Below are 57,671 nucleotides of genomic sequence, written 5' to 3'. Positions count from 1 at the left end.
CATCTTTGCGACGTACTTTTCGAAGGCAGCATCTGGATTTTCTGAAGTGTCTAACAACCGTTTCCAGAGATACGTACCTACACCTCCAACGTCTTCGCGTTTTACCTTCAGCCGATAGCCTTCTCCTCGGGTTTTAAGGTTCTCCTGGAGAAGAGGCATATCAACCGGATCTATTGAGCTCTGCTCAATCCTTAAATGAGGGGATTCGAACTCATCATGGAAATACTTGATCTCATACAAAACGTTGTGAGCATCAAGTTGATGGCGTAGCTTTGGCGGCATGTCGGGCGAAGAGGGGACTCTGGGCAACACGATGAGGTCATCGTTCGGAAATCCGATGACTCGCGCTTGCTCCAACTCGGCGACGTCTACCGAGTGAGCTAGACAAAACGCTGCGCCTTCCACGGTGGGCCAAGAGTCCCGCCCCTCCAGCAGTGCCTTCACATTCTTTCTGTTGAGAGATCTCGGATAGAGCTCTGCGATGCTTACGTAGTGAGCGATTTTCTCGTGGATGAGATTAGGGGGCGCGATGCGCCACGTGTGATTGTCCCTATAGAGTGCCAGCTTCTTTTCCAGATCTTTGATGAGGTCGTGCGAACTCATGTGCCCTGCCATATTCCTAACACGTCGCTCACTTTGTCGACGTCTGCTGCGATAGCTTACTGAAGGCCCGCTTGATTTACGATCATCGAACACCGTACTTGCGATGATTTACTGACGCCGATACCGACGAAAGACTATTTAGATTCTGGGCGAGTCGCCCACATAGGTTTATATGAGCATCTGCGCAGACGAACCTGCCATTTGCCGAAATCGAGTTACTTTGACGGTTAATTTCGCTCCTTCGGGCGTCGAGCCCGGCTCGTCTAATCAGCCGAGCATTTCCTTAATGATGGACGCTACATTCCTGGCATCGTCGATCCCTCGGTGATAGGTACCCAGCCAAACCAGGCCCAACGACTCCACTGTTCGCTTAAGACTCTTCGGTTGATCGTCGTATAGGCATTTATGCCATTTTCCTCACGTTGAAGTGCTGCAGACCAGCGAGCTGGGAAGGGCACGCAGCGAATTGGGCATCACGCTCAAGCTGTCAGACATCCGGGATAGAGGAAGGATGGCCTGGGTGCCACGACCTCTCCCGCTACCTGCCTGCTTCGGAGCCATCCGAATATAATGCGCTGTCATTGAGGCTCTGCTTTCAGGGTGACAATCTATCGACCAGCCAAGGAGACATGGCTATTCCGTACGGCTGGTAATAAACTCAGCGAAGGAATGTTCAGAAGGAGCGAGCGTCTTGCACTACACACTACCCCGTCCAAAGCATGAAGATGTATTCGAAGAATTAGTTAGAAGAGTGTCACCTCTGATAATGAATATGCCTAGTGCTCCTGAACATTATGGGCGAAAGGGGCAGGCGCAATATGGCGTCGATCATTATTTTTCGAGTGAACAGATTGCTGTTCAGGCAAAAAATGCCCAAGCTTTTAGCATTGGAGAAGTGCTTGCCGAAATCGGCAAGACTGAACGCTTTCCGAACATAATCAGAGAGTACCACGTGTATGTCGCTTGTGATCGGAGCACTGATCTAGCGAATGAAATTTGGCGGTTGAGTAACGCACGGGTGGCTAACGGAAGTTTCGCAGTTAAGCTGGCGGCCTGGCAAGATATTGAAATGCAGATTAATTCACACCCGTTATTAAAAGAGTGGTATCTCGGGTTGCCTGGTGTGCAGGGTATTGTGAATGATGCGGTTGTTCGCGTACAGACTTCACAGTATGAAGCTGCACTTCCAGAAAATGTGGCGAAAAATTTGGTTTCTCAATATATTCCGATCGAAGATGCGATCGACTTCCTGTTGCGTTGGGATTTTTCTTCGAACAGAGTACCGTTGATTTGGTATGAAAGATTTTGGTATGTGAATGACAAATTAAATGATGCGAGAATGTATTGTCGAGCCCCTAGAAGTTCAGCTAATGACTATGTGGTTAATAGTTTCAATTTGCAAAATCCAGGATGGATATCGGCCTATCCATATCTTGAGGTTTTTAAATCCGCACTAGATTCATTCGTTACAGTTATTGGTAGCTGTACTGCGCGCTATGAATTTCCTGATGGTCAATACATGTCCCTTTACGGGCCATGGGAAACGCCAATCATTGGCGCTAGCGGTAATACAAAGGGGTGGAAAGACACGGCCCATCAATTGGCAGAGTTTTTGTTTCGTCATTTCTATCAAGGGTACAAAGACTATCGTGGGTTCGGGCTGTATCCACCCTTTCGACCAGAATAGAGGCCCGATTCAGTCGTAGCACTTCGAAACGCGGTGCCGGGTTTGGCCCGGACGCTTCGGTCTGAGTAACAGAGGACTGATGTTTCAACCGAAGGCTGGTGAGTTCAGCCCAGGGAGAGTGAGCAAGTAGCGCTTCTCATCCGTTTACGAACCATTCTTGGTGCACAGGAAGCCGTCTCTGCTCGTGATGCAATAGAGAGTACGTTGGAGGACGTTCGTCGGTAAGCGTCCGGCGAATTCACCTTCCGAACTCCAGCTTTAAGGGCGATGGTGTCCGCGTATTTTTAAGCGGACGCAATAGCCCTACCCGGGACGCTTACGCTGGTAATGAAGCAGGGAAGAAAGCTGTCGACGTATGACATCGTGGCTCCGTGGGAGAAGGATACGTGCGCAATCTCTGGGCCGTACGTGAGGGAACGTCGTGTCTTCGGGCCTTGTGCCCGCCTATGACTGGTGCCCCTAATGGCCTGCCAGGTTCCGACTTTGATACGCGCAAATTATTGAAAATTATGGCGTGGCGATATTTATGGCTAGCCAACAATTTTAATAATTCACAGTCATTTGCTCAGCGTGTCTCACCTCGCGCCGCTATTCGAGGGGCTGCGTGCGTAGCCAGGTGCATAGCTTCTCCTGCTTGTTCAGAATCCTTAGCTTCGGCATCCCAGCATTGAGGAAAGCGAGCAGTCGTTGTCTATCCGACCCATCAGGAAACCATTCGGCGATCTCGACGTTACAGCGGCTGGACTCACTCAAGGCCCATCTGACGATCATGTCTGCAGCAGCTCTGTAGTGATCAGCCATGAAGAGACGTCGCCCTTCAGCAGTCCAGCCACGGTCAGCTAGCAGATCAGTGACGTCAGTGATGCCTAGGTCGCCAAAGTAGCCTGTGGTTTCAGGATAATGGATACCTGCCAAAGACACCTTGGCCACGCCGGACTTCCGATCAAAACAGGAAAGGAAATGCCATCCACCCGTGATGCTTCCAGGATGGTGGAAATTGATGGCGGCTTTCCCGGTTATGTAATGCTCACGGGACACGCGCTTGAGAGTCATACAGCGGCTGAGACATGAGAAATCCGTCTTAGGCGAAAGATTTTTTCAGACTTTCCCTGACGAATTCTATTTTAGTAGCGATCAGAACCTCCGGGTCATCGAGCGCCGCCCAAATCACACCGCAAACCACTGCCTCCTCAGGCGACCACTCAATTCCTTTCTCGTACAGCTCTAAAAATCTCGTGTTCCATAGCAGGCTGCCGCTCATACCCTTGGCATTGGGTAATGCAATAGGGCAACCGCCAGGCTCTCTCTTCGCATAACTCGGGTAGTGAATTGCGACATGCCTAACAGGATCGAAGCACTCGTGGTTGGGTTGCTCCCCTTGAAGGGCCTGCACAAGAAATGGAAAAGATAACGTATTCAGCTCTCCAAACAACGTATGTCGACGTTTGTTAGCGCTGATGGGGTCGTGTCGTTCTAGTCTATATCCTGGTGAGCCAATCCAGAATAATAGCTCACTCTCTACCGCAGCGTATCGGTCAGCAACTCGTTTTATTGGCAGTGCGGTCATGTCCGAATCTTCAGGAATTGGAGGTACGCGGACGGTAGCAGCATCCACTGGCCAACGTTCTAACTCTGGCGGTTCGGTAACTGCAATGTATTCACCACCGGAAGTGGGTAAGTGGCCGAGTACGCCGCTTTCCGATAGATCAGTAAACACATGGCTAGCGGTAACCAAGTAGGTTTCTCCACTGATCTTTACGTACCCACCACTTCCCCACGCCACACCCGAATCCGGCTCTTCCGACATGCTAATTGGCGTGCAAAACTGCGCCGCATGCTTAGCCATTTGATTTTTAACATCGGCGTTTATGGTTTCCCATTCTTCTTGAGTCACTAAAATTTCCTTAGCCGAGCAACCTAGGACTGATGGCAATCCTAGGCTGAGCTGCCCGCCACTCATCAGCGCTTGTTTGGAGGTGTCTGCCGATTGACGACCGGCTCTTCGGATTTTCGCTGATACTCCGTGGTGGGAGGCGGAGGAGGGGTCTTATTTTCATTATTCTGTAATTTTTTGTCAGTCATGCAGTTAGCTCTCTGATGGTTGTGAGTATCGCGAGTAGCATGAAAAAACCGGCGCCCCAAACAAGCTCTTTGTAAGCCAGCTCTAAGGGCTTGGATTTTTCATCGATGGCGACTTTTAGTTTTTCGAGCGTGTCTATGTAGCAGTTGTAGATATGGCGTTTTTGCTGCTCTGGTTCAACAATTTGAAGGTATTCCGCCGTACCACGGCTCGAAGGAAGGCTTGGGCATTCACTGATTCGCAAGGCGCTAAATGCATGTCCCCATGAGCAAGCCACACAAATGGCGGCAGCGGCGAAAGACAGAAAAATCACGAAACTGAGGGGAGATGTCAGCTGGAAAAGAATGCCGCTTTTCAACCCCGCCAGCGCGCTCACTGCCGCAATTACTATCGAAACGGCAGTCAAGAATTTTGCGCATTTGTTTTCAAAGTGATCGAAGCGACCCTGCTCCTCCTTGAAGCGATCTTTCAGATAACTGATGGTCTCATCCATGCAATGCGCATCCATTGAAGATTGAAAGCTGTGCAGAAAATGAGGAGGAGCGATCTGCAGGGATTGCTATGATCAAGCCTTATCCAAGGAGCGGTCAATGAGCTTAGAAACCTATCGAAGACAGGTCATCGCCTGCCAGCAAAATCTTGGAAAGCTTCAAGCTGAGAAGAGGAGATGCTCGCTCAAGGCGGTAGCTGCTTTAAAGAAAAAGCAGGATGCCTTGGCTGCCGCCAGCCGGATGAACGTGACGCCATCTTGGATACGTGGTGAGTGATCATCAAGTAGAAAACCTTCCTCCTATAACTCTTACCGAGATGTGGCAGGATGACGCGTGGGCTGCCGCGCAGATATGTAGCCGTTCAGACCGCCTCTCGGTCTCTCAGATCCGGGCCATACGCGACTTAACCACCAGTCATGCTTCTGAAGAAATTGCAGGGAGAACTAGGGCGAAAGTCGACCAAATCCGGAACATCATTAATGGAAAGACTTGCTCAAGGGTGACGGATCTCCCCCTAACCTAGCGCTGGCAGAGGATATTGACACCTATGACGCATCTTTTCAGGTCGTTCCTTCGGTGCGACAAGCCCCGGTTTACCTAATCAGCCGAGCATTTCCTTAATGATGGATGCAACGTTCTTGGCATCGTCGATTCCTCGGTGATAGGTACCCTGCCAAACCAAGCCCAACGACTCGACCGCTTGCTCAAGTGATTTAGGTCGATCGTCATATAAGCCTGCATGCCATTTCCTGGCATTGAAATGCGGCAGGCCTTCGAGCAGGGAAGGGCAGGCGGCAAAGCCAGCATCGCGCTCAAGCTGTCGTGCGTCATAGTCTCCCCACGATGCCCAAGCTGCATCCGGATAACTCGCAGCAAATGTTCGCAGCTCGTCGCCAACCTCTTGATAGGTTAGAGCACCGTCCACGTCAGATTGCTGAATGGATGTGAGCTGCTTGCAGAAATCAGTAAGGGTAGGGTTGATCTGAGGCCGAACGAAACGCTGGAACTCATCGACGATCTCAAGTAACTCCAAATCGATCACCACCAGGCCAATCTCAATCGTTTCCATCTGATCGGAGACGACCACAAGCTTTCTTGCTGACTCCGATTCGTCCACTTCATCGCAGGTTGCCTCAAGGTCTACGCAATAGAGGTAGCGGTATGGCGCGAGGAGGTTATGGATTGCTTGGAGGTGAAGGAACTTTGCTTCGATGCTCATGGCATGGGAGACCTTACTTGGAGCTTGTTGAGATTAACCGCCCCATCTATGTCGATTGAATTGCTCACTGTCCACGGCGAATCGACTAGAGCACGGGTCACGACATACCCACAACCATTAGGAACGTGATTATCGATCTCGTACCTGCGCAACTCGATCATCGCTTGGGCATCAACCTGGAGTGGCTGGCGCTCGATGAGCCAAGCTACCGCATTGAGAAATTGTCCGTGCGAAAAGACCAAGATGTCTTGTGCCTGGTGAGTGGTTAGGCGATCTAGGAAAGATCGTGCGCGGCCAACAAACTCCAGAAACGACTCAGCACCTTTTCCGTCAATGTCGGAGGGATCTGCTACTGCCCAGTACTGGTCGACCCATGCCTTCCGTTGCCCTACGGTGGTGTTCACACACCTAGTCGGATCTAGGTAGGTGAACTCCTCGATTGGCCATGTTTCGAATGGTGCGTCAGGGAATACGGAGATGGTCGCATCCGCTGTCGTTCGAGCCCGAGAAAAAGGGGAGGCAATGATCAACTCAGGTGCACGGCCTACGGATTGCGCCACTCGTTTAGCTTGTTCGATGCCCTTTTCGGTGAGCGGGATACTTGCGTGATCAAGGGTTGCTGCACCGGCATTGGCCGCACTTTCTCCATGACGCACTAGCCTGACATTCTTCATTTGCTTACCTGTCGTTTCGCCGGCGTACGACACCAGCAGCGTTGCTAGGGGCATGGCTGGGTTTGGGTAGAGGTGATATGTAGACTTCTGAAACCTCGACCCAGTGAACTCCATTATCGCTCGTATCCAAAGCGAACTGATAATACAGCAGGGAGGGGAGCTGGTCGGCGCACGACATCATGACGTCTTCCGTAGTTGAGAGGCGCGTCGCAATCGCTGGGCCGTTAGTGGGGGCGTCGTCCCTTCGGGCCTTGTGCCCGCCTATGACTGGTGACCCAAATGGCCTGCTAGGCTCTGATTTTGATACGCGCAAAATTGTTGAGAATTATGACGGGGCGATAGCCAATAATTTAAATAATTCACAGTCATTTGCTTGAGCGTGTGTCACCCCGCACCGCTATTCGAGGGACTGCATGCGTAGCCAGGCGCTTACCTTTTCCTGCTTATTCAAAATCCCTAGCTTCGGCATTCCCGCGTTGAGGAGAGTGAACAGTCGTTGCCTGTCCGTCACAACACTGCGAGTCGCCTCTGAGCGTTATTGGAGGTATGCGTGGTCATGGTTCATCCTTGAGTGGTGCGTCACCATATCTGCAAACGAGGCTTCGGTCGTTCGTATACATACCCATTGAGGGGCACTTTATTTTGGAGGCGACGATGCCTGCTTAAGGCGTGAGGATTAAAAAATCGACGTCCCAGGATCTCCTCCCAATCTAGCAATTCCTTGCTTGATATGCCCCGCAGCCGGCACGTTCAGTTCTTGGTTGATGGCCTGCTGGAGAGGGTGCTTGCCTCCAAGCTTACCCAGACCATGCGGGCGGCTCGGCTCTCCAATCAGCTTGGGATGTGACCATTCCCTAACAAGCAAGGTACCGACCTGAGCGACAGCTTGAGAGGCTGTTGTCATGAGGACATTGCATTCTGTGCTCGCTCGGGTAGCGTGCCTACCTTTCATGCTTCCCTTGTCGCAAGCTCAATGGTAATTTGCCACTATCGAAGGCAGGCGCTCAGTTTTCTGCGGAGGCAAGGGAATAGTCATTCAGCCTGCATTGGAGAGGATTCCACCTGTGCTTTTGGATCAATTGACCCACGATCACCAACGTCTCGCGTGGATGCATGCTGTACTGGTGTTATCGAAAAAAATAGGCATTGGGAGTGCCAAAGCCAATGATGATCTAAGAAAGTCATTGTTGCAGGCCGGGTCGCTCGAGAACATATATAACGATCACTTCACCATGATTCCGGTGGAAGAAGATGTTGGCCTTAAGGTTTTTGAGAAAATTAAGAAGTTCACAGCAGCTTACGATGTCGTAACTTGCTTGGATGAACGCTATCCAAAAGTTTTACTGGATTATCCTGGTACTCCACCAATTCTTTATTTCCAGGGCGATCTTGCACTGGCCTCCGTAGAAAAAACTATTGGTTTTGTGGGTACTCGAGAGTTATTCGATGAAGGTCACCGCGACCACGGGCGACGGGTCGTGCGCCGCCTAGCCAGATCTGGCTTTGAGGTTGTGGTCAGTGGATTGGCTGAAGGTTCAGACACATTAGGGCATGAGACTGCCATCCAAAACGGTGGGCGCACGATTGCCGTTCTGGGTACGCCGTTGAATATGCACTACCCAAAGAGCAATGCTGCCCTGCAAGATGAAATTGCAGCCCGCCACCTTGTCGTCACTGAGTATCCAGTCGGTATTGGCTCGTTTGGCTCGTACTTTGCAAATAGGAATAGAACAACGGTTGCATTGTCCTCTGGAGGAATTGTCGTCGCTAGAGCAGGTGATAAGAGCGGCACCCAGCACGCGATTCGAATCTGCTTAGAACAGAATAAACCTGTGTATGTCTTGGAGAATAATATTAGAGAGTCGTCCTATATATGGGTTGTAAAGAACAAGGATAGAATAAAAGTGATTAGGGAGAATTTCGATGCAGGTGATTCTATTTGATTTGGATTTTACCTTGGCTAACACGCTCAGTTGTCAGCCATACCTGACGAGTGTTAAGGGTAGGGAAGAAGTTTTAAGTTTCTTGAGTGGTTCGAGAGTCGATGTGTGTGGGTACGGCAAGGAATTGACTGAAAGCTTCAATGCCGCAGTTGATAAAGATTTTAGCGTCGCGGTTGTCTCTGACTCTCCGAGAAATTATTGCCTTAAGGTGTTGGAGTGCTGTGGTTATAAAATTGATTCGCGGTTAGTTTTTGGCAATCAGAAAAAGCCATTAGTTGATTTTGATTCGCTCAGAAGAAGCCTAGCAGACGTGCTTGAAGTGGGCGTTTCAGAGATGAACTTTCTTGTTGTTGGTGATAGCCCTAAAGATATTTATTTTGCTCACCTGATCAAGGCGCCGTCAGTATTTGCAGCGTGGGGTACTCGCTACCCGGTAGCACAAGTTCAGCGATCACAGCCCTCAAGGACGGCATCGAATTTTCAGCAGCTAAAGAATCATATAGATGATTTTTTGCATAATAAGCTGGCTTTTGTTTTTTACGATTTTTATCAAGGCTACAATCTTTTTGATCCGGATTTTTTAGCTGTAAAGCTATTGGGTGATGATTCTATTGGGTATGCTCGTGAATATGTGCCTAACTTTGAAAATTACAGGGATAGTCGAGATAAGTATTCGTCCCTTGATCTGCGACAAATAGTAAAGCACGCGAAGAATTATGAGGTTTCGCACCATCAATACAGCTTTAAAATGAAGCACTTTGGTAGTGGTGGGGTCTATGATACGGCGAGGTCGTTAAAGAGTCTTGCTGGGATATATAAACGGGATTTTGTTAGGTGGCTTAATGAACTCGGTGTTCACGGTACTGTCCTTTTAGTGCCTGTGCCGCCTTCTGTGCCGCAGGAGTGCAATCTCAGTAACCCGGTAGCGTTGATCTCGGAATGGTGGAGTAGTTGGATTTCAGACGAGTCCGATAATATTGATATCGTTAATTTCGATGTTTTCCGCCGAATCCTTCCCAAGCAATCCTCGCACAGCACTCAAGGGCGGCGACATATGGATGATCAATTTCCTACTTTGGGGGTTGAGAGTGGATCATGCTACAAAGGCGTTAAGGTGAATTATGTGATCATACTGGATGATGTTGTCACCTCCGGCTCGCACATGAATGCTATCGCATCAATAATTTCGTCAACATCTGTAGTTCCGGGGAGTCCGAAAATTTTAGGGTATGCCCTGTTCAGGACTGTGCACCCAGAAAATGACTCTTCAAGTGATAGTTTGATTGACTTTAGCTTTCTCGAGTGACTGCTGGTTTTTAAAAAAACGGCAAACGGCAAACGGCAAACGGCAAACGGCAAACGGCGTCGGCGGCCCAATTCTTGAATCACCATAACGCTCTGCTGTACATCTTGGGTGGAGTTTCTGTTGCGTAAGAAATGGGGGGCTGTTCAGATGAGTTTATTCAAATTTCTGGTTTAGACTTTTCAATTTCTTCGTTTGATCTGGAAGCGTTTCTCTACATTCGCGGGCTATTGCGTCACCTTCATGTGCCTGCGGACTGAGTTGCGAGTTGTGATTCAGCTAGAAATGACATCAAGCTCGCCACTGGCCCAACTGCATTACTATGCTGCCTGAGTGCGCTACCGATACTTTGACCACCCTGGACGGCCATCAAGCTCTTCCAAAAGGTCATCGTCATCATGTCTCTCTCGATGGCTGTTCGACACAGGGTGAGTATCCATCTCTTCGAAATTCAGGATTGATTGGGTCTGTCTGGTGGGGGCATGGTAGGTAGCTTGTTCGTAGCAGGCGAACCGCCGAGCATCATCACTTGTGCTCCAATCAGTCCCCTCGATATCTGCCTCATGAAGACCGCTGATGCCAGCCCTGTGCGCCTTGGCTGCTGCAGAGTTTTGAGGGAGCGGGATCCCCTTAGTGATCCACACCCGGGCATCTCGCATGGCCTTCGAGCCAATCGAGTATTTGACCACGCCATCTTCAGCGACAACGAAAGCCAGATGGCCTTCAGAGGCCTGTGCGAACTTGGATGCAATGCAGGAGCGGGAGGCCTGGAAGTAATCAGCCAGGTCAGCAAGGCTCTCCAAGGAAAAGTCTCGCTCCTCAGTAAATGGCTGGATCATTGCCCAGGGAACCAAGCACTCGGAAGCGAAGAGGTCACACGAAACCTCTTCCGGATGACGCCCGGTGAAGCGCTCTAGCTCATCACCAGGCACCTTCTCGCCGTGCTTGGACGGGAGCTCAAGGACATGGTGTGCGATTTCATGAAGGATCGTGAAACGCTGTCGAACCGGGCTGTCCTTTTCGTTGACGCAGATGTGCATCTGTCCACGCCTTTCGAAAGTATTACCTGCTTCACCCTCCTCAAGTTCCACACGTGAGACCTTGAAGCCCAAGTGGAGCGCAAGCGCTTCGACATCAACTGGAGCTGTGTTGATACCGGCGTCTTTCAGCAGTTTTCTAGCTCGTGAGATGACAACGTTTTCGTCCATGAAAGCCCTCGCCGTTACATTTGCTGGATGAGTTGGATCCGTTTGAGCCAGGCATCCTCGGTGTTGGGACGCTCACCTCGGAAGCTCATTGTTGCCACGTCTTCAAAATCCAGCCATGGGATGTCCACCCTCGAGACCATCAGGCGGTATAGGGAGTCCTCAACCGTGACCGACTTGGCCAGCAGCTTGAACACCTCCACTTCGCGCTCATCCAGCTCTAGCGCTTGACTCAGGCGGTCAACGACTTCCTCAGAGGGTGCCGCTCTATCTCCCTTCTCCAGTCTCCAAATGTATGCGTGATCCAAGTCGCCTGCACGTCTCTCCAGGTCACGAAAGCTCAGCTCTTTCCGTTCACGCATGGTAGCGATGAACCCGGCCAAATCCATTTTTTTCTCCAACCTCTTGCATTGCCCAAACGGGCGGGAGTAGTCTGTTGCCTAGCCAGACAACAGCTCGCGATTCATGATCCATGATAAGCGGCTTTTTTTTGAAGTCCACTGTTGTCTGGCCGGACAGCGACCCTTGGGTCGTTTTTTAAGGACGGTGGTGTTGTCTGCGCAGGCAACAGCTCATTTGGTTCAGATACGAGGATTCACCCCATGAGTCAATTGAACGATTTTGAGGTTGAGGACGTGGCAGCCGCCGTCTTGGCGGGCCGCGAGGTGCGTGATCACGGCCCGTACAAAATCCAGCTCGGCAATGATGCGCTGGAGTACCGGCCACTGGTGATCGCAGATCCTGTTCCGACGGGGCAGCAGGTTTTGGAGGCTGCTGAACTCCGTCCAGTGGACGAATATCTGCTGTTCCAGATGCTCACCAACGGCCACTTGGAGCTGCTTAGCCCTGGTGAGACCACTGACCTGCGCCAGGCTGGCATCGAGAAGTTCCTGGCGTTTAAAAGTGATCGTACGTTCCGCTTCTTCATTGATGGGCGGGCACAGGACTGGGGGGCGCAGCGCATTTCTGGGCGCACCTTAAAGGCGCTCGCCGGCGTCGATCCGAAGCTGTACGACATCTTCCTGGTAATCCCAGGTGATGAAGATGAGCTGATCGAAGACCGCGACCTGTTTGATCTGGCACGCCCTGGTGTCGAGCACTTCGCTGTCGTGGAAATCAACATCAAGGTGTTCGTGAACACGCAACCGGTATTCGTCCACTCGCGCAACCTCAGCTACTGGGAAGTGGTGCGGCTGGCTTACCCGGAAGCCGTGCCGGATCCGAACGCCCAGTTCACCGTTACGTTTGCGAAAGGCCACGAAGGTAACTCCATGACCAACCTGGTCGATGGCCAACACGTCCGTATCAAGAAGGGGATGCACTTCAATGTCACACCAACTGATAAGTCTTAGTCCTCACCTCCTGCGCCTGCGTAACGAGGGGTACAACTTGGAAACCAAAGAAGGTTATCTCTTGGTTCGAGATGTGCCCTACGTGAACGCTCAGCGCAAGGTATGCAAAGGCGTATTGGTCATGGCACTCAATCTGACCGCTGATGTAGCAGTCAGCCCGAGCGACCATACCGCACATTTCATTGGTGACTGCCCTTGCGATTCGCAAGGGCGTCCCCTCGAGCAAATCATCAACAGCAGTGGTACCAATCAGCTGTTGTCGGATTTGGTCGTGAACCACTATTTCTCGGCCAAGCCCAAGGCGGGCAACTATGCCGATTACTACGAGAAGGTCTCGATATACGTTTCGATTCTGAGTGGCCAGGCTCAGGCGATAGATAAGGACGTCACTGCCAAGACGTTTGCACCGTTCCGATCCGATGTGGAGGATACGGTTTTCGCTTACACCGACACGGCGTCGGCACGCGCTGGTATCGGAGCGCCCACCGGGAGGTTCAAGGGGCTGAAGGTAGCAGTGGTTGGACTGGGTGGTACCGGAGCTTACATCCTGGATCAAGTTGCTAAGACGCCAGTAGCGGAGATCCATCTTTATGATGGTGATGTGCTCCAGCAGCACAATGCGTTTCGCTACCCGGGCGCTGTTTCCTTCACCGATCTTCAACGGGGCATGAAGAAGGTCGAGTACCTCAAGGAGAAATACGGGGAGATGCACCGCAACATCACGGCCCATCCGTGCATGATCACTGCTGGGAATGTCGCTGAGCTGGGAGCTTTCGACTACGTGTTCCTGAGCGTCGATAACGCTGCCGTGCGGGATTCGGTGGTGAAAGCACTCCGAGGTACGCGAACCTCGCTTCTTGATGTCGGCATGGGTGTACATCTGGTGGGCGATACGCAACAGGTCTGGGGGATGTGCCGTGTAACGACGCTCACACCTGGGCATCACGAGCACGCGAATCGCACCATGCCGCTTACCGAAAACTCTGCAGAGGATGCCTATCGCTCAAACATTCAGATCGCAGACCTGAATGCGCTCAACGCGGTACTCGCGGTTGGCACCTGGAAACGACTCTGTGGGTTCTACGTCGACCAAGTCCAGGCTGGCCACTTCACCTACTCGACCAACCTCAACGAGATGGGCAACAGCGAGGAGCGCCCATGACCATCAAGAGTCTCACACCTCAGTTCGTCGAGAGCTTCCCGCAGAAGCTTGAGCCTGGTGAGCTCTACCTAGCGATGGAGTTCGCAACTGCAGCACACCTGTGCGCCTGTGGTTGCGGCAACAAGGTGATTACACCGTTCTCACCAACCGATTGGCAGATGTCATTCGATGGTGAAACGGTGTCGCTCAAGCCTTCTATTGGCAACTGGTCTTTCAAGTGCCGCTCTCATTACTGGGTGCGATCTGGCCGCATTGAGTGGGCCGGCAACATGTCCCAGGCGGCGATCAATGCCGGGCGCAAGCGTGATGCCGAAGCGAAAGCACGAGTGCAGTCGAGCAGGTCGGAGCAGGACGTGGTTCGTGAGCCGGCACCACAGGCCCGGGAGCAGGCCGAGGCACCGTCCTTTATCGGCAAGCTCAAAAAATGGCTCGGGTTCTGATCCCAGGCGACCATAGACGTATCTATAAAGGAAGGGGCCCGTACTGGAAGAAGGAGGCCCTTCAATAAACTCCCCACTCCTTTTTGTCTCTACTGGTGGGGCGGCTACACGCTGGCTCATAATGTCGCAGGGGCAGAATATTCTCACTTTTGCACCATGATGGTGCGAAAATAAAGGCAAATTACACTTTAAGTGTATGATTGCCTTGTGCCATACTCGATTTATCCAATGATTCTTGCCTAGCTAGGGCACCTCTGTGATGGAGGTTTTGGCGTTCCAGCGCCTCCTAGCGGGAGAGATGCGTCCAGCCTTGCTTGGGAAGAGCAGAACTGTGACGGCGCTACCGTTTGGCAGATCTTGAGGCTGTTTGTTCGTGAACCTTGGAGCTTTCGCTCGGTCTGAACTACAGTCGTGAAGCCGCTTGTCGGCTAACGAAAGGTACTGCTTGTGGAGCTTGGCGACCGGATTCGATAATCCGCGCCGCCGCAAGCGCGTCGGTACCACGTTGTTGTCCAGTGGAGTCAGTGGTCGCGTATTGGATTGTTGATGCACCGTGGAACCAATATTCTTAGAGGATGGAGCTATGACTCTGGAGCGTATGATCGAAGAGACCCGTAGGCGTAACGGTTCTCATGAAGCCAGCCTGAAGGCGGCTCGTAATCGCATGGCCGACACCAACAACCGTCTGGCACGTGAGTTCGCTAAACAAGAAGTCACTGCGTCTCTGCTTGCCAAGACCTGCAGCCTCTAACACGTCTCTTCATTCGAAAGCAGCCTGATGGGCTGCTTTTTTTTGCGCGATCATAATGACTCCATATCTTATCACCAGCTTCGAGGAAGCGACTCTGGCAGCTTTGATTCATGAGCCTTATGGCTACGATCATGCTGACATTTTCGACAAACCTCAGATCACCTACATCTACAACTATCTGAAATCCTTCATGCCCGAGATCCCGAAGGACAAGAAGACGGTAGGGAGCATCCTGCTCGAGCATGAGTACATTGACCGAGATTTCCTTGAAGACTACTCCCGCTTTTATCTGGGGCGTTTCGGCAACGATGGCTACAAATGCGCTCGGCTTCACTTCTTCAACTGCGATCTGACTCACAAGCGGCTTGATGCCTTGCTTGCTGGAGATGCAGGTGTGGTGTTGGCCGATGACGACGATGAGAACGCAGTGAGGACTGTAGAGCAACTGCAGTCCCACTACCTCGGCTTCATGGTGATCAAGCCACTCACTCGGACATTCGTGGGTAAAACCTGCCTGCGCGTGAGTGGTGACCGAGGTGATGGCAAGAAAAAAATCGATAAGCCCTACGATGTGAATCTCTTCGGCATCAAGCTTACGATCAATTCCATTGCCTTTCAGGAACAGGACAAGGTTGTGGCTGCTTGTGCCACCACTGCCATTTGGACAGCGCTGCATAGCTTGCCAGGCCGAGGGGTCAAGGACATCAAGTCGTGCAGCGAGATCACCACCGCTGCTTTGAATTTTGTGGATGGCTCCAGTAATGGTTTCCCGAACAAAGAGCTGACCAACAAGCAAATTCAGCGAACGCTGGATGTTGAGGGGCTGCGCTATCACAACACTAACCTCGAGCAATCGACTCAAGAGTCCTTCCGGGACTACCTCATTGCTCATATCAATAGCGACCTGCCTGTCATTTTGACCGGTACCGTATACGGCGTGGATCCCAATGAGTCTGGAGAGCATGTCAAAGCCGGACATGCAATCACTGCTCTGGGTTACGACTTCCGAGATGGTTCGAAGTGGGTATACGTGCATGATGACCGCCTTGGCCCTTACGCACGGGCAGAAATGGTCATGGTTGAAGACTATCTCGGAACGGCTACTCCTGACGCCGCAAAAGGTCGCTGGGGGCTAGCGATGTCCATCCGTGAGGCTGATGCAACCACGTGGGTAAAACCGCATGAGATCATCGTTCCAGACATCTCGATCATCCCGGCAGATAGAAAGACCCGCATCGATTTCAAATTCGCTCACGGCACAGCAGAGCGGATCCGTGACCAAGTAATTGGATACTTGGAGGATGAAATCTGCCCTATGCTCGGCATCGACGTTCCTGCGGTCGATTACGAGGTAAAACTGGCGTCGATTGCTCGAGCCCGGGACGATGTTCGCCAGCACCGCACAAATCGAAATGTCGGTGACGTCCTAGGTACGTACACCCTCGATGAAGAGCGGATGATTCGCTGGAGGAAGGAGAAGCTCGGTTTCTTGACTGGCAACCTAGCACGCCTGCAGTGGCAAATTGACGTCTACTGGAATTCAGAGCCTGCCTTCCGGGTGTTTTTGGATGCCACCGATATCCCATTGGGCAACGCGGTTTCGGGGATTTACATTCTTGACCCGATTCATGCAGATGCGATGTTGGCCGGATTCATTGGTCAGGAGAGCAAAGTCGCCGGTCTGGATGACCAGCACTTCTTCCCAGCATTCACCAGAGCGGTCAAGCAGCGCCGGGATGACTACGAAAGCCATCTCAACAGCATGTATGGCACGTTGCGTGCGCCCAACCACATTAAGGAAAACGAGGTTGCGCGTAACGGGAAGGGTACTAACCCGACCGCGAAAAAATTCTGGGATCCTCAGCAGATCCGTTTGGTTGAGGTTCATGAGGCCTACCAAAGGGTGGCTGATGCGGCTGCCAACGACCCTGACTCTAAGAGCAAGCTTATCTGGGCCATTGGGAAGGATGGCGTGCTTTTCATCGCCGAAGACATTCCGGCGCCTGAGGAGCTCGGCCATCCCAGCATGACTGGTATGCAGGCCGCCCGGATTGCGGGAGAAATCAAGCCCAAGAGCGGACACTGGGAGGTCAACTTCTTCTCGGGCAGATACAGTGGGGACTACGCCGATGTGGAGAGGACACAATTCCTCACCAATGCGGTGTATAAGATTCGGTCACTCTTCCCATATGACAAGTTCGAAGCTTTCTATCCTGACGCACCTGCCAATGCCAAGGCGCCGGTCATGCCAGCTGTTCCGGTAGGTGGTAGCGATCCGGCAGAGCCTCCCGCTGTGGTCGGTTGAAACCGAAAGACCTGACTGTAGAGGCAGCCCTCGGCCGGGTTCTCTTCTTTCCGTAGTAATCTGCGCCGAACCACCTATTGTGCTGCCTGATTTAATTAGATTGCCCGCATGGTCATTGCCACGCGGTCATGCCCAGGCAGCCCGTCATCCTCTTGCAGGCTTGTGATCTCAGCTCGTAGCTGTGAGACCAGATCCAGTTTTTTCACTCAGGGTCAGGGTGAGGAGGGTGAGGGGGTTCAACTCTAGACGTCGGCTCACCTGATCGAGCTTGTCCAGGGTGATGCTCGATTTGCCCATTTCAAGCTTTGAGAGATAGGTACGGCTCGTTGTGTCAGCGAAGTCTCGCTGGGTGATATTGCGCTTGCAGCGCACTGCACGAGGTACGCTGGCGAAAGAGGCTTTGAGCGTCATGTTGCAGTCTCTTATATGGGGTGTTTCGGTAGGGGCCTATCCATTCAGCTGCAAGCCTTTCACGACTGGAAAAAGACCACTCCCATGTGTATGCCTTGAATGACGTCGCCACAGGCCTCCGCCAGCCCATTATTCGAGGGCATCAATGTGAACGTTGGTGAGTTGATTGAAGAGTTGCGGAAGTACGCTCCTGACCTGCCTGTCCTGATTCCCAGATCTGATTGCTCAGCGTTGGAAGACGCTGTTGCGTGTTACCCAGATGTCGTGCTCGAAGGGCGGATCATGGGCTATGAGTCCCCGAGCTGGTTCCACGGGGAGCTAGATGACTCTGATGCCGAAAAGCATCAGGTCGTGGTCATCGGCATCGATATGCCTATCCCTACATCGTCGCAATCGCCGAGCACAGTGAGGCCAGTCTAACCCTTCAGAAGTCTCGCCTACCGAGTGTCCATGCTGTATCCCCAGCGCTCTGGGATAGGGTGAAGCCGCAGCAGTTCGGGATATGATTTTCGATCTCGTATTTCCTCCAGTCAGTCATCGCGTGGCCATCCAAAAGCTCAGGCCGGCGCTGAAGTAACCACGCGACAGCATTCAAAAACTGGCCATGCGAGAACACGACAGCGCGGGTGGATGGATGCTCAGCAAGCCTCTCCAGGAAGGCCTGTGCTCGAGCGACAAAATCAAGGAATGACTCTGCTCCGTCACCATCTGAATATTCCGGCGTCGCTCTCATCCAGTAGGCCTCGACCCACTCCCTACGCTGGGTGACTGTCGTATCAACGCAGCGAGCAGGTTCTAGGTAGGTAAACTCTTGGATTGGCCAGGTCTCAAACGCGGCGGAGGGGACGACTGTGACCGACTCTTGTGCGGTCGACTGGGCACTGGCATACGGAGAGACCACGATGAGTTCAGGTGCTTCAGTAAACGACCTGGCCACAGTGATTGCTTGCTGCAATCCTCGTGGGGGCAGCGGAATGCTCTCATGATCTCAGCTCGCCTGACCGGCATTAGCGGCGCTCTCGCCATGTCGAATCACCCTTACTCGTTTCATCGACTATCCTTCCCTGCTTAGATTGGTGCTGATTCTCGACTTCCCTGCCTAGAGAGTTTGCGGAAGCTTTGGCACTTTTGCTTTCATTCGATAGGAGAGTATGGCGGCGAGGGGGAATTTGAAATAAATGCTTCCGCGCGATTTCTATGCTTTTTTTGGGGGGGAGGGGAGGCGGCTTGCTCTGCGCAATAGTGAATTAAGTGCAGAGCTTCCCCTGGGGCAGGTTTGGTTCACCTGAATTAGATGATTAAAACTAGGAATAGATGGCCACACTTCCAATGTTTTTGAACTGTGACATTTCGAAGTCAGTTCTGTCTAGGTAAGTCGCGAGCCCTGCGAAGGAATCAGAGAGCTTTCTAATTTCATTCAGCATATCTTGCTTTGGCAGTTTTAGGGTGTCGAAAGTCAATCTTGCTGCATCGATTGCGGGCGCGGATTTTAAGTGAAAAATATTAATTAATCCGAATGAGCAAGCATATACGGGATTAACAGGCCAAAGGTGCGATATCACGGTTTGTGCTCCGTTAGCCAATGTTGATGCAATTCCTCTGCTATAAGGGATGCAATTGATCGCAGACGTCGCGCCGTCGCATATGTTGAGAATGATGTTGCTTTTTGTTTTTCTTCTGAGGGAGCACTTTCTTATTGTGCTCATAGGGATTATTGAGTCATCGCTAAAGAATATTTCATCACTGGAGCCGTATTTCCAGTGATTGTATTCACCATGTGCAGAAATGTAGAATGCATTGAGCTCTGCATTATTGAGAGTTTCTTCAAAAATTTGTGGAGAGGGATTTGTGAATATTTTGGCTTTTTCTCCGAACTCACGTTCAATGAATTCTTTCTCGATGTTGTAAGAGCTGGTATGGGTTGAAAGCATAAATGCAAAATTCTTTTGCTCCGGCTCTTCAGTTTGATCCTCTAGGCTTGTAGATATTAGTGGTGAATGTTTTCCAAGACTGAAAAGCGCTGATTGAATTGGAAAGCTGTGCGATGGCGTTAGAGTTAATAAGCTGATTTCTCCATATACGTTATCTTTTAACTTGAAATGTTCGATTGTTGCAGCGGCGTAAGATTCCAGATCCGAGCTCTCGGGCGGGGCCCCGGCTCGACTAGGGTCTAAGTTGGCAGCTCCATTCTCAATGCCCCCTAATAGCGAAGTGAAGGTATTGGTGGCTCTATTTTTTGAGTTGGTTAGTTTTTCATAGCTTTCATAGTTGTCTTGGTTTTCAAATATGTCAAGCCAGTGCGGAGAGAGCAGTGAAAGTTTTTCTGCGTTCGATATCAGGAATGCATGCGGTGTTGATAGGCCTTGAGGGCTGTGCTGGGAGTTTTTCAGGCTGCCTAAAAACTTAAGCATTAGGTGATATTCTTTTTGTCCGTATAGATGCATTATCAATGGTTGTAGGAAGTCGGTTCTCCCATTCGCTATGTCGACTTTTAGGTTTGGCCCTTTCAAAACTTTGATTAGCTCTTCGAGGTGTTCGCGCTTTTTCGATATCTTGCAATAATAGTTTAGGATCGTAATTGCTAAATTTTGGTGAGTAAATGCCTTGCGTTGCTTGTATGTGTTCTCAATATTTTTAATTATGTTGGTGGGGTCTGGGTTTAGTTCGGTTGTAAGGAAAAGTGAGCGATAGTTTTTTGCTGTCTTTGTTTTTAGTTTTTGGGTTGTGATAATTTTTTGCAAATTTCTGTGGTGTTTTTTACCGTATTGGAAGTCCCAGAATGCCATTTGTGTTAAGGCGTTAAGGTTGTCAAGTTCGTCATCTTTGAATTTCGTTAGTAGCTGCAGGCAGGTTGGGAGTATTTCCTCTGCTATAGTCGGTAAGGCAGCTTTTTCTTTAAAGTAGCAGTAGGTCGCCGCAACCCATCGTGGTAGCAGGGCTTTATTGGTGTGGCAGGCGTCAGACAGATCCCTGAGGTTGTAGAATGCAAAGATATGCTGTGAGCTGACGATGGCCTCTTTTCCTATAATATGTTCCTTTCCTTCAAAAAAACTGAATACTGCTTGCCCGGCTCTTTGTATGTCTCCAGAGGCTAAGTGGTTAATAGTCGCAATCATTTGCTGTTCGTAAAACTCTTTGGTTGAGTAGCTGAAGTCCATTTTATTTCGAATCCTTTAATGGTTTTGATGATGGTGAAGCTTGAATGTTGGGGGCTGTAGTGTTTTAGTTCGTCAGTACCGGGGGGGCGCGCGTCGTTGCGGCGTGGGTGCCGTATCCAGAAATGTACTCACTGATAAAATGGTCTATAATCAAATGAAACAACCTGTTGCTAATATTGCTACAGTTTCAATTGCGCTAGTTGCCTTATTTTTCTCCGCTGGCCAACTATACCTGCAGCGTGAACAGAATCATATAGCTGTTCAGCCGCGGCTCAATGCCTACCCCACAAACGAGCAAAAACTTGAAAATTTAGGACTGCACATTATCAACAATGGGCTGGGGCCTGCTTTTATGGAAAGCATGGATGTCATAGTGGATGGGGTAAGAATTGAGGGTGATGGTAAATTTTTTCAGGCCGCTGCAAAGCTGGGATTAGTTCCAGGATGTTTATCGATTAGCGAACCGCGTCCGAATGATAGCTTAAAAACTGGCGAAGAAATTTCGCTAATCGGTGTACCGAAATCGGCGCCAGCACTCCAGTGTGCCTCGACGCGACTGAGACTGATGTCTATTACAAGTGGTCGTTTCGACTTTACATTAACGGTTAAGTCTATTTATGGCGATAGATTTTCTTATAACTTTAAGAGGAACATTCAAACCCCCTTGTGACTGTCAACGGCTGTTTGCGCGCCTCGGCGGACTCTAGGAGAGTGAAATCGTCTCTGGACATAGGGCAAAATCTGTCGAAACGTCACGTGTGCAGCTGGTTCGTAGAGTCAAGGATGAGCGAACTGTCGGTCGGGTTGTGATTCCATCACGTTCGAATTTTGTCGTACGGAAGAGGAGGGACACGACCCTGGCCACCCTTCTATCCCGAAAAAGAACATCGCATTTGCAACTGCCTAGGAGAATCAGGATGTCAGCTTCGGAAGACCTCGCCAAAGATAAGTTTTTCTCAATGTTGGAGAGCGCTAGCAAGGTTAAGTTTTTCCTTCTGATCGCCAGCTTTCTGCTTCTTTTCGACTCAATGATGGTGCACTTCTCCAGCGCAGGCATTGTTGGGATACAGAAGGTGGAGCTCAAAACGGATTTCGCTCTAGGCATCAAGCTTTTGGTTGCGTTCGTTTGCTTTTCCGGTCTGCTATCGCTGGTTTTCACGTTGCTATATCCCCTAACAGTATCGGTATACGAAACAGCGATTGAAATCCTAAAAAATCTCGAAGCGAAACTTGTACGCGGTTTAGTCTCTTCAAGGCCTGAGCAATTCCAAGTAAGATGGACTCGACGTACTGACTGCGTGCGGCCGTGGGAAATCCGGGAGGAGGCTCATGAAACTCAAAGCGAATTTCTTATTGGGATCTACGACCGCTATCAACAGGAAAGAGCTGCGCAGGATGCCGAGCTGTATAGGATTCAGCTTTACGCTTTCAGCGCCTTAGTTCTCGCGAGTCTAAATTTTTACTGGTCTGGAATCGGGGATGCGATCTCGATTGTCGGCTGGGTTGAAGAGCAGTGGTCAAGCACTCCAGTATGGCTGGGTTTGAGCGTATTCTTCGTGTTGATGGTGGCGCCACTTCATCGTAACGCATCTGACAGTGAATGGATTTACTGTCCCATTCTGCATCGTCGGCTAGAAAAGGAATCGAAGGATGAATATGACAGAGCCCAAGCATTTAGCGAAAAAATGCGGCGGGAAGCCCAGATACACCGAGCGACCCGTGAAGCTCAACAAGCCCCAAAAGAACGTACCTAGCTTCTTGGACGCGCAAGGTAGTACCTAGTTATTCTAGCGATCAGGTAAGGTTGACCAACCGATCTCTACAAGAGCGCGATTGCGGAAGTACTGTTGTGTAACAGCCTATGACCCTCTAGCGCCCACGCCTAACCCCGGTTGTCATTGGGAAAAGTAGGCGTGGGTAGTAGAAAGCTAGTAGCACTCGTTAGATGCTTTAAGCCCGTGCGGAGTTTTGGTCTTTAAAGTCATCCCCTATAGATGGCGATCCGCAGTTTGGCATTCAAGTGCCTCTGTAAAAGCTAAATTGGAAGGGCGAGTGTTGGTACAACCCCCTATGGCGGTTTTTACGTAATAACGAGTCATGGCTAGCTGATTATAACTGTTGAGATGATTTTTGAGCAAAGCGTGATTAATACTAAGATCTTCTATGCGTTTTTTGCCTTCCATTGAGGTAGCCTTTTGTGATTGCCAAATTTTTTTGGTAGGTGAATGTTTAGGGTTCTTAGGGTGGGCAATTATTCCACGGCTCTGTCGGACGCGGAAATGTCCACTACATTGGAGTGCTTTTTCCAGCGCAGCTCATATTCATCAAGTTGGGCCAGAAGCATAAGCTCTCTGCCAAGTGCGGCTTTCCATAGGTCTTCGAATCTTACGGATTCACTACGGTAGTGTATAATTCGAGCCTTTAGAGCAGCTGTATCAGTTGTTTTTTGCGAAAGTTTTTCTTTCTGAATGGCAGCATAATATTTAATGTCCTCAATAAGTTTTTGATAAATTTTACGCCCTTTTTTGATAAGGCTAGGATCTTTGCCTGATTCAAGTGCAACTGAGCTAAGTGTGATTTTCGTACCCTTAGGCACACGCTCTGGATTGTTGTTGTACAAGCGAAAGAGCGCCTCAAATAGCTCCTCAAGTCCTGTGCCCTTAATGTTATTTGATGTCATGTTGGTTTCTAGTTTAAGTGGCTAAGTATGAATTCATAGTCTTGGATGTTGCGTTTTTCCATTCGATACTCGAAAGATTTAGGATCTAAATTTATAAGGTCGGCCCTAGCGTGCTCGATCACTGATTCAACGCGGCTAGCTTTGAGGACTGAACTGGCGCATCCGAAGCAATTCGCAAAATTGCCATGTGCTCGGTCATCACATGGCTTAGTGCTTGTGCAGCCACCCATAGGGGTTGGTTGCCAAGATAGCAGGCCTTTTTTGACTTTATTCCTGGTTTCCTCGGCAGTCTGGCGAAAAATGATTCTATCAATGTCGTCATTTTTATCCGAAGGGATAATTCGGTTGCCATGTCCGCCATGCAGTTTTTCTGTTGAATACAGCACTTCGTTGAGATAAGAAATCCATTGACTATCTTGCAATGCATTTTTAATTTCTTTAGCAAGTTCAGGGCTCATCAGTTTCATGTTATAGCCACCCGCTGAACAGCCTCGTTGGTAGTAGACACTCATAGACTCAGTCAGGTGGGTGAGAAGGCGTTTGAGTTCTGGGATATCCAGCATCTGGCTTTGAGCACCAAATACGGCCATCGTCCTGCGGAATTGGTGCGTCGCGATTTTCCAAGGCTTACCGATCTTGTATTTTGGGTCTGACCGCCAGTCGGCAAGTGGGTCAATGGCCTCGAGTTGAAGTATGTCAGCCTCTTCGATGAGAATAGGAGGAAGGTGTTTTTCATATCTCGTAGTGTCTGCTCGGATTACGGTTTTTCCAGGATTTGTTCCGCAAAATGGCAAATATGATGGTGTAATAAGTAAGTAGTCACCATCTACGAAGTTATCGGGCAAATAGGGAGAGATCATTGATTTGATAGTCTTCAGCGCCGCAATTGGCTCAACGATTAGCTCGTTGGCAATCCAGGCAGTGTCTTTAACTGTACCGGTTAGCTTTGTGGATACGCCCATCATGTAAAGCCCTTTTGAGCTCCAGCCTTCTGCTGGTTGGACGCAATTGTTTCCCAGTAGCTTGGCTTCATGGTCGCGAACTAGAGTGTAAATATGCACTAGGCTTTTGGCACAATGCTGTGCTAGCCCAATGTGTGAGCTCAAATTTTTAGTTGACTTGATTTTATTTCTGGCGCAATAAGCGACAAGGTCGTGATCGAGAATCGCTTTCTCGAAGTTGGATTTTCGGTAGGGCTTCGCGAAGCCATGATTGGACTTATTGAATCTGCTGGCCTTGGATATATCTCGACCGTAATAAGGGTTTGAAGACAGCTCTTCAGCCAGGGCGTGCAGTTTTTCGGCAGACCTCATGAAGTCTACGATGATGTCATTGTAATGATGATAACGAGCATGCAATATACGGCTTGGTATAACCGGAGTCTGTTTTCCAGTTTTTATTGTCTTGCGATAGCGTTTTTGCAACTCTGCAAGAAGGGCCTTGTGGGGACGTAAGCTAAGCACATTATCAGTGAGAGTAAGGTAGTTGCTAATCAGCTTTAATAGGTGTCCGCAGAGTGCTATCGGAATCTCTTTGACGAAATCATTAGGGTGATTTTTTTGCGAGATCAGCTCTTGAATCGTTATGTTGCGTTTGTCTGCGATTTTGACAAGACAGAGAACCGCCCTGAATGGATTTCTAATGCTAGTTATTCTTAAAGGTTCTCCGCTACGATTTAGAGAAAAGATCTCCGTGGCCAAAATTAGTTGACTGGTGAGAATGTTTTTCTGATTAAATGGTGCTGGGGACTCTACGGTAGAAAAGTTGAATGAGGTCTTGTCAATTGGAGTCAGTGCGAGAGCAGGAAAGTCCCATTCTGCATCATGTAGATAGATGGGTTGGCCATCAATGCCGTAACTGATCACGGTATCTCCGCACAGTGCCGTTAAGTCCATGCCAATGTAAGCAGTCTCCAACTGCGGTTCGGTGCAGTTGTCGGTCACTTTAACTTTGTGTTCTAATTTTTTTTTCATGTCTTTTATGCAATTACCTTGAGTTTTACAAGCCTCTCGAGGTGCCTTTGCCAGTAATCGGTTAGGCTATTATCCTCATAGACTTCTTTTCGCAACTCGGTGATTGTGTTTATGATGTCTGGATCAAGAGTAGCCATACCGCTCAGGAGGCTATCAATCCGCTGGAGTGTGGGGCCGTGAGTTGTATGGAAGTGTTGAATGTCGGCACTAGACTGAATCATCTGTTTGGTGATGTATTCAAGGCTGATCAGTTTCCACGCATCTTCTCGGTTGGCATGAGCCTTGTAGTTTACGCAATTCAAACATCCCACGTTGTTTTTGCAGTCGGGCGTTGCTGTGACTAAGCCTTCGGAAATTACTTCGGGAGTACCTTCACTCTCGCAACCCCCCAGTGGTGTAGCACAGGGATGTGGAACACCGAAAAATGCATTTACTGCTGAGTGAAATTTGTTGATTTGGTCGACTGCTGTTTGCTCGTTTGCTTTTAAGTAGCTTTTTAATTGAGTTTTTTCGCTGTGCTGCAGGATGTTTCGTGAGGCTTCATGCCCGTGCGTTTTTGCTATGAAATTGTCCTTGTAGTCTCTGAACGCTCTATAGCTTAAGAGGGGTAGGTTAGGATCTGCGAAACGCTGCAAACTATTATGTAAACGACTCAATATGTTTGTGTCGAGCATTCGGGTTTTTGATATCGTGTTTCCATTGAATCCAATGAAAAGATAGGGGTGCTCAATGTCTTTGCAAAGAAAATTGCGAAGTTTTATATATTTTTTGAAATGCTTAATGAAGCTTGATTTTACTTTTATAATAATTGTTTTGTTGTTTGCGCGAAACTTTATAGCTTTGAAGCCAATCTCGTCAGATTCGATTTTAAATTCTGCATCCCAAGGTAACGCCCGTAATGGCGACTCATTGATTCCAGTCGCGGCGACAAACATCGAAACGAAGGAGTCATGGGCTATGCGTCCTACGCGAATTCGATACTGGTTATCGTCAGAACCGTTTGCCTCAGCCATCCTAGCTGAATAGGCCTCTTTCGCCACGTAATAAGATCTTTGAGCGACTGATTCGGTTGATTCAGTGCGCTTGAGGTATTCCTGCCATGTTCTCATTCTCGCTTCGCCATAGTCGAAGGTCGTGGAATTTGCTGTGAGCTCTCCATTTTTAGCCAATACTTTTTGGCTGATTAATGGATACCTTCTATCAGCAACAATCCAGGCGAAATAATCCTTGAAATGAAGCTGGTATGGAAATTTACATCTTGTAATTAAAAAGTTTGTTAGTCCGACAAATAATGGCTCGCACACCTGAAGGTAGTGCTTTAGTTTTTTTTCTGAAGGAACTGGTTGTAAGGCGGTGGTGGTGTTATTAGGGCGTTTGATAGGCGGCAATTGTGCCGTGAAAATATGTTCACTATCAACGAAGCCTTCTTCCCCTAATTTTACGCATATTGACCGCATACGACGTCGAGTGGAATATTGGCGGTGGTCATTGTTCAAGTATGCGGAAAATGCCTTGACTGCCTCATGGTACTCTTCAGGGGTATCCAAAAAGTTTTGATGTTCATTTTCCTCGCTCCATTTAGCCATAATAACCCAATCGGCCATCATGGAGTATCCAGTGGCCGGTGTGTTGTCAGTCAGACTTTTAGTAATTACATGACTGGCCATGTTTTTCAGCGCCGCTAATCGCTTTGGTAGGTGGGTAGATATACCAACTGTCTTTGTCGCGCTACTTCCGAAGCGTTTAGCAAAACACCAAGCACCGAAATCGAATGCGTGACGATGATTGAACCTTATGACTATACTTTCGATGGGCGTGCTGGCAAGGGTACTTTGGGCTGCCTTCAGAAGGCCAGCATTATTGACAAGACCATCAATGCGAATTTCAATAACCGGTCTGTCCATGGTTAATCTCTTTCAAGCAGCTCGATTATATGTTGTTGGAATTGGGCGTCAGCTTCGTGAACCAGTTTGTTGATCCTTCGGTAATCCAAATAACCCATGGTGGTTTTTGAATTTGAATGGTGCAGCCGTTTGGCTACGAAATCGATTAGCTCCAGTAGACCGATCTCACCCTCCGCCAGGAGTTTTTTGCGCTCTTCTACCAAGTTCATGCCGTGGGAGGCCCTTAAATCGTGAAAACTGAATGTGAAGTTGTGTCCGCGTGACTTGAGCAGCGGAGACAAGGTGTCCTTAATGAATTTTCTAACTGCTGAGCCTTTCTCATGACTTTTGTATTTGTCTTTGTCTAATTTGCTCACGTACAGCGGCTTGCCCGTTCTGCTGAGAAATACGTATTGTTCAACGGACTCTCTTTCAAGCGCTTTTTCTTTTCGGCCGAGATATCGCTCAGACTGAAGGTAGGTAAAAAGCCTGTGGTGCATCCAGCCAGGCACTTGAATCTTCTGTTTTTTGTCATACTTTGTATCAACAAGACAATCTTCCCCTGCATTAATTGCGTAGGTTTTCATGTCAAAGGCACTTGCTTCGAATACGTCTCCGATGCGGATAGTGAGTACCGTCTGAATTCGCATTCCTGAAACAAGTGCTAAGAGAAAAGCTAAGAGCATTTCAGTGTTATAAGTTTCAAGAAGTGCCTGTATCATCGCGTCTTGCTGCTGCTTGTCGAGGGGTCTTAGTTTTCCCCCGTCATAAATGTAGTCGCTTGATTCTTCTGTGTTCTTGGCAAACGTTAAGTCAGTGGTGACTACTTCCCTGGTTCTTACAAAACCAAATCGGTTGGTATGACTGACCCAGATTATGCTTTCTTTCCAAGGGGGCTTGGTCGGTCTAAGAAATCGGAATTTCATTCTCCATCTGTAATAACGGACTACCGACCTTATTTTGTTGTTGGCGGTTTGTGCATCTATCGCACCGCGTGCTACGTCAAGTTTGAAGTGAGCCTTGAAAATATACGTCGGCCTTTCAAATTCGCGACCTTTGAAATCAAGATGGTCTAGACGTTGGCCATGCATGACATTCATGAACTCTTTGAGATTGACAGCCTCAGCACCTAACGTTATGTCTGAAAGTTTTGGGTGCTGTTTTGCTCGCCAGAAAAGAAAAAGATTACCCTCGACCCATGGAGTGCCGTCCGGCTGAAGAATAATCTTCATTCCCTCGATGTAATCTGAGTCTTCGAATTTTACAGGGTAAAAAATTGGAGGCTCGGTAGGTACTGATATCATCGCCTCTATCGCATCGTCATAACACTTAGTGAAAGGTGTAAGGTTTTTCAATTCCACTGTTGTGAACATGGCGTGCCTGCAGATCGGATGCTTGTCAAGAAGTTCAGAGGAAGGTTAGATTGTGATTTCGAACCCCGGCAAGAGTAATGGCTTCTTAAAATTTCGCAACTAGTATTTTATAGGTGAGGGTTGCGGGGATTTTTATTTATACATATATTGACAGTGTGTTTTTAGTTGTTTTTTTGGATCTTGTTTATCGGCTTGTAGGGAGGGCGAGTGTGCTGGAGGGCGCAGAAAGCCTAGGGTGTGGTTTAACATTTCCATGTATTGACAGTGGCTTCAGTGGCTCTTGATATCAAATATCGATTTTATAGTTTTCTTACACGTATTTCTTATGTCAATACTTGTTAAATAGTTTGGGCGCCGCCGCCCCTGCGAGTCGCACATAGCTCTCCAAGCCCTGTTATAGGCGGGTTCGGCACGTTTCCCGTGCTTACAACAATTACTGAAAAATGGCTAATCAACCTCTTCAAGAGTTAATGAGTGGTCACTTGTCACTGACTGTTAAATCTGCGAAAAAAATCTCCAAGTGGGGGAAAAAATACTGAAACTGGCCGATTTTCTGATTGGCCACCACGTCAAGCCAGCCTCCCGCTCAAAGTCGAGCCTTTTGGATGGCGGTTTTGAAGGTACTGTTCAATCGTCGCCACTTTGGATGGCATCTCGCTACCGATCCTCAAAGCACGGGTATTCCTCCTGGGTTCCTAGCTGCAAACCAAAATAGTCTCCTCCTTTGATGGCGCCGGGTCGGTTCTGAGGCCTTTTACACCTGTAAGCGCACCGTGAAATAAGTTCGAAACACTCTGGCTTTCTCGTCACAGAGTTACGTCTTAGGGCACGTCTCGAGCCGCGAGTTGTCGAGCCGAATGGTTTCAACGCATGTGTTCTGGCTGACGGTATAAGCGCGAGTCGCGGAAGGTTGAGGAGATCAATTCGTTTCGTCTGCCCTTGCAGCCTTGCCGGGAGGTTTTCTGTCGAGATTTAGATCGGCAGATGCAACAGCGTCAACAAGGGGCGAGTTTTTGCTGTTCGAATAAGGAAGAGGTTGGTCAAGCACCGTTCACTGAAGTCAATGCATGCTCGCAGAGAAATGGCAGCTTAAGAGTTCAATGCGGCATAAGGGAACAGATTTTGGGTAATGGTCTGTACTGATGTAGAGAAGAGGGAGTAAGGAGAGGGTGAGAGTGTTCAGGCGACTAGGCATTCAGCGGCGTCTACGTTAGAAGCTGTCCGGATTCTATTGAGCTCACGATACGTTGAAATGGATTTCAGCTCACGCGTAGTTCTGCACCTTGACCGTGTGCAGGGTGATGTCGACCACGTCGCCATCGGCGCCGACCTGCGGCATTTCGATCCAGTCGCCGACCCGCAGCATGTCGTTGCTGGTCAGTTGCACGCTGGCGACGAACGACAGCAGGGTGTCCTTGTAGACCAACAGGATCACCGCCGACATCGCACCGAGACCGGACAGCAGCAACAGCGGCGAACGGTCGATCAGGGTGGCGACGATGATGATCGCGCCGAACACGTACAGGACCATTTTCGCCAGTTGCACATACCCCTTGATCGAGCGGGTGCGGGCGTGTTCGGTGCGGGCGTAGATGTCCAGCAGCGCATTGAGCAGGGCGCTGACCGACAGCAACAGGAACAGAATGGTGAACGCCAGCGCCACGTTGCCGAGGAACACCGTGGCGGTCTTGCTCAGTTCCGGCACCAGGTGCAGGCCGAACTGGATCACCAGCGATGGCGTCATCTGCGCCAGACGCTGAAACACCTTGTTATGGCGAAAGTCGTTGATCCAGTGCAACGCGGGCTGGCGACCGAGCATGCGGCTGGCATGCAGGATCAGATAACGCGCCACTCGTCCGAGTACCAGCGCGATCACCAATAACAGGAGCAGTGCCAGGCCGGCGTGCAGGAGCGGGTGTTGTTCGAGGGCACCCCAGAGGTCTTGGGCGTTGAGCCAGAGCTGTTTGAAATCCATGAGTGAAACGATTCTTCTGTAAGACGCGACGGGCGATTAGAGCATTTAAGACGCTGTGTATTACCGTTGGAGACAAATCGAGCAACAAAAAAGCCACTGATTACGGCGGATTTCACAAAGAAACTCGGCCTGAGCGCTCGAAACCGGTAACCTATGCAGCTGATTTTTTGCATATCTTCGAGGTAGCACCCGTGTTTTCCCAATTCGCCCTGCACGAACGCCTGCTCAAAGCCGTGGCCGAGCTGAAATTTGTCGAGCCAACGCCTGTGCAAGCCGCGGCCATTCCGCTGGCGCTTCAGGGGCGTGACCTGCGGGTGACGGCGCAAACCGGTAGCGGCAAGACCGCCGCTTTCGTCCTGCCGATCCTCAACCGCCTGATCGGCCCGGCCAAGGTTCGCGTCAGCATCAAGACCCTGATCCTGCTGCCGACCCGCGAGCTGGCCCAACAGACCCTGAAGGAAGTCGAGCGCTTTTCGCAGTTCACTTTCATCAAGTCCGGCCTGATCACCGGCGGTGAAGACTTCAAGGTCCAGGCCGCCATGCTGCGCAAGGTGCCGGACATCCTGATCGGCACCCCGGGCCGGATGATCGAGCAACTGAACGCCGGCAACCTCGACCTGAAAGAAGTCGAAGTGCTGGTGCTCGACGAAGCCGACCGCATGCTCGACATGGGTTTCGCCGAAGACGTGCAGCGTCTGGTCGACGAATGCCCGAACCGTCAGCAGACCATGCTGTTCTCCGCCACCACTGGTGGTTCCGGACTGCGCGAGATGATCGCCAAGGTGCTGAACAACCCTGAGCACCTGCAGCTCAACGCGGTCAGCCAGCTGAACGACACCACCCGTCAGCAGATCATCACCGCCGACCACAACCAGCATAAAGAACAGATCGTCAACTGGCTGCTGGCCAACGAGACCTATCAGAAGGCCATCGTCTTCACCAACACCCGGGCCATGGCCGACCGCATCTACGGTCGTCTCGTCGCCCAGGAATACAAGGCGTTCGTGCTGCACGGAGAAAAAGACCAGAAGGATCGCAAACTGGCGATCGACCGTCTGAAGCAGGGCGGCGTGAAGATCCTGGTGGCTACCGACGTGGCGGCCCGTGGTCTGGACGTCGACGGTCTGGATCTGGTGATCAACTTCGACATGCCACGCAGCGGCGACGAATACGTGCACCGTATCGGTCGTACCGGCCGAGCCGGCAACGACGGTCTGGCGATCTCGCTGATCTGCCACGGCGACTGGAACCTGATGTCGAGCATCGAGCGTTATCTGAAGCAGAGCTTCGAGCGCCGCACCATCAAGGAAGTCAAAGGCACCTACGGCGGACCGAAAAAGGTCAAGGCCTCGGGCAAAGCCGTCGGCGTGAAGAAGAAAAAGACCGACGCCAAGGGCGACAAGAAGAAAACTGCCGCCAAAACCCCGACCAAGCGCAAGAGCGCCAACCGTCCGAAACCGGACGCTCTGGTGAGCAGCGACGGCATGGCCCCACTGAAACGCCGCAAACCGGCAGCGCCAGCGGCTGAGTAAGCCGTTTCAGGCAGGCAAAGAAAAACCCGGACATGGTCCGGGTTTTTTTATTGCCAGCGTTTATCAGCTGCCCAGCAGGCCTGTGGTGTCGGCATCAAAGCGCCCCTTGGCCTGATCGGCTGCCGGTTTGAGCTGTGCGAGCAGGGCGGCCTCGCTGTACAGCCCGGTCAGCGCCAGCTCTTTTGGCGTTGGCTCGATCGGGATCAACACGTCTTCGCCCGCCGCATGCAGCCAGATCGCCACAAGGTGCAGCGCAGAAACAAACAACATCCGCAGTTCAACGGTTTTGCCCTTCAGCTGCGGCGATTGCTCGGCCAGTTTCAGCGCATCGACCGTGGCGCTCGCCAGATTGCCGTGGTTCAACGAGGCAAACTCGACGTGACCGTGTACTTCGGCCAATTGCGCATCGGCAATCGACACACCGCCGGAAAACACCAGGTAATGCCAATCGCCGACTCGGGCGTTTTTCAGGCCTTTGCCCTGGCTCAAGTCGTCCAGACTGAGCGAGTAACCGCGATAGGCCTCGCTGAGGCTGATCCCGGCGGGCGCGGCGCTGGCGAACTGGCGATTGACGCCAAAACCCTGGGTCTGCAACGCGGCCTGCAGGGCCGGACGCAAGGTCTGTACGCCGTTGGAAGGCGCCTTTGGATAAGTCAGTTTCATGCTGCCGCCCCCTGGTTTTTCGCCGTGAAGTAAGTGTGAGTCCAGTTACCGCCGCCGTTGTAGGAGCCGGGGAACGAGTTCAGGGAGCGGGTCGAATAGCCGTAGATCGAGTCCGCGACCAGCACGTAATTGCCGTTGGTGCCGTAGATCGCCAGAAAGTGCGCACCGCCGCCGTACCAGGCACAGCGCAGGCCGATCGGGCGGCCCATGTTGATCTGGTTCTGGATGGCCGACATTTGCAGCGAACCCGAATTCATGCCGTTGAAACTGCGGGTGATTTTCAGCGCAACGTCGAGATAGCCATACACGTTGCACGGCCCCGGTTGATTGCAGCAGTTGCGATCCAGCGCGGCGCTGGCAACGGCGCATTGGGTCCAGGACCCGGTGCCGTAATAATTGCCGACCGAGGCGGAAGCGGCGGCCCAGCACCAGTTGGTCTGGGTCTGTTGTTGCATGGTGAAGTTCAGGCTGGCGGCCGCCAGGGCACGTTGTTGTGCAGCTGCCTCGACCTCGACCAGTTGCGGGTCGAGCAGATGGCCGATCAGACATTCGGGCAGGGTGTTGCCGGTGAATGCCGTTGTTTCAGTGGTTAACATTTTTCAATCCTCCATGAATGAAAACAAACGTTCCGCGTTTGCGGGATAACGCTATTGCCGAGCGATCAGTGCTAAAGGGGTGCCATCTCTGATGGCCGGTTACGATCAGGCTCGGGGGTAACCCTAGGTTTGAATATGCATTTGTGCAAATAATAAATGCACCAGTGCAATTTTCCGGACAAAAGGAAGCAGGCTCTGGTATCGATCCAGCCTGATCGATGCCAAAGCCTGCCGTTGTCTGCGCGGGTCTATCCCTCGGTTTTCTTCTCGGCCGAACCCAGTTCCTTCAAGCGCTGATCAATCAACTGGCATTTGTCCGGCAGATCGGCGGAGGCCGTACCCAGATCCATTTTCTGCAACTCGGCGTTGATCTCCTTGGCCTTGGCCGGGTTTTGCTCGGTGAGCTTCGCGACTTCCTTGGCCAGTTGCTCGCGTTTGGCGGTGGCTTCTTCCGGCGTACAGGCCCAGACGGGCAAGGCGCAGGCAAGCGTGGCTGCGAGGGTGAGCTTGAGCAGGTTTTTCATGGGGGCAGGCCTCAGTTCCGGTTAAGGCGGGTTAACCGGTTGAGGGCTGTGGCCGGTGAAAAGTTCAGTGTGTTTGGGGCTCAGTCACCATGGCAGCAACTGGATTTTGCTGCCCCGTCGTACCGATCATGGTGCCGCACCCATTCCATGATCTCGTCCTCATTGCGGCCCTTGGGCGTGAGGTCGAGGTAGTTGTAGGCGCCGACCAGCAGGTCGAGGCCGCGGGCATAGGTTGAGTAAGTGTGGAATATGTCACCGTTGTCGGCGCGATAAAACACACTCAGCCCCGGCATTTCTTCCTCGGCGCTGTCGGTCTTTTCGTAGTTGTACGTAGCCTTGCCAGCTTCGACATCCTCAGCGCGGGCGCACACGCCAAAGTCGTAGTTGAAATCGCAACCGTTGGACGACACCCAGTCGAATTTCCAGCCCATCCGGCGCTTGAACGCCTGGAATTCGGCGAACGGTGCGTGGGACACCGCCACCAGCGCAATGTCGTGATGGGCCAGGTGCAGGTTGGCGCCGTCGATGTGGTCGCTGAGGAATGAACAGCCCGGGCAGCCTTCCTCCCAGCCCTTGGCGAACATGAAGTGGTAAACGACGAGTTGGCTGTGCTGACCGAACAGATCGACGAGTTTCAATTCGCCGTTCGGCCCCATGAAGCGGTAATCCTTGTCGACCTTCACCCAGGGCAGGGCGCGGCGTTTGGCGCTGAGGCGGTCGCGCTCCCTGGTGAAGGCCTTTTCATCGGCCAGATGCTGCTTGCGGGCGGCGAGCCATTCTTCTCGCGACACCACTGGATGATTCTCAACGTTCATGATGATTTCTCCTGCGGGGTTGAAACCGTCTGTCTCAGACTGGTCGCTCAACCCCCCGGAAAATCGACAGACCGCCGGTCGGTCGGGGCGCCGAATAATCCTGAACGGTGGCGCAGCGCTCCGGTCACAACCTTGAACGCGCCAAAAAAAAAATCACGCGCACCGGAGGTTGAATCAGGATGACGACTTATAACTGGGATTTGATTGAACGCCTGCTGCATGAAGTGCAGAACGGCGCGGGCCACAGCTTTGCACCACGGTCTTTTGCCGAAGACTATGCGGCGGAGAAAGCGGCGGCGGGCGAGCCGATCGAGAATCTGGATCACCTGAAAACGCTCGCCTGCGACTATGAACAATTGCTGCTGTTGCGCGGTTACATCCAACCCCGTGGCGAAGACGAGGGCAGTACCGGCAACAACTTCAGCCTGACCCCGCGCGGCTCCAGCCTGCTGAGCCTGATCGACAGCAGCATTCCCGGCAACGATCATCCGCGCGAAGTGCTGGATGATCAGGAAGACGCGCTGGATGAGCTGACGTTCGATGAGGTGGCCTCCAAGGCGCAGATTGCCTGAGGCTTTGCACAAAAAAATGTGGGAGCGACCTTGCTCGCTCCCACATGGTTTTTTCGGTGTTCTCAGCTTTTTTGTGCGGCCTTCAGGCACTTCAAGTCATTGAAATCCTTGCGCACCCCCTCGATCTTTTTCAACAGGCGCTGGCGCTGCTGCGGCGTGCTGTCGGCCATCAGATCGACGAACAGCGAACGGGCCTGCGCCTCGGTATTGGCGTAAGCCTTTTGGTAATCCGCTGTCCATAAACGCTCGCGATTGACCAGAAGCGTCTCGATCCGTTGTGGGAATTCGGGACTTTTGCGTTGCGCCACCGCCGCGCTGAACTGCTTCTGCCAGTGAGCACGGTTGGCGATCCACTGGGTGTTCTGATCGCCCAGGGCGGTCGACCAGGCCATCACCCGTTGCTCCTGCTCCGCGCTCAACGGGCCGAGCCAATCGTTGAGACGCTTGTCCATGCGCGCGCCACGTTCGGCAATCTGCTGCGACAGCGGAGGCTTGAGGTATTCCTGCTGGCGCTTTTGCAGGTCTTTGGCAAAGGCGTCGTTCATTTCAGCGACCTGCCGATCATCCAGGCCTTGCAGCAATTCAATCGCCGACGGAGTGATTTCCCGAGCGGTTTCGGCGATTGCCTGCTTGGCTTCTGCGGTGCGGGCCTGCAGCGCGGTGTCGGTGACCTGATTGTTCTCGACCATGGTTTGCAGGCGATCGAGCCAGTCCAGATAACCCGGTAACTGCGTGGTGCAGTGCCAGCTCAGGTGTTCCCTGAGGCGTTCGTTGAACCAGCCTTTCTGCTCGCCGTTCATGTCCAGGTAGTCGCTGAGCGTCCACGGAATGATCACATCGAGATTGCGATAGGCCAGGCCGACACGGCTGCAAGCGCCGAGGGCGAGGGTCAGGATCAGTAGAGCGGCGAGGCGTTGGAACCAGCTAGACATGGGCGAATCCTTGCGAAAGCCAGCCTTGAGGGTCTGATTCTCATCTGAACACAGGAGGGGCCCGGCAGTTCAGCCCATCAAAAGAACGGGCGTTCGGCCTTGAGCGTGACCAGCCCGTCGCACTGACTGTTATGCCCGGAATAGGCCGAGCAATCGCTGCCGCTGAGGCTCGAATTGCTGTAGATCAGGTCAAGATCGATGCCCATGAACGGCCGGGAAAACTTCACCGACCAATCGGTAAAACTGCTGACATAACCGCCGTCCACCGAGACCGGCGTGTTGAGCTGATGGGTGGTGTATTTCATGCTGATCCCGATGCCGAACGGCTGATTGCCGCCCAGGTCGGCAAACAGGGTGTTGTTCTGTTTATCCGGATCGTTGCTCAGGGCGATGCCGATCCGGCTGCCGAGCAGGGTCAGGCCACCGAACAGTTCCTGGCTGTCGAGGGTGTCGACCTTGGGATAGCTGTAATGGATCATCCCGACTTCGTAGCCGAGGGTTTGATCGAAAGGTTGTTTGAAGCCGACGTAGGAATCGATTTCGAGATTCTTCCCCGGCGTGAGGCCCATGCTCGGTGCGTACTGGCCGACATACAGGCCGCTGTCGTGGCTCAGGTCCAGGCCGCCGTGGAACGAACCGACCGCCGAAGGCTTGACCAGCCCTTGGGCCATGCTGCGGCTGGGCGTGGTGCCGAGCTTGAGGTCGAAGTCGCCGAGCTCACGCTGGAAAATCTGCGCATGCGCCGCCGGGCTTGTCAGCAGGCCTACAAGTAATAAACAGAAGGGTTTGAGCATGCGTCACTCCTTGAATAGCGAGTGCAGGCTGGTAAACCTGCTGAAACGCTTGATCCAGACGCGTGCAAGGATACCGGCGAATGATCGGCATCGAGGGCCGTTCGTCGATTTCTGCGGTTTTGAATGTTTGATTAAACGCGAGAGAGGTCTTGCGAGGGATCCGGTCCAGACGCTTCGAAACTCAAAGCGCCTTTGGACTGGTGTGCTGCGGGGGTGTTACTTCTTGCCCAGGCTGATCTGCTTGGACGGGCCGAACGTCTGGCCGCTGACGCCCTTGGCAATTTGCTGGATCTCGCCGCCGGACTTGAGGAATGCCGCGATCTGATCGTTGATCGATTCGCTGGTTTCAACGGCTGGAGCTGGCTTTGCTTTGCTGGTGGATGCTTTTACACGCATGGCGGCCATTAACCTGTAGAAAAGTAACTCGGCCAGGCATCGTACAGGAATAACTTGACAATTGCTTGGTAAATATCCCCCGGAATAACCCAGTGCGCAGGTGGATTATTCGCGATTAATTATTCGAAATATCCCGCTAACCTGCTGTTTTAAATAACAACATTTATTCGATTTCGGTATGCCAGACCGGCTCGGGATCAGGCAAAAGCCGTCACGCTGGCCTGACGAGCGGCGCAAAATGCTGGAAAATCAAGGCCTCCCACAGATTTTCACTCGGCGGTCCGATCTGGCGACCGACGAATCCGGCAAAACCGGGTAGAATGCCGCCCACGCAATGAGGGTATTGGAAATGGCTTTAGTCGGGCGTTACAACAGTTTGCAAGTGGTGAAACACACTAACTTCGGTTTATATCTGGACGGCGGTGCCGACGGCGAAATTCTTTTGCCCAACCGTTACATCCCTAAAGATATTCCCAGCGAAGATGAAGACTGGCTCAATGTTTTCATTTATCTGGACAGCGATGACAAACTTATTGCCACCACTGAAAAACCAAAAGTTCAGGTCGGTGAGTTTGCCAGTTTGAAAGTTGTTGAAGTCAACAGCATCGGCGTGTTCCTCGACTGGGGCCTGCCGAAGGATCTGCTGCTGCCGTACTCCGAAGAAAAACGCCAGATGACTGCCGGCGAGTACTGCGTGGTGCACGTCTACCTCGACAAGCACACCCGCCGCATCACCGCCACCGCGCGCCTGGATCGTTATCTGGACAAGACCCCGGCCAACTACAGCGCGGGCCAGGAAGTTGATCTGCTGGTCGCCGAAGCCACCGACATGGGCTTCAAGGCGATCATCAACAACAAGCACTGGGGTTTGATTCACAAGAATGAAATCTTCAAGTTCATGCGGGCCGGCATGCGCGAGAAAGGCTTCATCAAGGAAGTGCGCGCCGACGGCAAGATCAGCCTGAGCCTGCAACCAGTGGGGCAGGAAGCAGCCAGCAGCCTGAACTCGAAGATCCTCGCGAAGTTGCGCGAAAGCAACGGCACCCTGGCCGTCAGCGACAAGAGCGATCCGGCACTGATCAGCAGCCTGTTCGGTGTCAGCAAGGGCAACTTCAAGAAGGCTATCGGTTCGTTGTACAAGAACGGCCAGATTGTCATTCACGCCGATCGCATTGAACTAACCTGAGTCTCCCGTGGCCCATGTTGCATGGGTTCACTTGAGGTCGGGCAGATGAAAAAAGCGCTGATTGCCTACGTTGCCACATTGCTGGCGTTTCTTCTGCTCGACGGTATCTGGCTCGGAGTGTTGATGGCGCCGACCTATCGCGAACTGCTCGGTTCGCTGATGCTTGAAAAACCGTTGCTGGTGCCGGCAGCGGTTTTTTATTGCCTGTACGTCTTCGGCTGTGTGGTGTTTGTGGTGCTGCCATCGCTGACCTGGCAACGCGCCGCCCGGATGGGCGCGCTGCTCGGGCTGGTCGCTTATGGCACCTATGACCTGACCAACTGGGCGACATTGCGCGGCTGGTCAGCACAGGTGTCGCTGATGGATTGGGCCTGGGGGACGTTTGCCACGGCGCTGGCCTGTACGGTCGGGTTCCGGGCCGCTCGCCGAAGCTGACGGCGGGCATGACGCAACAGGGCAATTGCATGTCTTTGCCGGGCGGCAATTTCTGTCCGACTGGTTGATAATCCCTGCCATTCTTCTTCGCCCCGGACAAAGAGCCGGGGCTTTGCTTTGACCATTGGAAAAACTGCCATGTCGTGTGTGTTCGAGGTGTCGAGGTGAGCGTCAGTCGGCGCAGTGCCGACGGGTTCGCCCTGCAAGTGATGATCGGCCTGTGCCTGATCTGGGGCGTGCAGCAGGTGATGATCAAGTGGGCGGCGACCGACATTGCGCCGGTGATGCAGGCGGCGGGGCGGTCGGGAATTTCCGCGTTGCTGGTAGGACTGCTCATCTGCTGGAAGGGCGGCTGGGATCAGGTCGGTGCTACCTGGCGCGGCGGCTTGCTGGCCGGTGCCTTGTTCGGTCTGGAGTTCCTGTTCATCTCCGAAGGCTTGCAGTTGACCACGGCGGCGCACATGTCGGTGTTCCTCTACACCGCGCCGATTTTCACCGCGCTGGGCGTGCATTTCCTGTTGCCGAGCGAGCGCTTGCGGCCGGTGCAATGGCTGGGGATCTTCATGGCGTTTGTCGGGATTGCCGTGGCGTTTGCCGGCGGCGTGTCGTGGGACAACCTCGACCGCCGCATGCTGATGGGCGATGCCCTCGGCGTGCTGGCCGGCGCCAGTTGGGGCGCGACCACCGTGGTGGTGCGCGCCTCGCGCCTGTCGGAAGCGCCGGTGACGCTGACGCTTTTTTACCAGCTGATTGTCGGCTTCATCGGCCTGTTGCTGATCGCGCTGCTCAGCGGCCAGATCACCCACGTCAGCCTGACCGTCGTAGCCGTGGGCAGCGTGCTGTTCCAGGGACTGGTGGTGTCGTTCTTTAGTTACCTGACCTGGTTCTGGCTGCTGCGCCGTTATCTGGCGGCCAACCTCGCCGTTTTTTCCTTCATGACGCCGTTGTTCGGCGTCACGTTCGGCGTGGTACTGCTCGGCGAAGAATTGAGCCTGAACTTCATCATCGGCGCCGTGCTGGTGTTGCTCGGCATTACCTTCGTCAGCGCGGAACAGTGGGTGCGTCGGCGCCTGCGCAAAGCCCTCGGTCAGCCGTAACCGATTTGCACGCCAGACCGCCGGCAATCAGCAGGCCGCTGCCGGCGATCACCAGCGCCGGTTGCAGGCCACCGCTGAAGTGGCTGCTGACCGCCGCCAGCAACGGCCCGCTGAGCTGACCGACGGCGAAGCACGCGGTGAGCAGGCCGGCGTTGCGCTGGGTGGCGTGGGGCGCCAGTTCCCTGGAGCGTTGCATCACCAGTTGCATGCAGGCCAGGAACGGCGTGCCGCACAGGAGCACACCCAGTGCCAGGCCGAGGCCGCTGCCCAGCAGGCAGGCAAAGACACCAGCAGCCTGCAGCCACAACGTTGCCATCAACCAGTGCCGGGTGGTTCGCGGATCGTGCCGACGCAAACTCACCAGCAACACGCCAATGGCGGCGCCGAGGCCGAAGCACGGCCAGAACAGATCGGCCTGCCACTGTCCGTGAAACTGCGCGTTAGCCATCTGCGACAGAAACGTGGCCGGGATGATGTAGCCCACGCCATACAAGGCATACACCACCGCCAAACGCCCAATGCCGCGATTCGCCGAACTCACGGCAGTCGCTGTGGCCGGCACACCGACGCCCGGTTGCGGCAGGATCCGTACGATCCCCAGCAACATCAGCAGCGCCACAGCAGCGTAAATCAACCACAGGGTAGCGGAAGTCTGCTGCGCCAGATGTGAGAACAGCGCCAGCAACCCCGTCAAAAAAATTCCCAACCCCGGCCCGGCAAACACCAGCGCGCCCAACCGTGGACGACCCGCCGCCGCAGCCAGCGGCTGACTCAGCGCAGTAATCATCACCAGCACCCAGGCGCTCGCGACACCGGTGCCGAAACGCAGCAGCAAGTGCGACCAGAAACCGTTGGCCCAGAACGACGCCAGCGTCAGCAACACACACAACCACAGACCGCCATGCAGGCGCCGCTGCACCTGATCCGGCCGCCGGGAAAACATCGCATCCACCGCGCCGAGCAGGTAACCGAGGTAGTTGGCCGCCGCAATCAGACCGGCGGCGGTCAGGTCGATCTGGCCTTCGCTGAGCAGGTGCGGCAGTTGCGGGGTGAGGGCGAAACGCCCGATGCCCATGGCCATCATCAGGGCAATGAAACAGGCGGATAAGCGAATCAGCGGGGACATGGTCTGAATTCCGTTGCAGGTTCAATGACCGTCAGGCTAGGACTGATTGACTTTCTTTAAAATTGAATAATAGTGAGTAACTTGTTCAGTTCAGGAGAAAGGTTGTGGAGTTCAGCCAATTGCGGATCTTCCAGGCCGTGGCGGAGGAGGGCTCGATCACCCGCGCCGCCGAACGTTTGCACCGCGTGCCGTCGAACCTGTCGACCCGGCTTAAACAGCTGGAGGAGCAACTGGGCGTCGAACTGTTCGTCCGTGAGCGTCAGCGTTTGCAGTTGTCGCCTGCGGGAAAAGTCCTGCTGGACTACACCGGCAAACTGTTCGCCCTGCGCGATCAGGCCAGCGCGGCGGTGATGGGCGGGCAGCCGGCGGGGGATTTCATGCTCGGTACGCTGTACAGCACCGCCGCGATCCATTTGCCGGCGCTGCTCGCGCGCTATCACAAACAATATCCGGCAGTGAATCTTCAGGTGCAGTCCGGGCCCAGTGGCGAGTTGCTCGAAGGCCTGCTCACCGGGCGCCTCGACGCCGCGCTGGTGGACGGCCCGCCGCAACTGGCCGGGATTGACGGTGTGCCGTTGTGCAACGAGCGGCTGGTGCTGATCAGCGAGGCCGATCACCCGCCGATACGCAGCGCCAAGGATGTCGAGGGGCGGGCGGTTTTCACCTTCCGTCATGGCTGCGCCTATCGCGCGCGGCTGGAAGCGTGGTTCGCGCATTATCAGGCGGCAATGGGCCGGGCGATGGAGATCGAGTCCTATCAGGGCATGCTCGCCTGCGTGATTGCCGGCAGCGGTGTGGCGCTGATGTCGGAGTCGATGCTCGCCAGCCTGCCGGGGCGCGAAAGCGTGGCGGTGCACCCGCTGGCCGAGCCTTTTGCCAGTGCGACAACATGGCTCATGTGGCGCCGGGGCATGGTCGGTGCCAACCTCAATGCGTGGATCGAACAGCAGCAGGCGCTCTATCCCGTGGCTGGCGAAGACGTGCGGGAAACGGCTTGAACGAACGGTCAGGGATTTGGATCAATTCAGTAACAGATCATTGCGGATTTGGCCGAGCATTGCGTAGGACTTCGGACTATTATCAGTGCGAAGCGGCCTCAGAATTCCGGACGCTCAGCACCACCCTGAAGGGGGCATGACGATGAAAGAGAAAATTCAAAACTGGCTGCACGATTTGGGTGTTGCCCTCGGCTTGATCGAACCGCCTCTGCAACCGGTCCCGATTCGCACCGATGACGAACAGCGTCGGCGTCAGCCACGTCGGCGGTAATGCCCCGCTTTGAAGGGTCAAAGGTTTTAAACGACAAAAGATCGCACCCGGCCGTCGCTCCATTGGAGTGGCGGGCGGGTGCGATCTTTTGTTTTCAGTGACGCCCGATTTCCATCAGAAACCGGCTCAGGTCATTCGCGGTTTTCGCGGTCTTGAGCATCCGGTCCTCTTCGGCGGTGAAGGCCGTCAGTCCGAATTCATCTTCCAGGTGGAAGATCAGATCTTCAATATCCGCTTTTTCCAGCCCCAGTTGCGCAAGGCTGGTGTGGTCGTCGAATTCACGATTTTCCAACAGACGCAGGATGAACCGGTGCACGGCAGCACGTACGGCAGCTCTTCTCATGGCAGATGTTCAAAAGTGGTGGGGCTGACCTGAGTACAGCAGGCCTCAGGCGTGCCGACGCAACCATTCGTCAATCATCCCGCGCAGATGCGCTCCGGAAAAACTGCCGAAGTGCCCGCCATGCACGGTGCGAATCTTCAGAGCCTGCAAGCGACGCAGGCTGGCGGCGTAATCTTCAAGATTCGAGTGGTAGGCGTCTTCGATCAACGGCCCGTCGTAGATGATGTCACCACTGAACAGTGTCTCTGTGGCCGCTTCGTAAAGGCTGATCCCGCCCGGTGAATGCCCCGGCGTGTGCAGCACCTGCAGCGTGCGATTGCCCAGGTCCAGCACATCGCCGTCCTCGACAAACCCGGTGGCCGGCGCCGCCTTGACCCGGTATTCGGCATAGCACAACGGGCAATCCGGGTGCGCTTCGAACATGTCGTCGCCGACGAAGGCCCGGCTCAGATCATTCTCGCCATCCGGCGCCGCCAGAATGTCCGCTTCGGCGGGATGCACCAGCCGTTCGGCAAATTCATGATGCCCGGCGATGTGGTCGAAATGGCAATGACTGGCCACCGCCACCAGCGGCCGCTCGGTCAGCCACGGCAGTTGCTCGCGCAGGCTGACCAGCCCGGAACCGCTGTCGAGCAGCAGATCCTTGTCCCGCCCCTGAACGTGCCACAGGTTGCAGCGGTAGAAGGGGCGGATGAACGGCTCGTGAATCAGCCGAATGCCGTCGCTCAGGTTTTGCACTTCGAACCACTGATCGCGAGAAACAATCTTCATCAAGCATTTTCTCCAGACGAAAAAAACGGGTGTGGCAACCGACGCCACACCCGCCGAAGAAAGTTGTTGCTACGGCTTCAGCTTAGATCGCGCTGGCCACCACGTTTGGGCGACGGGACATCAGGCTGACCACCACAAAACTCACCAGACCCACAGCCAGGCTGTAGTAGATCGGCGTGTTGGCATCCAGACCATCCTTGAACATGAACAGCAGGGCGGTGGCGAAACCCAGGCCCATGCTGGCGATGGCGCCGGCAGTGGTCGCGCGTTTCCAGAAGATCGCACCGATCAGCGGGATCAGCATGCCGCCCACCAACAGGTTGTAAGCGAGGGTCAGAGCGCTGATCACGTCGTTCACAACCAGAGCAATACCCAGCACCACGACACCGGTCAGCAGGGTGAACAGACGGTTCACACCCAGGCTCGACTGTTTGCCGCCACGCAGTTTCGGCAGCAGGTCTTCAGTCAGGGTGGTGGCCGCGGCGAGCAGGCCGGCGCTGGCGGTGGACATCATCGCGGCCAGGGCAGCGGCGATCACCAGACCACGGATGCCGTCCGGCAGCGACAGTTTGACGATCGCGGCGAAGGCGTTGTTGACGTTGTCCAGATCCGGGATCAGCACGTGTGCAGCCATGCCGATCAGGGCGCAGGCCAGACCGTAGAGGATGCAGTAGATGCCCGCGAAGCTACCGGCGTACTGAGCCACTTTTTCGTTCTTGACGGTGAACACCCGTTGCCAGATGTCCTGACCGATCAGAATGCCGAAGAAGTAGATCATGAAGTAGGTAATGATCGTGTCCCAGCCGATGGTGGTGAAATTGAATGCCGCAGCCGGCAGCTTCAGCACCAGTTCGTCCCAGCCGCCGACGCGGTACAGGCAGATCGGCAACAGGATGAACATCAGGCCGACGGTCTTGATGATGAACTGGACGATGTCGGTCAGGGTCAGCGACCACATGCCGCCGATGGCCGAGTACACCACGACCACGCCACCGCCGAGCAGTACCGAGATCCAGAACGGCAGGCCGAAAAGAACCTGAAGAACGGTGCCGATGGCGAGGATCGAGGTCACGCCGATCATCAGCGCGTAGGCCAGCATGATCGCCGCGCTCGCCGAGCGGGCCATCGGGTTGTAGCGTTTTTCCAGGACCTGGGTAACGGTGTAGATCTTCAGTTTCAGCAGCGGCTTGGCCAGGAACAGGTTCAGCGCCACGATGCCGCAACCCAGTGCCGCGCACAGCCAGAAACCGGAGATGCCATGCACGTAGCCCAGACGCACGGTGCCGACGGTGGACGCGCCACCGAGAACGGTCGCAGCCATGGTGCCCATGTACAGGCTAGGGCCGAGGTTACGCCCGGCGACCAGGAAGTCCTCGTTGGTCTTGGCCTTGCGCATGCCGAAGTAGCCGAGCAAGAGCATGCCGGCGGCGTAGATGAGGACGACGAATAAATCCAAAGCCATGATGGCGTGTCTCCGATTGTCTTTTTTATGGGGTGGAACACTGTGGGAGAAGGCTGACCCCCACAGGCGATTCGTTTATCAGGCAGCCTGGCGCAGCGCCGCTTCAGCCGGCGCATGCGCGCCTTTGCTCCGGGGATCCTTCGGGCCGTAGACCAGCGCCGGTTCCGGAAACAGGCTCAGCAACATCAGGTACATCACCGACGCCAGACCGAGGGTCACCAGCAGGCTGATGTCGATGCCGCCGGCCAGTTCACCGAGCGGGCCGACGAACTGCCCCGGCAGGTTGACGAAGCACAGGCCGACCGCCGCGCTCGGGATCCACGCACCCAGACCGCGCCAGTTCCAGCCGTGGCTGAACCAGTAGCGTCCGCCTTGCTCGCCGCGCGTGAACACTTGCAGGTCGTCCGGGCAGTAGAAGCCGCGACGTACCACCAGGCCGATGATCATGATCACCATCCACGGGGTGGTGCAGGTGATGATCAGCACGGCGAAGGTCGACACGCTCTGCACCAGGTTCGCCGCAAAGCGCCCGATGAAGATGAAGGCAATCGACAGCACGCCGATCAGCAACGTCGCCTTGACTCGCGATAGCAGTCGCGGGAACACGCTCGACATGTCCAGCCCGGTGCCATACAGCGACGTGGTGCCGGTGGACATGCCGCCGATCACCGCAATCAGGCACACCGGCAGGAAGAACCAGCTCGGCGACACCGCCAGCAGACCGCCGACGTAGTTGTTGGCCGCAATGTAGTCCGGCGCCTGAATCGCGACGATGGTCGCAGTGGTCAGGCCAAACAGGAACGGGATGAACGTCGCGATCTGCGACAGAACCACCGCCGCCATGATCCGCTGACGCGAGGTTTCACGCGGGATGTAGCGGGCCCAGTCGCCGAGGAACGCGCCGAAGGAAATCGGATTGCTCATCGCCACCAGCGCGGCGCCGATGAACGCGGCCCAGAAGCCCGGCTGGCCGAGGCTGACAGTGCCGGCGTAGTGCGAATCGAAAGGACCGGCGAAGGCAAAGATGCCCAGCAGGAACAACAGGCTCGCGCTCCACACCGCGACCTTGTTCACCCACAGCAGGAAGCGGAAGCCGTAGATGCACACGGTCAGCACCAGAATCGCGAACAGACCGTAGGCCAGGCCCAGGGTCAGGTCGGTTTCCGGCAGGCCGATCAGGCGTTTCGCACCACCGATCAACGCATCCCCCGAACTCCACACCGAGAGCGAGAAGAAGGCGATGGCGGTCAGCAGCGACAGGAACGAACCGACGATCCGCCCGTGCACGCCGAAATGTGCACCGGACGACACGGCATTGTTGGTGCCGTTGAGCGGGCCGAACAGGCCCATCGGTGCAAGGATCAGCGAGCCGAGCAGCACGCCCGAGACAATCGCCCAGACGCCCGCCTGAAAGGACAGGCCGAACAGCACCGGGAAACTGCCGAGCACGGCGGTGGCAAAGGTATTCGCGCCGCCAAAGATCATGCGGAACAAGTCCACGGGACCGGCGGTGCGTTCGTTGTCCGGGATCTGTTCGACCCCGTGGGTTTCAATCTGCGTAAGGCTTTGGTCTTTGTTGTTGTTATTCATGATCTGCTCCGATCATAAAGGCGCGCTCATCGTGCGTGAGCGTCACCTGTCTTGGCTAAGGGGATGGCAGCCCTTCCGGCATTGCGGACAAATGTTCGTGGCAGGCCAGCCAATGGCCTTGTTGTTCTAGGCTCGACGCTTGTTTTCTGAAAACAATCGTCTCGCGCTCCTGGCTGAAGTGTTGCTCCCCTTGCATGCGCAGCTCGGTGGCCACGTCATGGATGAAAATCGCCACGTCACCCTGCAGGCTGACGAAGGCGTTGCTCGAGGTGCAGGACAGCACCTCGAAGCCATCCTCGGCGCGCCAGCTGTCCCACAACGCCTGATAGGCATCGCGCGACAGCAGGGGCTGTTCGAGGGTGTAGAACACGAAGCTCGCATCGGCGCTGAAGGCGCCGAAGTAGGCTTCGCGATCGTTGCGGGCGAAGGCGGACACCAGATCGGCGGCCGCTTTCAGAACCTGATCACGTTCGTTCATGACCCGACCCTCAGCGGTGGACCACGCCCGGCAGTACGCAGAGCATTTCGTACAGCAGGTTGGCGGCCAGCAGCGAGGTGTTGCCGGTGGTGTCATAAGCGGGCGAGACTTCTACCAGATCGCAGCCGATCAGGTCGAGGCCCTGGCAGCCGCGAACGATTTCAATTGCCTGAATGGTCGTCAGACCACCGATTTCCGGGGTGCCGGTGCCAGGCGCCCAGGCCGGGTCGATGCCGTCGATGTCGAAGCTCAGGTACACCGGGCCGCCACCGACTTTCTCGCGCACTTCGGCCATCAGCGGTGCCAGCGACTTGTGCCAGCACTCTTCGGCCTGCACCACGCGGAAGCCCTGATCGCGGCTCCAGTTGAAGTCGTCAGCGGTGTAGCCCTGCGCACGCAGACCGATCTGCACCACACGGTCGCAGTCCAGAAGACCTTCTTCGACCGCACGACGGAAGGTCGTACCGTGGGCGATCTTCTCGCCGAACATGTGATCGTTGACGTCAGCGTGGGCGTCGATGTGTACCAGACCGACCTTGCCGTGCTTTTTGTGGATCGCACGCAGGATCGGCAGGGTGATGGTGTGGTCGCCGCCCAGGGTCATTGGGATCACGTTGTGCTCGAGGATGTTGTCGTAGGCTTCTTCGATGATGCGCACGGCGTCGAGCAGGTTGAAGGTGTTGATCGCCACGTCACCGATGTCGGCAACCGACAGCGAGTCGAACGGCGCAGCGCCGGTGGCCATGTTGTACGGGCGGATCATCACCGATTCGGTGCGGATGTCGCGAGGCCCGAAGCGGGTGCCGGGGCGCAGCGAAGTACCGATGTCCAGTGGCACGCCAACAAAGGCAGCGTCCAGGCCGGCAGCGGTCGGAACATGGGGGAGTCGGAGCATGGTGGCGATGCCGCCGAAGCGCGGCATTTCGTTGCCGCCCAGTGGTTGGTGAAGAATCTTGTCCACGGGTAGGGCCTCATCGTCTTTGTTTTATTTATGTCGGCGCACCGCATTCGCAAGGTCACGGGCACCGCTGTGGGCCGATTCTGCGAAATGTAGTGGGGCGGAAGAATCGCTACGGGCAAATACTTAGTTCAGAAATTTCTAAACTAATGGAAGGGGTGGAGATAGACTTCTCGCCTATGCTCGTTGCCCGATCAGTGGAGTAGACATGGCCAACGCTTTACCCGACCTGAAACTGTTGCGCATCTTCGTCAGCGTCGTGCGCCATCAGGGGTTTGCCAACGCGCAGCAGGAACTCAACCTGTCGACCTCGGCGATCAGCACCTACATGAGCCAGCTCGAAGCCGCGCTCGGTCTGGTGCTGTGCCATCGCGGGCGCGGTGGTTTCAGCCTGACCAGCAAGGGCGAACTGTTCCATCAGGAAACCCTGCGTCTGCTGGCCGAACTCGAAGGTTTCGAGCAATACGCGGCAGCGCTCAAGGGCGAACTGCGTGGCACGCTCAACCTCGGGGTGATCGACTCCACGGTCAGCGACAAGGCCCTGCCGTTCGCCGAAGCCATCGGCGCCTACAGCCAGGAACACCCGGCGGTGCATTTGCATCTGTCGGTGATGAGCCCGTATGAACTGCAACTCGGCGTGCAGGACAACCGCCTCGATCTGGCCATCGGCGCATTCTCCACGCGCATGAGCGGTCTGGTGTACATGCCGCTGTACCGCGAGCAGCACTGGCTGTATTGCAGCAGCCGTCACCCGTTGTTCAACGAACGGCGGATTCCCGAGCAGGTCATCACCCAGCAACGCATGGTCGGGCGCGGTTACTGGAGCCAGGCCGAACTGGCGCGCCACGGTTTCAAGCACAGCGCCGCGACGGTGGAAAGTATGGAAGCGCAGCTGATTCTGGTGCTGTCCGGTGCCTACATCGGTTACCTGCCGGAGCACTACGCCCAGGCCTGGGCCGACAAGGGCGACCTGCGGGTGCTGCTGCCGGCCACCTTCGGCTATCAGGCGCCGTTTTCCATGATCATGCGCCGTGGCCGCAGCCGCGAGCCGCTGATCCAGACTTTCCGCGATCTGCTCAAAGCGCAGCTCAATCAGGCCTGAGAACATGTCCAGACCCCAATGCCTGCGCTGCCTGCGCCCACAAACCCATTGCCTGTGCCCGCTGATCCCCAGCCTCGACAGCCGCACCCGGGTGTTGCTGTTGCAGCACCCGAGCGAGGTCAATCACGCGCTCAACACCGCACGGCTGGCAGCGCTCGGGTTGAACAATGCCGAGCTGATGGTCGGTGAGGTTTTCGAGGATTTGCCCGCGCTGCTGAACCGACCGGGGTATCGGGCGCGGTTGTTGTTTCCGGCGGACGATGCGCAACCGATGCAGGCGTACACCGCGTCCGATGAACCGCTGTTGCTGGTGGTGCCGGACGGCACGTGGCGCAAGGCGCGCAAGATGTTGCACCTCAATCCCTTGTTGGCGGCGTTGCCACGGGTGACGCTGGCCGAAGGCGGGATTTCCCGGTATCGGCTGCGCAAGGCGCCGGGGCCGGGGGCGCTGTCGACCATCGAGGCGATTGTTCAGGCGTTGCAGACGCTGGAAGCGCCGGCGTCTTTCGAGCCGTTGCTCAAGCCGTTCGAGGCGTTGATCGAAGGGCAGATTGCGGCGATGGGGGAGGAGACTTTCCAGAAGAATCACGGTGGCTGATCGGACTCAGACCGATCGGACTCGCCCTGATCGTTCCCACGCAGAGCGTGGGAACGATCAATTCACCGCAAAGTCCGGATCATCACTAGCGCTCGCGCATCGCCTCGGTCCGGGCCTTGAGCACCGGTTTTAGCAGGTAATCCAGCACGCTTTTCTCCCCGGTAATGATGTCCACCGTCGCCACCATCCCCGGAATGATCAACAGCGGTTTCACATCCCCGCCCAGATGGTTTTTGTCGGTACGCACCTGGATCAGGTAGAAGCTGTTGCCCTTGTCATCGGTGATGGTGTCGGCGCCGATCAGCTCAAGTTTGGCACTGAGCCCGCCGTAGATCGTGTAGTCGTAGGCGCTGAACTTGACCATGGCTTTCTGGCCCGGATGCAGAAATGCAACGTCCTGCGGCCGGACCTTGGCCTCGATCAGCAGGTTGTCTTCCAGCGGCACGATTTCCACCATGTCGCTGCCCGGCTGCACCACGCCGCCGATGGTGTTGACCTTCATCTGCTTGATCACCCCGCGCACCGGCGAGGTCACGGTGGTGCGGCTGACACGGTCGTCGATGGCGATGCTCGACGCGGTGATTTTCGACAGGTCGGTGCGTTTCTCGTTGAGCTCCTTGGCCGCCTCGGAACGGAAGGTCTGCTCCGATTCGTCGATCTTGCTTTTGATCTCGTTGATCGCCGATTCGGCCCGGGGAATGGCGAGCGTCGTGGCATTCAACGAGCCCCGAATTTCCACTGCGCTACGACGTAGACGGAGGATTTCCACGGGCGAAACCGCCCCGGTTTTCACCAGCGGCTCCGACATGTTCATTTCCTGTTGCAGCAGTGCAAGGCTCGAACTGTATTGCCCCTGTTTCGACCGAAACTCGGCCAGCTCCTGCGCCTTCTGCCGCAGTTGTTCGCTGAGGGTGCGTTGCTCGCTGGCCAGCCGCCGTTGCCGTTGTTCGTACAGCGAACGCTCGTCCTCGGCCACTTGCGGAGCCTTGGCGATCACCTCGTCCGAGAGCTTGAACGGCCGGCCTTCGGCTTCGGCGGACAAGCGTTCGACCTGCGCGGTCAGGGCATAACGATCGGCCTCGCTTTCACCCTTGTTCGACAGAAACCGCGTGTCATCCAGACGCAGCAAGGTATCGCCCTTGCTGACCATTTGCCCTTCACGCACGAAGATCTCGGTAACGATCCCGCCCTCGAGGTTCTGGATCACCTGGACCTTGCTCGACGGAATCGCCTTGCCTTCGCCCATGGTCACTTCCTGAAGCACGGCGAACTTGGCCCAGACCAGCGCACTGATCAGCAGCGCCGCCGCCAGCCACACGGTGATGCGCGACCAGCGTGGCGAATCCTGCAGCGAGGCACCGGCGGTTTCCGGCATGAATTCGGCTTCGGCGCTTTTACCGAAGCTGTCGAAATAACCGCGCGGTTTTGAAGGTGAGGAAGCAGACATGGGGCAACTCCTAGACCGCTGCCGAGCCGACCCGGCCCTTGCGCAGCGCATCGATGACCGCTTCTTTCGGACCGTCGGCGACGATCCGGCCGTTGTCCAGCACCAGCAACCGGTCCACCAGGCTCAGCATCGAGGTGCGGTGGGTGACCAGCAGCAAGGTTTTGCCCTGCACCCAGCCGTGCAGCTTCTGGCGCAAGACGTCTTCGCTGCTGTTGTCCATGGCGCTGGTGGGTTCGTCGAGCAGCATGATCGGTGGGTCGAGCAACAGCGCCCGCGCCAGCAATACGGCTTGGCGCTGGCCACCGGAAAGCAATTGTCCGCGCTCGCCCACCGGCCGGTCGAAGCCTTGCGGATGTTGCCGTGCAAGCTCGGTGACGCCGGTCAGTTCGGCCACTTCGAGCATCCGTGAATCGCTGATGTAGCGGGCACCGAGGGTCAGGTTGTCGCGCAGGCTGCCGGCCAGCAGCGGCAGGTCGTGGGCCACGTAACCGATCTGCTGGCGCAGGTCGGCGACATCCAGTTGCCGCAGGTCGAGGCCGTCGAGCAGCAACTGGCCTTCTTCCGGTTCGTAGAAGCCCATCACCAGCCGCGCCAAGGTGCTTTTGCCCGAGCCGCTGCGGCCGATGATGCCGATCCGCTCGCCGGGTTTGACGCTGAAGCTGACGTTGCTCAGGGCCGGCGCGTTCTGGCCGTTGTAGTGGAAAGTCACCGTGTTGGCGTCCAGCGCGCCTTGCAGTTGCGTGCGCTCCAGCGGCCGCTGTTTGCCGTCGCGCTCCTGAGGCAGGGACATCAGCGCGTCCGTGCTTTTCATGGTCAGTTGCGCTTGCTGGTAACGAGTAATCAGCCCGGCGATCTGGCCCAGCGGTGCGAGCACGCGGCTGCCGAGCATGTAAGTCGCTACCAGCGCGCCGACGCTGAGGTTGCCGGCGATGATGCTGTAGACCCCGGCCACAATCGTCGCCATCCCCGAAAACTGCTGGATGAACAGCGTGCCGTTGGTGGCCAGCGCCGAGAGATTACGCGCATGGCTGTCGAGGCGGGTGAGGGCGCCGTGGGTGCTTTCCCATTTGTGTTGACGCTCGCTTTCGGCGCTGCACGCCTTGAGGGTTTCCAGGCCGCCGAGGGTTTCGATCAGCAATGCCTGGCGCTCGGCGCCGAGGCTCAGGCTTTTCTGCACGGTGTCGCGCAGGCGGGCCTGAATGATCATCGCGAACACGATCGTGATCGGAAACGCCAGCAGCGGAATCACCACCAGCCAGCCACCGAGCAGGCCGATCACCACCAGCATCAACACCACGAAGGGCAGGTCGATCAGGCTGGTCAGGGTCACGGCGGTAAGGAATTCCCGCAGGCCCTGAAAGTCATGAATGCTCTGGGCGAATCCGCCGATGGTCGCCGGCCGGGCCTTCATCGCCATGCCGGTGATGCGCTCGAATAAAGTCGCGGAAAGGATCACGTCGGTCTTCTTGCCGGCAGTGTCCAGCAAGTGCGCGCGCACCACCCGCAGCACCAGTTCGAACCCGGTGCCGATCAGCAGCCCGATGGCCAGCACCCACAGGGTCGACGTGGCCTGGTTCGGCACCACGCGGTCGTAGGTCTGCATGACGAACAGCGGCACCATCAGGCCCAGCAGGTTGATCAGGAAACTGGCGAGGATCGCGTCGCTGTAGAGCCATTTCGACAGCTTCAGGGTGTCGCGAAACCATGCCTGCACCCGTGGCACCAACGGTGAGCGCAGGTCTTCGAGTTCATGCCGTGGCCGGGCGAACAGGGCTTGGCCACTATAGTGTTCGGTGAGTTCTTCACGACTGACCCATTGCTCGCCGCCGTCGGCTTCGCTGGGCAGGATCAGCGCCTTGCCGTCTTCGGCAAAACGCCGCAGGACCGCCGTGCGCCCGTTGCCGAGCAGCAACAGCACCGGCAGGTTCAGCGGAGAAATGTCTTTGAGTTCCCGGCGCAGCAAGCGCGCCTGCAACCCGGCCCTGGCTGCGGCGCGGGGCAGCAGGTCCAGGCTCAGGCGTTGTTTGTCCAAGGGCAGCCCGGCGCTCAGGCTGGCGCGACTGACCGTCGCGCCGTGGAGTTTGCAGAGGATCAACAGACCGTCGAGCAACGGGTCATCGAAACTCAGCCGCGGATCGATCCCGGTGTTACCGGGTTGCATGCTGGTCATATTGATCGCTCCCCTGGCACTACATCATCGGGACTACTTCAGTTCAGGCAAGCGTGCTTCGTTCTTCACCTCGGTCGCGGCAATCGCATCGGCTGGTAACACAACCCGCTGCTTGTTCAACAACTGGCCCATGTTCGCCAGCACGCGGTACATCGAATATTCCTCGGTGTAGCGGATTTCGGTGTAGCGACGGTTGGCGTTGTACAGCTCGTTTTCGCTGTCGAGCAGGTCGAGCAGGGTGCGCTGGCCGAGGCCGAACTGATCCTGATACGCGGCGCGCACACGCTTGGTGGTCTCGGCGTATTCGCGGGCGGTCGGGGTCTGTTTCTTGGCGTTGAGCATGGCGTTCCACGCCAGGTGAATGTTCTCGTTGAGCTGGCGCAGGGCGTTGTTGCGGATGTCCATCGCCTGGTTGATCTGGTGCGCGTCGGAAGCCAGTCGCGCCTTGTCGCTGCCGCCACGGAACAGGTTGTAGTTCATCACCACGCCGACCCGCCATTCGTTGTCGTGGCCCTCGTCACCCTGCACGTTGTTGTTGGCGCCGACGGCGGCTTCTGCGTCGAAGCGTGGATAGAACGGCGACTTGGCAACTTCATACTGGCTCTCGGCCGACTGCACGTCAGCCTGGGCGGATTTCAGGTACGGGTTGTTCTCGACCATGCTCTGCTGGGCTTCGGGCAAGGTGGCGGGCAACTCGCCGCGGGTCGAGGCGGGGGTTTCCAGCTCATCGGGCATGCGTCCGACCACGCTGTAGAAGTTCGACTCGGCGTCGGCCAGATCGACTTCGGCAGTGTCGAGGTTGTTCTGCGCCAGCGCCTTACGGGCGACCGATTGATCGGAGTCGGCGGTGCTGCCCACGCCGCGCTCGGTGCGCAGGCCGATCTGGTCGTTGACCCGCAAGTGCGCCTGCAGGTTGTTCCTGGCCAGAGTCACCAGTTCACGGCGCTTGAGCACTTCGAGGTAGACCTCGATGGTGCGCAGCGCCAGGTCCTGGGCGGTGCCCTGGGCGTAATAGGCGCGCGAGTTGGAAACGCCCTTGGTGCGCTCGACTTCGTTTGCAGTGTTGAAACCGTCGAACAGCATCTGCCGCAGACGCAGCTCGGACTGGGTGTAATTGAGGATTTCGGTGTGGTGGTTACCGAAAGCCCGGGTGTTGGTGTTGTCGCTATAGCCGCGCCCGTAGGCAGCGTTCAGATCCACCGACGGATAGAAGCCGCCCTTGGCGACCTTCACCTGTTCATCAGCTGACAGGCGCGCATCCACGCGCGAGGCCAGTTCGGGGTGGGTAGCGATGGTGCTCTGAATCGCTTCGGTGAGGTTCATGGCCTGGGCTTGGGAAGTGCAAGCCATGGCCAGCAAAACCGCGCTGCAGAGGGGGGTTAGTACGCGCATGGGTGCATCTCCCTGAGTCCTGATGGTGTTCCGCTGTCGCCAATTTATTGACGATATTTTTAGTAAAAAGCGTTTCATGCCTGTAACAACAGAGCTAAGAACATCCTGAAGCGTAGCTAAGAAAAAATTTTCATATGGGTTATGCCAAAAAAAACTTATGCGGTTCGCCAAATCCAGCACATTGTTCCACTCGAAAGCCTTTGTTTTATGCGCTTTAGGGAGCACAGAAAGGCTTGAGGAAAGTTCCACTCACTTTGCGACATACGGCGAAGTACTGCTAAAGGGGAGGGACGCGTAGCGGCTGATGAGCGACAGTTTTTTGTCACTCGGGTGATTCACCACCGTTACGTAGCGCTAGTGGGCCTGCTGCATCTAACAGAGATTCCAAGTGCTTGACGGCACTGGCGTTTCTGGATTTGCACAACCTGCGAAACGAACTGTCGAGGTGCGAGCGTCGCCCCGACAACCCGCTTGAGCCATGGGCTGCTTCGCGAACCAGCGCCGACGGTGGTCGGCAGCGGAGGAATGCACATGGCAACGCTCATCGGGACCGTCACTAAAGTCATTGGTCAGGTTTTCGCTCAGTCGGCGGACGGCACTCGTCGCGCACTGGTCGAAGGCGATCGGCTGTTTGCAGGGGATCAATTGATCACCGGGGCGGAGGGGGCGGTTGCCGTCCATCTGCAAAATGGCCAGGAACTGACCCTCGGTCGGGACAGCAGCCTGACCATGACCGGGCAGTTGCTCGCCGATCAGGCCGCCCACGTCAATGCCCCGGAAGCGGTGACCCCGAGCGAGTCGCAACTGACCGACGTCGAACAGATCCAGAAAGCCATTGCCGCCGGCGATGACCCGACCAAAACCGCCGAAGCGACCGCGGCCGGCCCCGGAGCCACCGGTGGTGCGCCGGGTGCGCTGGGTGGCGGCCACAGTTTTGTGTTGCTGACCGAAGTGGCGGGCCGGGTCGATCCGGTCATCGGTTTCCCGACGGCCGGGTTCAACGGCATTCCGGAGTTTCCCGAAGAGCGGCATAACGCCGTGATCGACAACGGTGACGGCCAGGCCACCCCGATTGTTCCGCCTCCACCGCCAGTCAACAATCCGGTCACACTCACCGGGCTGTCTGTTGCCGGTGGCGAATTGAATCTCAACGAAGCCAATCTGCCCGACGGTTCCGCCGCCAACCCTGGCGCGCTGACCCAGACCGGCAGTTTCACGGTGTCGGCGCCGGACGGTCTGAGGAGCCTGAGCATCGGCGGTATCAACGTGATTGTCGGCGGCGTGCCGATCGGTTTCCCGCAATCGATCACCACGCAACTGGGCAATACCCTGACCATCACCGGCTACAACCCGGCCACCGGCACGGTCAGTTACAGCTACACCCTCAACGGCAACGAGACCCACGCAGCGGGCGACGGCGCCAACAACCTCAGCGAACAATTCACCGTGATCGCCGGCGACAGCAATGGCGACACCGCGACTGGCACGCTCGACGTCAACATTACCGACGACGTGCCGAAAGCGTTCGATGACAACAATGGTACGGCGACAGAGACTCAACTGACGCTGACCGGCAACGTCCTGACCAACGACGTGCAAGGTGCCGACCGCGTGCCTGTCGGCGAAAATGCTGGCCCGATCACTGCCGGCACTTTCACCGGGACTTACGGCACCCTGGTGCTGAACGCCAACGGCACTTACACCTACACGCTCAATACCAGCGACGCCGATTTCAAAGCCTTGCACGGCGGCGGCAACGGCACTGAAACCTTCACCTACACCCTGACCGATGCCGACGGCGATACCAGCACCGCCAACCTCGTCTTGCAGATCCACAACAACGACGATCCGGTGATCATCAACGGCCTCGACGTCAACGGCGGTGAACTCACCGTTTACGAAAAAAACCTCGGCGACGGCAGCAGCCCTGACGCTCCAGCCCTGACCCAAAGCGGCACCTTCACCATCACCGCGCTGGACGGCGTCACCACGCTGACCATCGGCGGCATCGCTGTCGTCACCAACGGTGTGGCCACCGGCTTCCCGCAATCGGTAACCACACCACTGGGCAGCACGCTGATCATCACTGGTTTCAACGCTGCAACCGGCGTTGTCAGCTACAGCTACACCCTGGTCGATAACGAAGCGCATCCAACCGCCAACGGCGCCAATGTGCTGAACGAGCAGTTCGCCGTGACCGTGGTCGATGATAACGGCACCACCGCCAATGCCACGCTGGACGTGAACATCGTCGATGACTTGCCAAAAGGCGTGGACGACAGCAACGCGAGCACCGCGTCGGAAACCAACCTCACGTTGAGCGGCAACGTCCTGACCAACGACGTGCAGGGCGCCGACCGCGTACCAACCGGCCCGAATGCCGGCCCGATCACGGCGGGCACTTTCACCGGGACTTACGGCACCCTGGTGCTGAATGCCAACGGCACTTACACCTACACGCTCAATACCAGCGACGCCGATTTCAAAGCCTTGCACGGCGGTGGCAATGGCACTGAAACCTTCACCTACACCCTGACCGATGCCGACGGCGATACCAGCACCGCCAACCTCGTCTTGCAGATCCACAACAACGACGATCCGGTGATCATTAACGGCCTCGACGTGAACGGCGGCGAACTCACCGTCTACGAGAAAAACCTCAGCGACGGCAGCAGCCCTGACGCTCCAGCCCTGACCCAAAGCGGCACCTTCACCATCACCGCGCTGGACGGCGTCACCACGCTGACCATCGGCG

Annotated in this window: 53 protein-coding genes and 1 pseudogene (1 of these 54 cut by a window edge); 21 read left to right on the top strand and 33 right to left on the bottom strand. The window is 55.0% G+C overall.

Features of this window, described 5'->3' with window-relative positions:
- On the bottom strand, positions 1-603 hold the 5' portion of the coding sequence (locus tag JKA62_RS22355; RefSeq protein ID WP_201819508.1) for a hypothetical protein. It extends 3,177 nt beyond the left edge of the window; only the first 603 of its 3,780 coding nucleotides appear in the window; it begins with the start codon at positions 601-603; the stop codon falls past the left edge of the window.
- Positions 604-1,294: 691 nt separating this feature from the next.
- On the opposite strand from JKA62_RS22355, the gene JKA62_RS22350 reads away from it, so the two are divergent.
- A complete protein-coding gene (locus JKA62_RS22350; RefSeq protein ID WP_201819506.1) occupies positions 1,295-2,290 on the top strand; it encodes a hypothetical protein in 996 nt (331 codons plus the stop codon).
- Between the two features lie 588 nt (positions 2,291-2,878).
- Here JKA62_RS22350 and JKA62_RS22345 read toward each other — a convergent pair.
- The 3 genes from JKA62_RS22345 to JKA62_RS22335 all read right to left on the bottom strand — a co-directional run bounded on the left by JKA62_RS22345 (position 2,879) and on the right by JKA62_RS22335 (position 4,863).
- A complete protein-coding gene (locus JKA62_RS22345) occupies positions 2,879-3,343 on the bottom strand; it encodes a hypothetical protein (RefSeq protein WP_201819503.1) in 465 nt (154 codons plus the stop codon).
- Between the two features lie 28 nt (positions 3,344-3,371).
- A complete protein-coding gene (locus tag JKA62_RS22340; RefSeq protein ID WP_201819501.1) occupies positions 3,372-4,184 on the bottom strand; it encodes a hypothetical protein in 813 nt (270 codons plus the stop codon).
- Between the two features lie 184 nt (positions 4,185-4,368).
- Positions 4,369-4,863 carry a hypothetical protein gene (locus tag JKA62_RS22335; RefSeq protein WP_201819498.1) on the bottom strand — a complete coding sequence of 165 codons (495 nt, stop codon included), beginning with the start codon at positions 4,861-4,863 and terminating at the stop codon, positions 4,369-4,371.
- A gap of 97 nt (positions 4,864-4,960) precedes the next feature.
- On the opposite strand from JKA62_RS22335, the gene JKA62_RS22330 reads away from it, so the two are divergent.
- Positions 4,961-5,137, top strand: a complete 177-nt coding sequence (locus tag JKA62_RS22330) for a hypothetical protein (RefSeq protein ID WP_201819495.1) — start codon at positions 4,961-4,963, stop codon at positions 5,135-5,137.
- Positions 5,138-5,462: 325 nt separating this feature from the next.
- Here the strand turns inward: JKA62_RS22330 and JKA62_RS22325 are convergent, their stop codons facing one another.
- Positions 5,463-6,080 carry a 3'-5' exonuclease gene (locus JKA62_RS22325; protein ID WP_201819493.1) on the bottom strand — a complete coding sequence of 206 codons (618 nt, stop codon included), beginning with the start codon at positions 6,078-6,080 and terminating at the stop codon, positions 5,463-5,465.
- Entirely contained in the window at positions 6,077-6,754 is a 678-nt protein-coding gene (locus JKA62_RS22320; RefSeq protein WP_201819595.1) for a histidine phosphatase family protein, read from the bottom strand. Before JKA62_RS22320 ends, JKA62_RS22325 begins: the two co-directional genes overlap by 4 nt.
- A 1,064-nt stretch (positions 6,755-7,818) precedes the next feature.
- On the opposite strand from JKA62_RS22320, the gene JKA62_RS22315 reads away from it, so the two are divergent.
- Complete coding sequence (locus JKA62_RS22315; RefSeq protein WP_201819490.1) at positions 7,819-8,697, top strand: DNA-processing protein DprA; 879 nt, start codon at positions 7,819-7,821, stop codon at positions 8,695-8,697.
- Complete coding sequence (locus JKA62_RS22310) at positions 8,678-10,003, top strand: hypothetical protein (protein WP_201819488.1); 1,326 nt, start codon at positions 8,678-8,680, stop codon at positions 10,001-10,003. The genes JKA62_RS22315 and JKA62_RS22310 overlap by 20 nt, the downstream gene beginning before the upstream one ends.
- Before the next feature lie 335 nt (positions 10,004-10,338).
- Here JKA62_RS22310 and JKA62_RS22305 read toward each other — a convergent pair whose 3' ends face one another.
- Together JKA62_RS22305 and JKA62_RS22300 are read right to left on the bottom strand one after the other, a co-directional pair.
- Positions 10,339-11,208 carry an ImmA/IrrE family metallo-endopeptidase gene (locus tag JKA62_RS22305; protein WP_201819486.1) on the bottom strand — a complete coding sequence of 290 codons (870 nt, stop codon included), beginning with the start codon at positions 11,206-11,208 and terminating at the stop codon, positions 10,339-10,341.
- Between the two features lie 14 nt (positions 11,209-11,222).
- Positions 11,223-11,594 carry a helix-turn-helix domain-containing protein gene (locus tag JKA62_RS22300; protein ID WP_010217754.1) on the bottom strand — a complete coding sequence of 124 codons (372 nt, stop codon included), beginning with the start codon at positions 11,592-11,594 and terminating at the stop codon, positions 11,223-11,225.
- A 213-nt stretch (positions 11,595-11,807) separates the two neighbouring features.
- On the opposite strand from JKA62_RS22300, the gene JKA62_RS22295 reads away from it, so the two are divergent.
- From JKA62_RS22295 to JKA62_RS22275, 5 genes are all read left to right on the top strand, one after another.
- Complete coding sequence (locus JKA62_RS22295) at positions 11,808-12,557, top strand: multiubiquitin domain-containing protein (RefSeq protein ID WP_201819484.1); 750 nt, start codon at positions 11,808-11,810, stop codon at positions 12,555-12,557.
- Positions 12,493-13,719, top strand: a complete 1,227-nt coding sequence (locus tag JKA62_RS22290) for a ThiF family adenylyltransferase (protein WP_330932850.1) — start codon at positions 12,493-12,495, stop codon at positions 13,717-13,719. Before JKA62_RS22295 ends, JKA62_RS22290 begins: the two co-directional genes overlap by 65 nt.
- The gene (locus JKA62_RS22285) at positions 13,716-14,159 is read left to right on the top strand and encodes a DUF6527 family protein (protein ID WP_201819479.1); all 444 of its coding nucleotides are present in this window, start codon (positions 13,716-13,718) and stop codon (positions 14,157-14,159) included. The genes JKA62_RS22290 and JKA62_RS22285 overlap by 4 nt, the downstream gene beginning before the upstream one ends.
- A gap of 583 nt (positions 14,160-14,742) precedes the next feature.
- The gene (locus JKA62_RS22280) at positions 14,743-14,910 is read left to right on the top strand and encodes a hypothetical protein (RefSeq protein ID WP_201819476.1); all 168 of its coding nucleotides are present in this window, start codon (positions 14,743-14,745) and stop codon (positions 14,908-14,910) included.
- Positions 14,911-14,965: 55 nt separating this feature from the next.
- Entirely contained in the window at positions 14,966-17,215 is a 2,250-nt protein-coding gene (locus JKA62_RS22275) for a hypothetical protein (RefSeq protein WP_201819472.1), read from the top strand.
- Between the two features lie 168 nt (positions 17,216-17,383).
- Here the strand turns inward: JKA62_RS22275 and JKA62_RS22270 are convergent, their stop codons facing one another.
- From JKA62_RS22270 to JKA62_RS22260, 3 genes are all read right to left on the bottom strand, one after another.
- Entirely contained in the window at positions 17,384-17,626 is a 243-nt protein-coding gene (locus JKA62_RS22270) for a helix-turn-helix domain-containing protein (protein ID WP_236676626.1), read from the bottom strand.
- A gap of 424 nt (positions 17,627-18,050) precedes the next feature.
- Positions 18,051-18,602: a histidine phosphatase family protein gene (locus tag JKA62_RS22265; protein ID WP_330932855.1), complete on the bottom strand. Its 552-nt coding sequence runs from the start codon at positions 18,600-18,602 to the stop codon at positions 18,051-18,053.
- Positions 18,603-18,930: 328 nt separating this feature from the next.
- Complete coding sequence (locus tag JKA62_RS22260) at positions 18,931-20,784, bottom strand: hypothetical protein (protein ID WP_201819469.1); 1,854 nt, start codon at positions 20,782-20,784, stop codon at positions 18,931-18,933.
- A gap of 154 nt (positions 20,785-20,938) precedes the next feature.
- On the opposite strand from JKA62_RS22260, the gene JKA62_RS22255 reads away from it, so the two are divergent.
- A complete protein-coding gene (locus JKA62_RS22255; protein ID WP_201819465.1) occupies positions 20,939-21,454 on the top strand; it encodes a hypothetical protein in 516 nt (171 codons plus the stop codon).
- A gap of 247 nt (positions 21,455-21,701) precedes the next feature.
- Entirely contained in the window at positions 21,702-22,538 is an 837-nt protein-coding gene (locus JKA62_RS22250; protein WP_201819462.1) for a hypothetical protein, read from the top strand.
- A gap of 497 nt (positions 22,539-23,035) precedes the next feature.
- Here the strand turns inward: JKA62_RS22250 and JKA62_RS22245 are convergent, their stop codons facing one another.
- From JKA62_RS22245 to JKA62_RS22225, 5 genes and pseudogenes are all read right to left on the bottom strand, one after another.
- Positions 23,036-23,464 carry a hypothetical protein gene (locus JKA62_RS22245; protein ID WP_201819459.1) on the bottom strand — a complete coding sequence of 143 codons (429 nt, stop codon included), beginning with the start codon at positions 23,462-23,464 and terminating at the stop codon, positions 23,036-23,038.
- An 8-nt stretch (positions 23,465-23,472) separates the two neighbouring features.
- On the bottom strand, positions 23,473-25,437 hold the full coding sequence (locus tag JKA62_RS22240) for a hypothetical protein (protein ID WP_201819457.1): 1,965 nt from the start codon (positions 25,435-25,437) through the stop codon (positions 23,473-23,475).
- Between the two features lie 5 nt (positions 25,438-25,442).
- Positions 25,443-27,341, bottom strand: coding sequence for a hypothetical protein (locus JKA62_RS22235; protein ID WP_201819454.1), 1,899 nt, complete (start codon positions 27,339-27,341; stop codon positions 25,443-25,445).
- 2 nt (positions 27,342-27,343) lie between these two features.
- A complete protein-coding gene (locus tag JKA62_RS22230; RefSeq protein ID WP_201819452.1) occupies positions 27,344-28,693 on the bottom strand; it encodes a site-specific integrase in 1,350 nt (449 codons plus the stop codon).
- 1,270 nt (positions 28,694-29,963) lie between these two features.
- Positions 29,964-30,668 (bottom strand): annotated as a pseudogene (locus tag JKA62_RS22225) (mechanosensitive ion channel family protein); the annotation flags it as partial.
- Between the two features lie 191 nt (positions 30,669-30,859).
- Between JKA62_RS22225 and JKA62_RS22220 the strand changes: the two are divergent.
- Positions 30,860-32,200, top strand: coding sequence for a DEAD/DEAH box helicase (locus tag JKA62_RS22220; protein ID WP_011332966.1), 1,341 nt, complete (start codon positions 30,860-30,862; stop codon positions 32,198-32,200).
- 63 nt (positions 32,201-32,263) lie between these two features.
- On the opposite strand, the gene JKA62_RS22215 is transcribed toward JKA62_RS22220, so the two are convergent.
- The 4 genes from JKA62_RS22215 to JKA62_RS22200 form a co-directional block, all read right to left on the bottom strand.
- The gene (locus JKA62_RS22215; RefSeq protein ID WP_011332967.1) at positions 32,264-32,863 is read right to left on the bottom strand and encodes a hypothetical protein; all 600 of its coding nucleotides are present in this window, start codon (positions 32,861-32,863) and stop codon (positions 32,264-32,266) included.
- On the bottom strand, positions 32,860-33,459 hold the full coding sequence (locus JKA62_RS22210) for a papain-like cysteine protease family protein (protein WP_011332968.1): 600 nt from the start codon (positions 33,457-33,459) through the stop codon (positions 32,860-32,862). Before JKA62_RS22210 ends, JKA62_RS22215 begins: the two co-directional genes overlap by 4 nt.
- A gap of 248 nt (positions 33,460-33,707) precedes the next feature.
- Positions 33,708-33,983, bottom strand: coding sequence for a hypothetical protein (locus tag JKA62_RS22205; protein WP_201819450.1), 276 nt, complete (start codon positions 33,981-33,983; stop codon positions 33,708-33,710).
- 80 nt (positions 33,984-34,063) lie between these two features.
- Entirely contained in the window at positions 34,064-34,798 is a 735-nt protein-coding gene (locus JKA62_RS22200; protein WP_201819448.1) for a DUF899 domain-containing protein, read from the bottom strand.
- Between the two features lie 179 nt (positions 34,799-34,977).
- Between JKA62_RS22200 and JKA62_RS22195 the strand changes: the two genes are divergently transcribed.
- The gene (locus JKA62_RS22195) at positions 34,978-35,370 is read left to right on the top strand and encodes a hypothetical protein (protein ID WP_007956567.1); all 393 of its coding nucleotides are present in this window, start codon (positions 34,978-34,980) and stop codon (positions 35,368-35,370) included.
- Between the two features lie 62 nt (positions 35,371-35,432).
- Here JKA62_RS22195 and JKA62_RS22190 read toward each other — a convergent pair whose 3' ends face one another.
- The 3 genes from JKA62_RS22190 to JKA62_RS22180 all read right to left on the bottom strand — a co-directional run bounded on the left by JKA62_RS22190 (position 35,433) and on the right by JKA62_RS22180 (position 37,501).
- Positions 35,433-36,302, bottom strand: coding sequence for a DUF6279 family lipoprotein (locus JKA62_RS22190; protein ID WP_201819446.1), 870 nt, complete (start codon positions 36,300-36,302; stop codon positions 35,433-35,435).
- A 77-nt stretch (positions 36,303-36,379) separates the two neighbouring features.
- Positions 36,380-37,096, bottom strand: coding sequence for a TorF family putative porin (locus JKA62_RS22185; protein ID WP_201819445.1), 717 nt, complete (start codon positions 37,094-37,096; stop codon positions 36,380-36,382).
- Positions 37,097-37,312: 216 nt separating this feature from the next.
- Entirely contained in the window at positions 37,313-37,501 is a 189-nt protein-coding gene (locus JKA62_RS22180; RefSeq protein WP_016985943.1) for a hypothetical protein, read from the bottom strand.
- A gap of 340 nt (positions 37,502-37,841) precedes the next feature.
- Between JKA62_RS22180 and JKA62_RS22175 the strand changes: the two genes are divergently transcribed.
- The 3 genes from JKA62_RS22175 to JKA62_RS22165 all read left to right on the top strand — a co-directional run bounded on the left by JKA62_RS22175 (position 37,842) and on the right by JKA62_RS22165 (position 40,210).
- Positions 37,842-38,678 carry a CvfB family protein gene (locus JKA62_RS22175; protein WP_011332973.1) on the top strand — a complete coding sequence of 279 codons (837 nt, stop codon included), beginning with the start codon at positions 37,842-37,844 and terminating at the stop codon, positions 38,676-38,678.
- 45 nt (positions 38,679-38,723) lie between these two features.
- Complete coding sequence (locus tag JKA62_RS22170; RefSeq protein WP_011332974.1) at positions 38,724-39,113, top strand: DUF2177 family protein; 390 nt, start codon at positions 38,724-38,726, stop codon at positions 39,111-39,113.
- Between the two features lie 164 nt (positions 39,114-39,277).
- The gene (locus JKA62_RS22165; protein ID WP_011332975.1) at positions 39,278-40,210 is read left to right on the top strand and encodes a DMT family transporter; all 933 of its coding nucleotides are present in this window, start codon (positions 39,278-39,280) and stop codon (positions 40,208-40,210) included.
- Here the strand turns inward: JKA62_RS22165 and JKA62_RS22160 are convergent.
- Complete coding sequence (locus tag JKA62_RS22160) at positions 40,155-41,336, bottom strand: MFS transporter (RefSeq protein ID WP_201819444.1); 1,182 nt, start codon at positions 41,334-41,336, stop codon at positions 40,155-40,157. The genes JKA62_RS22165 and JKA62_RS22160 overlap by 56 nt on opposite strands.
- A gap of 104 nt (positions 41,337-41,440) precedes the next feature.
- On the opposite strand from JKA62_RS22160, the gene ptrR reads away from it, so the two are divergent.
- The gene (gene ptrR, locus JKA62_RS22155; protein ID WP_201819443.1) at positions 41,441-42,334 is read left to right on the top strand and encodes a putrescine utilization regulator PtrR; all 894 of its coding nucleotides are present in this window, start codon (positions 41,441-41,443) and stop codon (positions 42,332-42,334) included.
- A gap of 142 nt (positions 42,335-42,476) precedes the next feature.
- Positions 42,477-42,605 (top strand): PA1414 family protein, encoded by a 129-nt coding sequence (locus JKA62_RS29045; protein ID WP_003184145.1) that lies wholly within the window; start codon positions 42,477-42,479, stop codon positions 42,603-42,605.
- 94 nt (positions 42,606-42,699) lie between these two features.
- On the opposite strand, the gene JKA62_RS22150 is transcribed toward JKA62_RS29045, so the two are convergent.
- The 6 genes from JKA62_RS22150 to speB all read right to left on the bottom strand — a co-directional run bounded on the left by JKA62_RS22150 (position 42,700) and on the right by speB (position 48,210).
- Entirely contained in the window at positions 42,700-42,948 is a 249-nt protein-coding gene (locus JKA62_RS22150; RefSeq protein ID WP_108560177.1) for a phosphopantetheine-containing protein, read from the bottom strand.
- 45 nt (positions 42,949-42,993) lie between these two features.
- Positions 42,994-43,719: an MBL fold metallo-hydrolase gene (locus JKA62_RS22145; RefSeq protein WP_201819441.1), complete on the bottom strand. Its 726-nt coding sequence runs from the start codon at positions 43,717-43,719 to the stop codon at positions 42,994-42,996.
- A gap of 82 nt (positions 43,720-43,801) precedes the next feature.
- Positions 43,802-45,181, bottom strand: coding sequence for a sodium:solute symporter (locus JKA62_RS22140; RefSeq protein WP_201819437.1), 1,380 nt, complete (start codon positions 45,179-45,181; stop codon positions 43,802-43,804).
- Between the two features lie 78 nt (positions 45,182-45,259).
- Entirely contained in the window at positions 45,260-46,771 is a 1,512-nt protein-coding gene (locus tag JKA62_RS22135; RefSeq protein WP_007956582.1) for a purine-cytosine permease family protein, read from the bottom strand.
- 55 nt (positions 46,772-46,826) lie between these two features.
- Entirely contained in the window at positions 46,827-47,249 is a 423-nt protein-coding gene (locus tag JKA62_RS22130; protein ID WP_007956584.1) for a YybH family protein, read from the bottom strand.
- Positions 47,250-47,259: 10 nt separating this feature from the next.
- Complete coding sequence (gene speB, locus JKA62_RS22125; RefSeq protein WP_003222717.1) at positions 47,260-48,210, bottom strand: agmatinase; 951 nt, start codon at positions 48,208-48,210, stop codon at positions 47,260-47,262.
- A gap of 205 nt (positions 48,211-48,415) precedes the next feature.
- Here speB and JKA62_RS22120 point away from each other — a divergent pair, with 205 nt between their 5' ends.
- Positions 48,416-49,309: a LysR family transcriptional regulator gene (locus tag JKA62_RS22120; protein WP_007956593.1), complete on the top strand. Its 894-nt coding sequence runs from the start codon at positions 48,416-48,418 to the stop codon at positions 49,307-49,309.
- Positions 49,310-49,313: 4 nt separating this feature from the next.
- Positions 49,314-49,907 carry a tRNA-uridine aminocarboxypropyltransferase gene (locus JKA62_RS22115; RefSeq protein ID WP_011332983.1) on the top strand — a complete coding sequence of 198 codons (594 nt, stop codon included), beginning with the start codon at positions 49,314-49,316 and terminating at the stop codon, positions 49,905-49,907.
- An 85-nt stretch (positions 49,908-49,992) separates the two neighbouring features.
- On the opposite strand, the gene JKA62_RS22110 is transcribed toward JKA62_RS22115, so the two are convergent.
- From JKA62_RS22110 to JKA62_RS22100, 3 genes are read right to left on the bottom strand one after another with little or no spacing between them, the layout of a single operon-like run.
- Positions 49,993-51,354 (bottom strand): HlyD family type I secretion periplasmic adaptor subunit, encoded by a 1,362-nt coding sequence (locus JKA62_RS22110; RefSeq protein WP_201819434.1) that lies wholly within the window; start codon positions 51,352-51,354, stop codon positions 49,993-49,995.
- A 10-nt stretch (positions 51,355-51,364) separates the two neighbouring features.
- Positions 51,365-53,524, bottom strand: a complete 2,160-nt coding sequence (locus JKA62_RS22105) for a type I secretion system permease/ATPase (RefSeq protein WP_201819432.1) — start codon at positions 53,522-53,524, stop codon at positions 51,365-51,367.
- 33 nt (positions 53,525-53,557) lie between these two features.
- Entirely contained in the window at positions 53,558-54,916 is a 1,359-nt protein-coding gene (locus JKA62_RS22100) for a TolC family outer membrane protein (protein ID WP_011332986.1), read from the bottom strand.
- Between the two features lie 531 nt (positions 54,917-55,447).
- Here JKA62_RS22100 and JKA62_RS22095 point away from each other — a divergent pair.
- On the top strand, positions 55,448-57,671 hold a 2,224-nt coding region (locus tag JKA62_RS22095), incomplete at its 3' end, for a retention module-containing protein (RefSeq protein ID WP_201819430.1).

Source organism: Pseudomonas sp. B7, assembly GCF_016735645.1.
GTDB classification, from domain to species: domain Bacteria; phylum Pseudomonadota; class Gammaproteobacteria; order Pseudomonadales; family Pseudomonadaceae; genus Aquipseudomonas; species Aquipseudomonas glycinae.
Note: the sequence above shows the minus strand (reverse complement) of the source record. Positions and strands in the feature narration are given on the sequence as shown.

Coding starts and splice junctions, on each gene's coding strand:
- JKA62_RS22345 (WP_201819503.1), bottom strand. CDS start 3,343: ATGACTCTCAAGCGCGTGTCCCGTGAGCATTACATAACCGGGAAAGCC.
- JKA62_RS22335 (WP_201819498.1), bottom strand. CDS start 4,863: ATGGATGAGACCATCAGTTATCTGAAAGATCGCTTCAAGGAGGAGCAG.
- JKA62_RS22330 (WP_201819495.1), top strand. CDS start 4,961: ATGAGCTTAGAAACCTATCGAAGACAGGTCATCGCCTGCCAGCAAAAT.
- JKA62_RS22325 (WP_201819493.1), bottom strand. CDS start 6,080: ATGAGCATCGAAGCAAAGTTCCTTCACCTCCAAGCAATCCATAACCTC.
- JKA62_RS22320 (WP_201819595.1), bottom strand. CDS start 6,754: ATGAAGAATGTCAGGCTAGTGCGTCATGGAGAAAGTGCGGCCAATGCC.
- JKA62_RS22310 (WP_201819488.1), top strand. CDS start 8,678: ATGCAGGTGATTCTATTTGATTTGGATTTTACCTTGGCTAACACGCTC.
- JKA62_RS22305 (WP_201819486.1), bottom strand. CDS start 11,208: ATGGACGAAAACGTTGTCATCTCACGAGCTAGAAAACTGCTGAAAGAC.
- JKA62_RS22300 (WP_010217754.1), bottom strand. CDS start 11,594: ATGGATTTGGCCGGGTTCATCGCTACCATGCGTGAACGGAAAGAGCTG.
- JKA62_RS22295 (WP_201819484.1), top strand. CDS start 11,808: ATGAGTCAATTGAACGATTTTGAGGTTGAGGACGTGGCAGCCGCCGTC.
- JKA62_RS22290 (WP_330932850.1), top strand. CDS start 12,493: ATGGCCAACACGTCCGTATCAAGAAGGGGATGCACTTCAATGTCACAC.
- JKA62_RS22285 (WP_201819479.1), top strand. CDS start 13,716: ATGACCATCAAGAGTCTCACACCTCAGTTCGTCGAGAGCTTCCCGCAG.
- JKA62_RS22280 (WP_201819476.1), top strand. CDS start 14,743: ATGACTCTGGAGCGTATGATCGAAGAGACCCGTAGGCGTAACGGTTCT.
- JKA62_RS22275 (WP_201819472.1), top strand. CDS start 14,966: ATGACTCCATATCTTATCACCAGCTTCGAGGAAGCGACTCTGGCAGCT.
- JKA62_RS22270 (WP_236676626.1), bottom strand. CDS start 17,626: ATGACGCTCAAAGCCTCTTTCGCCAGCGTACCTCGTGCAGTGCGCTGC.
- JKA62_RS22260 (WP_201819469.1), bottom strand. CDS start 20,784: ATGGACTTCAGCTACTCAACCAAAGAGTTTTACGAACAGCAAATGATT.
- JKA62_RS22255 (WP_201819465.1), top strand. CDS start 20,939: ATGAAACAACCTGTTGCTAATATTGCTACAGTTTCAATTGCGCTAGTT.
- JKA62_RS22250 (WP_201819462.1), top strand. CDS start 21,702: ATGTCAGCTTCGGAAGACCTCGCCAAAGATAAGTTTTTCTCAATGTTG.
- JKA62_RS22245 (WP_201819459.1), bottom strand. CDS start 23,464: ATGACATCAAATAACATTAAGGGCACAGGACTTGAGGAGCTATTTGAG.
- JKA62_RS22240 (WP_201819457.1), bottom strand. CDS start 25,437: ATGAAAAAAAAATTAGAACACAAAGTTAAAGTGACCGACAACTGCACC.
- JKA62_RS22235 (WP_201819454.1), bottom strand. CDS start 27,341: ATGGACAGACCGGTTATTGAAATTCGCATTGATGGTCTTGTCAATAAT.
- JKA62_RS22230 (WP_201819452.1), bottom strand. CDS start 28,693: ATGTTCACAACAGTGGAATTGAAAAACCTTACACCTTTCACTAAGTGT.
- JKA62_RS22215 (WP_011332967.1), bottom strand. CDS start 32,863: ATGAAACTGACTTATCCAAAGGCGCCTTCCAACGGCGTACAGACCTTG.
- JKA62_RS22210 (WP_011332968.1), bottom strand. CDS start 33,459: ATGTTAACCACTGAAACAACGGCATTCACCGGCAACACCCTGCCCGAA.
- JKA62_RS22205 (WP_201819450.1), bottom strand. CDS start 33,983: ATGAAAAACCTGCTCAAGCTCACCCTCGCAGCCACGCTTGCCTGCGCC.
- JKA62_RS22200 (WP_201819448.1), bottom strand. CDS start 34,798: ATGAACGTTGAGAATCATCCAGTGGTGTCGCGAGAAGAATGGCTCGCC.
- JKA62_RS22195 (WP_007956567.1), top strand. CDS start 34,978: ATGACGACTTATAACTGGGATTTGATTGAACGCCTGCTGCATGAAGTG.
- JKA62_RS22190 (WP_201819446.1), bottom strand. CDS start 36,302: ATGTCTAGCTGGTTCCAACGCCTCGCCGCTCTACTGATCCTGACCCTC.
- JKA62_RS22185 (WP_201819445.1), bottom strand. CDS start 37,096: ATGCTCAAACCCTTCTGTTTATTACTTGTAGGCCTGCTGACAAGCCCG.
- JKA62_RS22180 (WP_016985943.1), bottom strand. CDS start 37,501: ATGGCCGCCATGCGTGTAAAAGCATCCACCAGCAAAGCAAAGCCAGCT.
- JKA62_RS22175 (WP_011332973.1), top strand. CDS start 37,842: ATGGCTTTAGTCGGGCGTTACAACAGTTTGCAAGTGGTGAAACACACT.
- JKA62_RS22170 (WP_011332974.1), top strand. CDS start 38,724: ATGAAAAAAGCGCTGATTGCCTACGTTGCCACATTGCTGGCGTTTCTT.
- JKA62_RS22160 (WP_201819444.1), bottom strand. CDS start 41,336: ATGTCCCCGCTGATTCGCTTATCCGCCTGTTTCATTGCCCTGATGATG.
- JKA62_RS29045 (WP_003184145.1), top strand. CDS start 42,477: ATGAAAGAGAAAATTCAAAACTGGCTGCACGATTTGGGTGTTGCCCTC.
- JKA62_RS22150 (WP_108560177.1), bottom strand. CDS start 42,948: ATGAGAAGAGCTGCCGTACGTGCTGCCGTGCACCGGTTCATCCTGCGT.
- JKA62_RS22145 (WP_201819441.1), bottom strand. CDS start 43,719: ATGAAGATTGTTTCTCGCGATCAGTGGTTCGAAGTGCAAAACCTGAGC.
- JKA62_RS22140 (WP_201819437.1), bottom strand. CDS start 45,181: ATGGCTTTGGATTTATTCGTCGTCCTCATCTACGCCGCCGGCATGCTC.
- JKA62_RS22135 (WP_007956582.1), bottom strand. CDS start 46,771: ATGAATAACAACAACAAAGACCAAAGCCTTACGCAGATTGAAACCCAC.
- JKA62_RS22130 (WP_007956584.1), bottom strand. CDS start 47,249: ATGAACGAACGTGATCAGGTTCTGAAAGCGGCCGCCGATCTGGTGTCC.
- JKA62_RS22120 (WP_007956593.1), top strand. CDS start 48,416: ATGGCCAACGCTTTACCCGACCTGAAACTGTTGCGCATCTTCGTCAGC.
- JKA62_RS22115 (WP_011332983.1), top strand. CDS start 49,314: ATGTCCAGACCCCAATGCCTGCGCTGCCTGCGCCCACAAACCCATTGC.
- JKA62_RS22110 (WP_201819434.1), bottom strand. CDS start 51,354: ATGTCTGCTTCCTCACCTTCAAAACCGCGCGGTTATTTCGACAGCTTC.
- JKA62_RS22105 (WP_201819432.1), bottom strand. CDS start 53,524: ATGACCAGCATGCAACCCGGTAACACCGGGATCGATCCGCGGCTGAGT.
- JKA62_RS22100 (WP_011332986.1), bottom strand. CDS start 54,916: ATGCGCGTACTAACCCCCCTCTGCAGCGCGGTTTTGCTGGCCATGGCT.